The sequence below is a fragment of the Microcoleus sp. CAWBG58 genome, assembly GCF_020883045.1.
GTDB lineage: Bacteria > Cyanobacteriota > Cyanobacteriia > Cyanobacteriales > Microcoleaceae > Microcoleus.
Map to the genome: position 1 here is coordinate 1 of NZ_JAHRFA010000065.1, position 42462 is coordinate 42462.

The window sequence follows — 42462 nt, forward strand, 5'->3', positions numbered from 1 at the left end:
TCAATTAAATTACTAATTCATTATCTGAAATTTGGAGATGTTCCAATTCCCAATCAAAATAAGAGAAATCATTTTCGACCCCAATCTCATATTTTTTCTTCTCTCATACCCTGATTCAGCAACGCCTAATGTTTTAGTGCTTCGGGAAGTTTAACAGAATTTGTGAGGTCGATCGCCCAAACCGAGTTTCTTGCAAGTCCCCAATTTGTTGATAAATAAGGGACAGGGACAGGTTTCGGGCGATCGCTTTTTTTGGGAAACCACTTGCAAACCGTTCAGCCATCTACCTCAAGTTAGATATTTAGCCGAACACAGGCTTGAGATTTGGGGTGGCTTGTCCAATATATTGCGGATACTTATGATATTTTGAAACAGTGATATGTTTCTAAATAGCTATGCTTACTGCCGGAATTGTCGGACTGCCTAATGTTGGCAAATCTACTCTGTTTAATGCTTTGGTGGCTAATGCCAAGGCGACTGCTGCTAATTTTCCTTTTTGTACGATCGAGCCAAATACGGGTATCGTGGCAGTACCCGACGAACGGTTGAAGGTGCTGAGCAATATTTCCAATTCTGTGCAAACTGTGCCCACGCGGATGGAGTTTGTCGATATTGCGGGTTTGGTGAAGGGTGCGAGTCAGGGGGAAGGGCTGGGAAATCAGTTTTTGTCTCACATTCGGGCTGTAGATGCGATCGTCCACGTTGTCCGCTGTTTTGACAATGATGATATCATCCACGTTTCCGGTTCTGTCGATCCCCAGCGAGATATTGACATTATCAATCTCGAACTGATTTTAGCAGATTTAGCTCAAATTGAACGCCGGCTCGATCGCACTCGCAAACAAGCCCGCAACAACAAGGAAGCTCAAGCAGAAGTAAACGTGCTTGAAAAGTTGGTTGTGGTTTTGAATGCAGAAAAACCAGTACGCCAGTCCAGTTTAACTGACGAAGAAGCAGAATTAGTTAAAGGTTTAGAATTGTTAACAAACAAGCCGATCGTCTATGCGGCGAACGTGTCTGAAGACGATTTGGGAACCGGAAATAGCTATGTCGAACAAGTCCGGGAAATAGCAGCTAAAGAAAATGCTAAGGTTGTCATAGTTTCGGCGCAAGTTGAGTCAGAATTGGTAGAGCTACCAGAGGAAGAACGAGCTGATTTCCTCGAATCTCTGGGGGTGAAAGAAGGTGGCTTAAAATCTTTGATTCGAGCTACTTACGAATTATTGGGTTTGCGGACTTATTTCACTAGCGGGCCTAAGGAAACTCGCGCTTGGACGATTATCGCAGGAATGTTAGCGCCACAAGCTGCGGGGGTAATTCACTCTGATTTTGAGCGGGGTTTCATCCGGGCCGAAACAGTCGGTTATGAAGATTTGGTGGCTACGGGCGCAATGAATGCAGCTAAGGAAAAAGGCTTAGTTCGCAGTGAAGGAAAAGAGTATGTTGTACAAGAGGGGGATGTGCTGTTGTTCCGATTTAATGTTTAGTCTTTTAAGGAGATAAGCACGTGCACATAGATATCGTTTCGCTGGTAATTGCTTGGTTGGTAACATCTGTGAGCTTTTTTATTATTTCCAAGTTACCCATAGGCGTGGATATTGACAGTTTTGGCAAAGCGATGGTTTCGGCGGCAGTTTTTGGATTGCTGAATGCTTTATTGCGGCCGATTTTTATGTTGTTTACTTTTCCAGCTTTGTTGCTAACTTTTGGTTTGTTTATGATTGTTATCAACGCTGCTATCTTTGGATTGGCGGCTTGGCTAGTCGAAGGATTTAGATTGCGGTGGGGAATTTGGAGTGCTTTGCTTGGTGCTTTAGCCCTCACTTTTATTAACTCTTTGCTGTATCAAGTTTTGGGTACGCTTCCCAGAGTAAGGTAGAGAAAGTTCAGTTGACAGTTGACAGTTGACAGCAATCTCTAGTTGGAAGGAAGAGCAGCGGACAAAAAGAAAGGGGGCGGGTTTATCTATTTTGTGAATTGTGGCAAAGTATTTGGGTAAAACCCGCCTCTACTGCACATATTTTGAGTAAAAATTGATTCTAATGTATTTGCTTGTTGGGATTTGGAGCGATTTATAGCGCTTCTCAAGCCTGGTAAGCTATGCCCGGTTTGGCCTATGCCCGGTTTGGCCTATACCTTATCCCATGAGTACGTCATCTTTTTGATAAAGGCTATAGTTATCAGTCTTGGCAATAGTCGAGAAAGCTTTCTGGAACTAGGCGCAATTCTCCCGAGCGAAATCGGTCAACAGGCATCCAAAGTGCGGTACATTTCAAGTTACCGTCTGCAAAATCTAAACTTGCCAATTCATAGAATTTGGTATCCACAAAATCGCACTGGTAGAGTTGTATTAATTCGTGTCCGGCTTGGCCATTAAAAATAAAGAAGCTTTCCAAACAAGCTAAATATTTGATATTTGTTAACTCGGCTTGAATTTCTTCTTGAAACTCTCTTTGCAAAGCGTCGAGGCTGTGTTCTCCGAATTCTACGCCTCCACCCAAAGCTCGATACAATGTGCCTTGTTTTACCGGATCTTTGAATTGGGAAACGAAAATGCGATCGCGCGATCGAATTAATCCTAAAACAATTACACGAATTTTACCGGGTTGCATAATTATACCAAGTCCGCGTATCATATCCCTTTAGACAAGCGTAATAGTAGGGTGCATCGCGATCGACAATTCTGACCCTGATGCAACGAATCGCACAGCGACGCACCCTACTGTATCATAAAGGGGGTGGCTAACTAGGATTTGGTATTAGCCATCAGTCATTATTCGTCTATGCCTGTCATCCCTATCGTGCTAACAGTTAATTATCAGGCTCAAAACCTTCTCTCTTCCTTCTATTGTCAACAGGCCAATCTGCATTCTCGCCACCGATAATTAGTTCTTCAATAGTCACAAATTCTTTGCTAAGTTGCTGAAAAACATTAATCAAAACATCGAGACCGATCGCATCGCTAGTACCTAAATCAAACCAGCAGCGACCCCAAGAACCTTCATACTCCATTTCTCCCATATTGTGCATCAAAGCCATCATGCTTTGGTCGGCTAGATTAACATCGTAATTCATATCGCTGATGTCTAAGCCTTCATCTTGAACTTGCAAATTTTCCGCATTAAATCCTCCCAGTTTTCCCAAAAAAAACCAAGAATCAAACACTTCTTCTACATACTGTTTTTCGCCGTTTGAAGGCACGTTGCTGAACTTCAGCCAAATCCACAAGTCAAAGGGATTAAATTCGCGAAACTCTACTTTCATCAATTTTTACTCTGGTTAATAACAACCGCCAACTGTCAACTAAGAGGGCAGGCACGGGGGCACTGCCCCTACAACTGTCAACTGTCAACTGTCAACTGTCAACTGTCAACTGTTTATAGTGGTGGTAAAGCCGTCGGCCCCCAGACTCCATCTGCATCTCTAATTTTATCGCGCATCGGGTCACAATCGCGAGATTTGCTGTCGAGACGGTTGCGGGTTTTGCACTGCTGAAAGAAGATTTCGGCTACTAAGCTGCGCGGTAGTTGGTCTGGTTTTGCTAAGGCGGCGTCGAAGTTTTTTCGGGCTTCCTCAAGTATGGTTTTGTTGTTGGATTGAGTCTTGGCTTGAGCAGATAAGACTTGTGCTTTGAGATAAAGGATTTCGGGGTTTGTGGGTGTTTCGGCTAGGGACTTGTTGGCAAATTCTAAAGCGCGATCGTATTTTTTTAAGTCTCGATAGCCTACGGCCATGCCGCGATAGGCTAAGTAGCGGGGCGAGGCTTTTTCTTCCAGTCGTTTAATGGCGTCGCTGGGGTTGGAAAATGGTAGGTTTGAGGCTAGCATTAAGTCCATGTAGCCTTTTAGCAGGTTGAGTTCTGGGTCGTTCGGCGCTATTTTTTCTGCTGCATCTAGGTATTGAAATACTACTCGCAGTTTGTTGAGTGCTTGGGGCGCGCCTTTGGCTGTTCCTTCTTTGGCTATGGCATTTGCTCCTTCTAGAAAGTGACCTGCTGCTGTGTAAATGTTGCCGCGCAAGGGGTTAGTCTTGGTCAATTTTTCGCCGACTTCGCGGGTTTTTTGAGCGTAGGTATTCATCGAGTTTAAGTCTTGCTCGATGTAGGATAATGAGGCTGCCATTGCATAGGCTAGGGGTTCGTTTGGTTCTGCTGATAGTGCTTGTTGAACTTGGGCTTTTGCTTGTTTGTAGTTTCCTTGCTGAAACATTGTTTTGAAGGCGGTTTCGGTGTTTGGCCCGATCGCCTGCTGGTGAAGAGTGCGGAAGGGATCGCCGGCTACTGCGGAGTTTATGCAGATGCCCAGGGCGATCGCACTTCCACAGGCGATCGCCCGTACTGTCTGTTTGTAACTTAACATTTGCTTGCCCAGCGCTGCTAAATGGTTTTTCGTCATAGTCAATTCTCTCAATGAAATATACTGTAAACTAGAAACAAGAGAGTTACGTTCTCAGACTATCGGGCCGCTAGCAAAAAAGAGTTAAATTTGCTTGATTTTTTATGGCTGTTGCGGTATATTTTAATAATGGTAGTGTGAATTATAATATATATGAACGCACAGATTTCCATTATCAAAATATACCATAAAAAATGTCAATAATCAAACTCCAAGCCTGAAAAAAACGAAAATTTTGTAAAGATTTATGTAAAATAAATTTGGGCGATCGGCACCAGCCAGAAACAACCTTAACTATTAATAGCACAACCAGAAGCTGAGGGATACACGATTGCCAATTACCAATGCCCAATGCCCAATGCTCAATGCCCAATGCCCAATGCCCAATGCCCTATTCCCAATTACGTTAATGCTTTATCTCAAAAACTTAGTCTATCATCCTACAGCCTGTCCGAATGCTATTTTGAAAAACATCAACTTAGAACTGCCATCGCAGCAAATGGGGCTGATAGTCGGCCGCAGCGGTTCTGGCAAAAGTACGCTCTTAGAAATCTTAGCAGGTTTAGCAGAAAAAACTAGCGGCGACATCCGCTGGCGCGAACAAGAATTAACACCGGAACACTTGCAACAGTTAGGAGGTTTAGTGTTCCAGTTTCCTGAAAGACATTTTTGTGGGGGGACAATTTTAGAAGAATTGCGACTGGGACATCCCGAATTGGGACAAGAACAAATTCACTCAGCGATGAAAGAAGTTGGGTTGGCACATTTGCCGCTGCGCGCTTCTCCCCACGCTTTAAGTGGCGGACAACAGCGCCGGGTGGCCCTGGCGGTGCAGCTAATTCGCCAGCCACATTTGCTACTTTTGGACGAACCGACGGCGGGTTTGGATTGGTCGATGCGCCGACAGTTGGTAAGCTTGTTGGGTAAGTTAAAAAATCACTGGACTTTGTTGATTGTTACTCACGATGCTAGCGATTTATTGAGCGTTGCTGATAAGTTTTGGACGTTAGACCACGGGGATTTGCAGGAGGTCGATCGCGCGAAGTTAGAGGTTAAGGAAACGAGTTTTGTAAGTCAGTAGGCAGTTGACAGTTGACAGTTGTGCGAGGTTAAGAAGTCGCAAACTTTGTCATTAGTTCTTTCGATGGTTATTAAAAGATGAACCAGACAGAAATTATGATGTTACCCCAAATGAATGAGTTGTGGCAAAAAACGCTGAATTGGGAGCCGGATAAGTCGCAGCAGCAACAATTTCAGCGGCTTTATGAGTTAATTGTTGAAGGCAATCGTTCCTTGAATTTAACTCGAATTACTGAACCTGTCGAGTTTTGGGAAAAACATTTGTGGGATTCTCTGCGGGGAATTGCGAGACTGCTGCCGGTTAATCACAATTCGGCTGAAAATGCCGAAATTCCCGCAGAGTCGGTGTTGAAAGCGATCGATATCGGGACTGGTGGCGGTTTTCCAGGGTTGCCAATTGCGATCGCCCTTCCGCATTTATCAGTCACTCTCTTGGATTCAACTCGCAAGAAAATTACTTTCTTGGACACGGTTTTGCCGTCTTTAGGGATAAAAAATGCTGCGACTTTGCTAGGCAGATCCGATGAAATTGCCCGACAACCGCAGCACAGACAAGCTTACGATTTCGCATTTCTTAGGGCGGTTGGGGCAGCTTCTCTGTGCGCTAAATACGCGCTGCCTTTCCTGAAAAACGGCGGTTTGGCGGTACTTTACCGGGGAAATTGGACGGTAGAGGAAGAGGAAGAGTTGCAAAGTGCGATCGAGCATTTGGGCGGTACGCTTGAGTCAGTCGAATCATTCACCACGCCTGCGAGTCAGGGCGCGCGGCACTGCGTTTACTTGCGGAAAACTGTACAAAAGCTCGATCGCCCGATTCGCTAGCGGAAGCCATTTTAGATACAATAGCGGTTGAAACAACCGCCACTGTATCTTTGTTAAACTAACCGATCGCCTTTTCGTAGCGTTTATTAATTTCCGGCCAATTAACCACATTCCACCAAGCCTTTAAGTAGTCTGCACGCAGGTTTTGGTATTTGAGATAATAAGCGTGTTCCCAAACATCATTGCCCATAATGGGATAGTTCCCATCACTGAAAGGACTGTCTTGATTGCCAGTAGTTGTAATCTCAAGCTTGCCAGCTTTATTGCGAACTAGCCACACCCAGCCACTGCCAAAACGCTTAGTACCAGCCTCGTTGAACTTGGCTTTAAAATCCTCAACACTGCCGAAATTTTGCTTAATTGCTGTGGCAATTGCTCCTGTGGGTTCGCCGCCGCCTTTGGGACTCATGATTTCCCAAAACATACTGTGATTGAGGTGTCCGCCGCCATTATTGCGTACAGTTGTGCGAATATCTTCCGGCACTTTGCTCAAATCTTTGAGCATATTTTCAACACTCACGTTTTTAAGATTCGGGTATTTATTGACAGCATCGTTGAGGTTTTTAACGTAAGCTGCGTGGTGTTTGTCGTGGTGAAATTGCATTGTCCGCGCATCGATGTGCGGTTCTAAAGCGTTGTATTCGTAAGGCAGAGGCGGTAGTGTAAAAGGCCCGGGAGTTTGGGCTATTTTTGGGCTTTCTGGGGATGGACTTGCTTGCGCTACACTATTGCCTGACGCTTGGCAAGCACCTGCGGTAATAGCTCCGACGGTGGCTGTTAGCAAATACAAGAAATCTCGGCGTTGGAGTGTCATAAAAGATCCCTAAGTGAATTATTAACTGTTTTATCTCAGATTAAAGCAAAAGGGGAGAAAGTTTGGGAAAAAATTATATAGCCTTTTTTAGAAAGATGAGGTAGTCATATGACAGTTGACAGTTGACAGTTGACAGTTGACAGTTGACAAAAAGCGTTCGCTCTTCGGGGACAACACTAATGACTAATGACTAATGACTAATGACTAATAACCAATAACCAATAACTAATAACTACTGCCTTATCGCCCGAAAGGATGAGACGGATGGGTGATGTTGGTGAGAGCACCTCAAGTATAGGCTAATGAGGTACGTGTACATAAGTCTCACGTGTTCCGGCTCACAAACCCGGTTTCCGTCTCGAAACCGGGTTTTTTCGATTATTCTTGGGATAAGCGCTGCACGGCTTCGCCTCCAAAAAGTCGATCGGCCTTTTGCAATATACCAGGGATTTTGGCAGCGTGGGGGCTGTGGGCGAGACAGCGGCGCAAGTCTAATTCGTTGAGGCGATCGGCTTTTTTGCCCGGAAACCAGTGACTGGCGTTACCCAAAAGGTTGTAGCGCATCTTGCAATAGTCGATCGTACCGTAAGCATTCGCCAAATTCCACAGCCACAAAATCACTCGAATGTTAACCTCTCCGGGAGTATTTTCGATAGTTGGTAAACCGACATCCCAAGTTTTAAACCAATCTTCTCCTAATTTATCAATTGCTGCATTTTCCAACCTTGCTAATATCGGTGGCAAAATTTCATCGGCTTTATCTAACAATTCTACAGCTTTTAGATGCTCGTTAAAATCTTCAGGTTTGGCTGCACCCAAACTCAAAGTGTGTACTTGCGGGTGTGACAAACAAAACAGATCGTTAAACACCATCGGACTCAGTGGATAGCACAAATCTACCAACTTTTGCGGCGGGTTGTAAAGTTGACCGCCTTTGTCGGAAGGACTGATAATAAAAACGCCCATGTCGTGACGTTTGGCAGCTTCAATTGCGGGCCAATTATTTTGATTGATGTAATACCAGTGCAAGTTCAGATAATCGAATTGATTGGTTTCAATGGTTTTGACAATCACATCCGTAGGGCCGTGAGTTGAAAAACCAATAAACCGAACTTTGCCTTCTGCTTGCAATTCTTTTGCCACATCCAAGCAGCCGCCCGGGCGCATAGAATCCTCTAGCAATTCCCAGGTATTAATGCCGTGTATGCAAAATAAATCGACATATTCTAGCTGTAAATAAGCTAAGGATTTATCAAATTCTTCGCGAAATGCCTCGGAGTTGGCTTGAGGACAAACTTTCGTTTGAACTATCAAGTTTTCGCGGGGGAACTGCGGCAAAATCCACCCCAACTGCATCTCAGAAGTGCCGTAACCGCGAGCAGTTTCTATGTGATTGATGCCGCATTCGATTGAGTAGCGAATTGTCGATTCTAGATTTTGTTGATTGTCTGGGGGAATTTCATTTGCTGGTACATCTTGCCATTTGTGGTGATATCTCATGCCGCCGCAGGAAAAGACGGGCATGGATAATTCTGTGCGGCCGAATCTGCGATATTGCATCATAAACAGTTGACAGTTGACAGTTGACAGTTGACAGATGAATCGCCTGGTTTTTAGGATGGAGATTTATAAACCACCCTAAAAATATTCCTCGCTCATACAGGGGTTTAAACCCCTGTATTTTGACAATCAAAGTCAAGTTATCTATTTAGAAATCTCGCGGACTACGGGTTTGCCGTCTTTAATTTCGCCAACCAAAACTAAATCAGTACAGTTGACAAACAAGCCATTTTCTAACACGCCGGGAATGTTGTTCAAAGTCTTTTCTAATTCCGCAGGATTGTCAATGTTATCAAATTTAACGTCAATTACCATGTTACCTTGGTCGGTAATTACCGGGCCTGCTTTTCTGATTCCCATGCGGAGTTCTGGTTTGCCACCCAATTGTTCGATCGCGCGAGTAACTGGCGTAATTGCCATTGGTATAACTTCAATGGGGACGCGAAAAGTCGAACCCAATTTATCTACCATTTTGGAACTGTCAACTACTACAATAAACTGAGCAGCAAGACAATCGACTACTTTTTCGCGGGTGTGGGCGGCGCCACCACCTTTAATTAAGTTGAGGTGCGGATCTACTTCGTCAGCGCCGTCAATGGCTACGTCAATTCTGTCAACTTCGTCGAGGGTTGCCAGCGGTACTCCGTACTGTTTGGCTAATACTTCTGATTGAAAGGATGTGGGAACTCCTTTGATATCTTTGAGTTCGCCGGATTTTATGCGATCGCCCAATGCTTGAATAGTATAAGCTGTAGTTGACCCCGTGCCGAGTCCGACAATCATACCAGATTTTACGCGATCGGCAGCAGCAAAGCCAACTTGCTGTTTCATCAATTTTACGGGGTCTTGTTCTGTCGTCATGTTCGGTAATCCTCAATAATTTTAAGATTATACCATTGATGATGAATTTATTTAACCACAGAGAACGCAGAGAACGCAGAGAGGAATCAGAAGGATAAGAGAGGGAAGTTGCAAATTATTTTAATTGGAAACTTCTCTGTGTCCTCTGCGCCCTCTGCGGTTCAATAAAAAAATACAGTTCACAAATCGGCGGATAATTGCCACAATGAAATGGGAAATATAGATTTATTTAACCGCAGAGAACGCAGAGAACGCAGAGAGGAATCAGAAGGATAAGAGAGGGAAGTTGCAAATTATTTTAATTGGAAACTTCTCTGTGTCCTCTGCGCCCTCTGCGGTTCAATAAAAAAAATACAGTTCACAAATCGGCGGACAATTGCCACAATGAAATGGGAAATATAGATTTATTTGACCACAGAGAACGCAGAGAACGCAGAGAGGAATCAGAAGGATAAGAGAGGGAAGTTGCAAATTATTTTAATTGGAAACTTCTCTCTTTCTTCTCTGTGTCCTCTGCGCCCTCTGCGGTTCAATAAAAAATACAGTTCACAAATCGGCGGATAATTGCCACAATGAAAATCGGATTTCTCGATACCTATACTTGGGATTACAATATTGAAACTCCTTACCGCGAACCTTTGGGCGGCACTCAGTCGGCTATTTGTTATTTAGCTGAGGCGTTGGCAGCCCTGGGAAATGAGGTATTTCTACTCAACAATACTTCCGAGTCGGGGATGTCGCGCGGTGTTGATTGCAGGCAGCGGGTGGCGGACGAGGCTAATTTGGAATTATTGCGATCGCTCGATTTTTTGGTTGTTGTCAATGTAGTTGGTAAGGCACTGGAAATCAAGCCTCTTTTGGGTCAACAGACTAACTTGATTTTGTGGATTCATAACGAACCTGACTTTGTTTTTCTTGACGGTTTCAAGAATGAGCGAGAAATTAATGCTTGTGATGCTTTGGTTTTTGTCAGCGAGTGGCAGCGCGAGCAATTTCACGCTCTTTTTGGGATTGACTCCAATCGCAGTTATGTTTTAAGAAATGCGATTGCACCTTGTTTTGCTAACATTTTTGCCGATAATATTTCGATCCAGTCTCAAAAATCTCAACCGCCCATTCTAGCTTACACTAGCACTCCGTTTCGCGGGCTGGATATTTTATTAAATGTTTTTCCCGAAATTCGTCAAGCTGTCCCCGGAACCAGATTAAAAGTATTTTCTAGCATGAAAGTACACCAAATAGACGACAATGATAATCAGCTTTGTTTCGATGGACTTTACGAAGAGTGTCAGGAAATAGAAGGTGTCGAGTATGTCGGTTCTGTGCCGCAACCCGAACTCGTCCGGCAACTGCGTTCAGTCGCGGTTTTAGCTTACCCGAATAGCTATCTGGAAACGTCATCTATTGCGGTGATGGAGGCGATGGCCAGCGGTTGCCGCATTGTGACGAGTGAATTGGCAGCTTTGCCGGAAACAACGGCTGGATTTGCGCGTCTAGTTTCCATGTCAGGGGTAAAAAATTTGGCATCGGTAATTAATTGGAAGCGTGCAGGAACACCGGATTGGGAGGGATATACAAGGCGGTTTTTAGATGCGACAGTCGAAGTTTTAAAAGATTGTACGGGGGCGGGTAGTGCTACTGCTGAAACTCATCTGAGACAGCAGGTAGAATATATCAATCGAGGGTGTACTTGGTCTGTGCGAGCCCGAGAGTGGGTAGAATGGTTGAATAGTATTAGTGTAAAACCTTTAAGAGTGGCAGAGCAAATGATCCAAGAGTTTTTGGTGGATTTAGAATCAGCTCAAACATATTTTGTCAAGGGAAATCTCCTGAAAGATAGAGGAGTTCTCGGTGGCGCCATCGAGAGTTATCAGAAAGCTTTAGAGTTGGATCCTAAAGATGCGGAAGTTCATAAAAAGTTGGCGGAAGTTTATGTTTTGCAAGGAGAATTCGATCGCGCGATCGCGCAATGCAACCTCGCTATCAAATTTCAACCGAATTTTGCTCCTGCTTACCTGACAGCGGGCAATGCCCTGCACGGGCAAAACCAGCTAGAAATGGCAATTCAAGCTTATTTGCAAGCTTTACAACTTCAGCCGAATTTAGCAGAAGCCAGCGCGAATCTCGGCAGTATGTATTACAAGTTAGGGCAATTAGAACAGGCGGCAAAGGCTTACGAACAAGCTCTTGCTATTAATCCCGGTTTGTGCTCGGTGAATTTGATGCTGGCTGGCGTTTTGCAGCAGCAAGGAAAGTTAGATGGGGCAATTGCTTGCTGCCAAAAAGTGCTGCTACTGCAACCGGAAAATGCCAGCGCGGCAGATAAAATATCCAGTTTAACCGCGCAAAAACAGCAAGAAACTACCGATAGCAAATTTCTCGCATTAGAAACAGAATCTGACGAACAACAACCAGTATCTGTCAGCAAAGATGAAGGCTATGGATTGCAGCCTTCGAGTATCAATTTGCCGCCAGCACCTAATCCTGAAAATTTAAATACTCCGTTTACTAACCCGGCTGAAGTTTCCGAACAAGTTACCTCGCTGAATGTTCCAGATATCGCGCAAGTTGCTAATTTTCAAGAAGTAGAACAGTATAAAAAACTGGCAGAAAACTTTTTAGTTAAAGGGAAAATTCAAGAGGCGATCGCAGCGTGCCACCAAGCGATCAAAATTCGACCTGATTACACCCATGCTTACGTAACTTTAGGCAATGCTTTGCAAGCGGTGGGTAAAATTGAAGCTGCGATTCGATCGTATTCTCAAGCTTTGGAATTGCAGCCAAATTTTGCGGAAGTGCGCGCGAATATCGGCAGTATGTATTTCAAAATGAATCGTTTGGAAGAGGCGATCGCCCATTACCAACAAGCGATAGTTCTGAGTCCAGATTTAGCGGGCGCTCACTGGAATTTAGGCAAAGTATATCACAAACACGGCAACATCGACGGTGCGATCGCCTGTTTTCAGAGAACATCCGAGCTCAACCCGCAGCTTGTCGGTGCCGACTTCCACTTTAACCTGGGAAACCGACTTTTTACTCAAGGCAAGCGCGACGAAGCGATCGCAAGCTACGAAAAGGCGATCGCCATTAAACCGGATTGGGCAGAGGCCTATGGTAACATTGCCAGCGCGCGATCGCAGCAAGGAAATTTCGATGCTGCCATCATTGCATACCAGCAAGCTGTTGCTTTAAAACCCGAATTAGAAGTGCTGCACTTCAATTTAGCCAACTCTTTCATGCAGCAATACAACTACGAAGCAGCGATTGCCAATTATCAAAATACTCTGAAAATTAAGCCGGATTGGCCGGAAGTTCACGCAAACATCGGCAGTTGTTTGTCCATGCAGGGCAAGCTGGAAGAAGCATTAACCAGCTACCAGCAAGCTTTAGCCTTAAAACCGGATTGGGCAGAGGTTTACTGCCGGATGGGACACATTCAGAAGCAAGATAAGCCATTGGAGGCGATCGCATATTTTGAAAAGGCGATCGAATGCAACCCCAAATACAGCGAAGCCCACCAACAACTGTGCGACTTGCTAAGCCACTCCACCAACCTCGCCAGAGCCCGCAGCGTCGCCGACAAATACTGCGAATTCTGCGGTGAAAATGCCCCAGTCATGTCAGCCACAGCCTACGTCTTTTCCTACCTCCAATCAGGAGTCAGCAAACAGGCAATTGAGAAACTCGAAGAAATCGAACAACTCTGCTACGAAAAAGTCGAAACCTTTAGCGTTATCGAACTCAAACTGCTTTACGAAATATTCCTGTTTGCAGTTTCCCACCTCCGAGACAACCGCGAAAAAAATGCCAGTTTCTACCGACTAATTGCCAAAGAATACTACCAAAAAGCCGTCCCGCAGCGACAGCAAGGCAACAGAATCAAATCCGCAAAATATTTAACTAAACAACACCCATTAAAAATCGGTTTCCTTTCCAAACACTTCCGCCGCCACTCCGTAGGTTGGTGCAGCGAAGCCTTAATCCGGGAAGTAAGCCGCATCACTCCCCACGTTCACCTTTACGTTACAGGTAAACTCAACCGAGACGAAGTTACACAGCGGTTTGAAGAAATGGCCGGCAAGTTTTACTGGCCCCAAAAATATCCCAACGGTTTTGCTGACGGTGGCGAAATCTTCGCCGAAGTAGTCCAAGACGATTTGGATGTTTTAATAGACTTAGACTCCATGACAGTACCGACAAATGTCGAAGTATTGTACCAATATCCGGCGGGGATTTGCGTTTCTTGGCTGGGATTCGACGCGCCCTATATTTCCGACAATCACTACTTTCTCTGCGACGAACACACTCACCCCCCAGGCGTTGACAAAAATTACTTAGAACAGTTAGTGAGATTGCCTAATTGTTCGGTAGCAATTGGCGAACTGCAAAGCATTCCTGTGAATCGAGAGGCGATTAGAAATGCCCTGGGGATTGGCTTGGAGCAAATGGCTTATCTCTGTGTCGCTCCGGGCAGAAAAACTAATCCTGAAATGGTGCAAGCTCAAGTTAGAATACTTAAGCAAGTACCAGATAGTATGTTGATTCGCAAAGGTCAAGGCGATCCGGAGATAATTCACAGCACTTACCGCGAAGAATGCGATATTCAGGGAGTAGATTTTGAACGGATTAAGTTTATCGGCCAAACCCGAAGCGAAGAAGAACATCGCGCTATCTATTATGTAGCCGACGTGTTGTTAGACTCCTATCCTTACAACGGCGGGACTCACAATTTAGAGGCTTTGTGGGCAAATTTGCCAGTAGTAACGAGATCCGGCGACCAATATCTTTCCCGAATGGGTTATGCTTTTCTTAAAAGTGCAAATCTAGATGTAGGTGCGGCTTGGACTTGGGAAGAATACACGCAGTGGGGAGTTAAGTTTGGGCGCGATGCTGGTTTGAGAAACGCAGTGAAAGAGCATTTAATTAAGTCTAAGCAGCCAGAAAATCTCGCGCCTTTGTGGAATCCTCAACAGTTAGCCCAAGATATGTATGAAGTGTTTCAAAAACTGTTAGCTAAATAGACTGGGAATTTGGTTTGTAGTGAGGACTTTAGTCCTTCTAAAATCTGAGGACTAAAGTCCTCACTACAAACACCTTGATAGCAGGTAGAGAAAAGGGATTTCTGGATATTTTTACCCAACGCCCAGTAAAGTTTTGTAACAAAACCCGTAAAAATGCGTAAAAATCCGCACCGAGTCCGATATATAAATGCTGATTCATAGTATCGCGATCGCCCTAACCTTATGCCGGTTGGCGCGATCGTTTTTTTTGGTACGCTGATGACTACTGACTACTGACTACTGATATCGTTTCCGGTTGGATCGGAATTATTTAACCGCAGAGGGCGCAGAGGACACAGAGAGAGAATAGAAAGATTAATAATTCCAATGCTACCGGATTTGATATGACAACTGTCAACCGTCAACTGACAACTGTCAACGGACAACTCGATCGCGCCCGCCTGACTTAGCCCGATACAGCGCCTTATCAGCAGCTTCAATCAGCATTTTCGGCGAATTTTGACCTTCAGCAATCGTCGCCACCCCCATGCTGAGAGTCACACAATCGGTGACAACAGACTTGAGGTGGGGAATTGCCAAAGCTTTGACGCGCCTGCGGATTCCCTCGGCAAAAGCCTGTGCAGCGGCGATATCCGTATTTGGCAAAATTACCCCAAATTCCTCGCCACCGTACCTAGCAGCCAAATAAAGCCGTTCTGCGGGTGCGTTGGCGCAAGCATCCCCGATCGCCCGCGCGACTTGTTGCAAACAAGCATCCCCAGCTTGGTGGCCGTAATTGTCGTTATAAAGTTTAAAACAGTCAATGTCGCACATAATCAAAGATAGGGGTTCGGCAGTGCTCGACTGTTCCCATTCCCGATTAATCACCTCGTCAAACCGGCGGCGGTTAGCTAGCTGAGTCAGACTGTCCAAATTCGCCAACCCGTCCAACCGCTGGTTAGCAGCAGCTAACTGCTGGTAAAGTAAAGATTGTTCGATCGCGATCGCCACTTGAGTCGCCAACTCACTCAGCAAATCCATATCAAACGGCTGCCACTCGCGGGGCGCCGAACAGTGGTGGGCAATCAACAAACCCCACAACTTCGGCACTTGACAAGTAGGATTGCCGTCGCGGTGTTCGATTCCCTGCTGCACGATGGGCACCACCAAATTCGCCTTCACCTGACACTCGGCCAAAAAATTGACGTGGCACTCGGCAAAATTAGAAGCCTGAATGTTTTCTACAGCGCGAATTCTGCCCTTTAAATACTGTCCCACATAAGTATTAGCAAAACAGCAATCCTCGATCGCCATCCCCATCAGCGGCATCCATCCTGCGCCCACCGACTCCACCACCACATCCCCGTTCCAATCTGGTCGGAAGCGGAAAATAATCACCCGATCCGTGGCCAAAAACTCCCGCACTTCCGCTACTGTAGTCTTAAGAATATCTTTGAGATCCAGAGAAGAACGGATGCGAGATTGAATTTCGGCGATCAGGCGTTCCCGCTCAACTTGCTGGCGCAAAGCCACTTGCACCTGCTTGCTTTCAGTAATATCTCGACCTTCCGGCAGCAGCAAGACAATTTTACCAGTTTCGTCTGCCACCGGTTTGAGAGAAAAATCGATAGTTGCCGTGCGGTTTACCCCTTGAACCTCCACTTCATAGCGGACAAATTCACCTTTTGCCGATCGAGAAATCGCCTCTTGCAACTGTTCCCGAACTTCCGGAGAACCCCCCCACCAAGGCCCCTGCCAAAACGGTCGATTTGCCACATCCCGCAGCTTAATTCCCGCGAAATCTAGAGAAGTTTGGTTAGATTCCAGCAGAATGCCATCCGGTTTTAGCAAGCTAACAAATTGGAAAGAAGAATCAAAAATTGCCCGAAAGCGCCGTTGAGAATCCCCCAACATTGCCGTCACCTTTTCGCGAGAAGTAATATCGCGGAAGCGCCACACCCTGCCAATAATATTTTGTCCGACTCGAATCGGCTGCGTGTAGCGCTCAAAAGTCCGGCCGTCTTTAAAATCGAGAATATCGCAGCCTTCGGACTCGGCATCGCTATAAATTTCTCTAACTCTCTGTAAAAAATCCCTCGGATCTTTAACTTGCTTAGTGAGAAACGTCAGCCGCACCGTTCTATCCAGTGAGTTTCTAACTTCTTCGTGGATACCCCACATTTGAACTAACTTTTCATTAAAACTAATCAATTCTCCGGCGTTAGTAACAGCGAGAATACCGTCTGCCGTTGCTTCCATAGTAGCGTGCAACAAAGAGCGCGATCGTTCTAATTCTGCTGCCATTAATTTGCGTTCCGTGAGATTTCGCACTGCTTTAACCTGCACCAAACGACCTTCGCAAACTACAAATTTGCTACGCACGTCAGCAGGAAAAGCAGTCCCATCCCGCCTGAGAAAAATCGTTTCGCAGACTGTATTGCTGGGTGCAGAAATCATTTGTGGCGCCATTTTGTAAGATTTTGGCGACAGCAGTTCCAGCAAACTCATTCCCACCATTTCCGCAGGTTCGTAACCGAACAGTTCGGCAAAATCCCTGCTGACGCTCAAAATTGTGTCGCGGTCAGCCACGGCAACTGCTTCAAAATAAGCTTCGCATTCGAGCAATTGTGCTGCTGTGCTGCTACCACGATCCCCGGCATAGCTGTTGTTAATTAGCTGTTGCATTTGCGTATTTGCAGAATACAGGGCGGCCATTGCCTGCCGATACATAGCAGTGCGTTTCTCAACTTTTTCAGTAAGGCGAGCGCGATTTTCTCGGAGTTCTCTTTCGACTCTAATTAAATCTGTAATATCTACTGCAAACACGATAACGCCGGCCACTTGACCTGATTCGTCGCGGTAAGGTATTGTATCTGTCCGCACCCAGCATTTGTGACCTGTGGCAGTTGGCAGCAGTTGGACTTTTCCCAGTTTCGGAACGCCGGAATTGATGACCTCTAAATCTTCTAAATAATATTGTTCTGCTTCGTCTGGATAGATTTCATAAAAAGATTTGCCTTCTAGTTGATTTGCGGGCAAACCTCTCGATGCAGCGGCGGCTTGATTAATTCGCAACAAGCGGCTGTCGGTATCTTTGTACCAAATCATCGCCGGCACCGAATCAAAAATAATTTGCTGTTCTTGGTGCTGGCGGCGCATTTCTGCTTCTACTTGTTTTCTTTTAATTATTTCTTGTTCCAGTTTTTTGTTAGCTTTTTTGAGTTCTGCCGTGCGTCTTTCTACTCTTTCTTCGAGTTGGTCGTAGTATTGACTTAGCATATTTTGCTGCTGTTGGCGCCGCATAGCTTCTAATTTAAAGCTTTCGGTCGCCGACAAACTTGACGATACAAACTCTGCTAAGATTGTAGTTAATTCGTGTTCTTCTTCCGTCCACTGGATGCTGGAACCCCGGCGTTCAGCGCTGACTATTCCAGCCATTTGACCAGCCAGCAAAATCGGTACATTCAACAGGGCCGTCGTACCCCGATCTGCAAAATAAAGACTTGCCAGTTCTCGCGTTCTCGGGTCATTTTCGGCTGCCACCGTTGCGATCGCATTTACGGATTTTAAGGCTTGAAAATACGCCGGACAGTCGGCCGCTGTGATGATTATTTGTACGGAATGGAGTTTGGTATTTTGTTCGTAAAAGTCGATACAGTGAAGCTGGGTTTTGTCTTCCCCGTACAGCCAAATACTGGCTCGATCGCAGTTGACAATACTGACAGCGGTTTCCGTGACTTCGCGGATGAATTCTTCTATATTGTTGCGTTCTTTAAGTTGACTTTTGGCTAATTTTGCGATCGCCAAAGTTGAACGGCGCCAATTGTCCTGAGAATTTGGCGGCGGTGCTACCGGCGCAGCGGCCTTAATTTCTTCGCAAACTAACAGTACCACCGGCCGTTGGAAATTGGCAACAGAGTGACTATCGGTATTTTCGTCTATTTTCCATTCTACCGCAGGCAAAGCGCGCGCCGTTGCTTTTACCCACATAATTTTGCCGTCTTTGCGAGTCAAACAGCCTTCCCAACAGGCGACTTTTGGATTTGACGTACCTTTTGTCGGGTGAACCAATCTCGCAAATTCTGACTGCATTTTCCCTTGATCTTGGCAGTAAAATATGTTAAAAATTGAATGACAAATTAATTCCTGCGACCTGTAGGCGAGGCGAGATTCGCCGAATTGATTGAGGGAAAAAACTCTTCCCAAAGCGTCTAGGACGAAGTAAATGCCCGGAAAATTATCGTAGACAGTTCGATACCAATCCTGTTCGACTTGTTGTTTGGTGGACGAAACTTTCGTGGCCGCGAGATCGTCCCCCGTACCTGTCAAGTGAGAATTGTTGGTTTCTGGGTTGCTTGAATGATTTTTTTTAGCAAACACTTTTAGCTTAACTCGACTGTAATTAATTTTACTTTCTGGAATTTAACTTTCTTGTGAAACTAAATTTAACCTGTTATTTGAAAAATTTACAACTTGTAACAAAATTACAGCTTGTCCAGCACGCTGGTTTTCGCGGACGATGCAACCCCTGTGTTTGTTTTTGTAGAAGGAAGAGTTGACAGTTGGCAGTTGGCAGTTGGCAGTTGGCAGTTGATAGTTGATAGTTGACCGAAAGAAGAAGAAGAAGGAAGAAGGAAGAAGGAAGAAGGAAGAAGGAAGAGTTGACAGTTGACGGTTGACGGTTGACGGTTGACAGTTGACCGAAGGAAGACGAAAGACGTTCGAGGGAAGACCTTTCATTGCAATCAACCACAAGGGTTTCGGCAATTAAGAAAATCTTAACCGTCTTAGCGGTTGCAGTAGTTGCTAGACCGTCTGCGTGCGGGAGATATTTCTGGTGGCGTTGCCGTGTCAGCAGTTAAAACAGCAATTACCCCCTGTGTACTTGTAGTATCCCCGACAATGGAAAAAATTGGCAATCAATTGTTTTAACTAATACGAGTGGGAAGTCCCGCACTCTATCCGTTTACAGGATGAGTGACGGGATGAAAACGAGCAGCAAGCAAATTGAGCGATAGCGAATCCATGATAGAATCGAAATAAGCGGGGATGATAAGAGTAGCCGTGGTGGGCGAACTTTCCGTTGTATAAATGCTAGACACCACCTATCAGTTTCTGACTGGTAGCCCCAAGATCCCTTTCTTGCCGTAAAAGAGCTGATGGATGGGTGAAAAAATCAACAATTCTACTCCTTGGGACACAGGGAGTCTGCCTCGAAGATAAGTAATTATCTTGCTAGTTAGGACCACCTTCGGGTGAGTAAAACCTACGGAGGGAGGATAAGACCAGCTTAGAGATTGCTCGCGTCGAGGCTCTCCCGTTGAAAGAGGAAGCCCGCACTCTATTTGTTTACAATAATGAGTGTCGGGTATGTCACGTATCTATGATAACATTCAAATATCTACTGTTGGGACTGACTTACTTAGGTTTCGGCTGGGGATATTTGCCCTGGCTGCGGATGAACCGGGCGCCGATCGCAATTCTTGGGTCAGCTTTTGCCGTAGATTTGGAGATACTATACCTCAAAACTGCTTGGCAGGCGATCGACCCGCGTAAGATGGTTGTTTCTTGCGAATGGCGATCGTGAATACAGTTAATTCGACTGTTTAATAAACATTGCCAATAATTAAATTCAGTAAATTCCGATCGCGCACTTCGTTGCCGCAGGCTTTAGTCATATAGTTTATACTGAATCTTGTGCAGCCAACGCTAACGAGGTAAAGAAGAGTGACTACCCTAAAACCAGTTGCTAAACCCCGACTTAATTCTGCATTCAAACAATTGATGTCCTTGCACTGGGTGATGTCAGTTGGCTATTTAGTGCTGTTTGTTGGCGGTACATTTATGGCTCAATTGCCGAGAGAATTGTTTATTCGAGGCCCCCTTTACGATTTTCACAAATCTGTAGGAGTGCTGACAATGGCTTTGCTGACTTTGCGGATTTTGACTCTGCTGCGGGTAGGGTGGAAAAAATATACGAAACGCCTGCCAAAGTTTACGCGGGAATGGTACAAAAATTTTGCTCTCCACGCGACTTTGTACGTTTTTATGTGGCTGGTTCCAGTTGCAGGTTTCTTTTTTTCTAACTCTTTCAAAAGTAACAACGTGAAATTTTTCGGAATTGTTTTACCGGATGTGTTTCCGCAGAATTCCGCAATGGTTGAGGTGGGAAGGAGTTTACATTTTTGGCTGGCGTACACGTTTTTAGCCTTCGTGATTTTGCATATTTTAGCTCAAAAGAAAGTTGTGAGGGCTAATTGGCGCAGGTTGGCAAATTTTGTGCGGACTAAGTTTGCGTAAAAGTTCGGCAACGAGCAATGTATGGGATGTAATATCGTTTGCGGTTAGATCGAAATGATTTAACCGCAGAGAGCGCAGAGGGCACAGAGAGAGAAAATAGAGATGAATACAGGATGGATGCAATCGGATTTGATATAACTGAGATATTGGACTGCAACATCTCAGATGTAACGGATGTAAGGGAGGTCAGGAAAAAGGAAGTAGTTGATGCGATCGGGCAATAAGTAGGTAGGCGGGATTAAACCGAACTATGTAACAGTATGTAAACAGAGCTAAATCATTTACGCTTAGGGGATTTGGATAATTTACAATCGTTTAGATACTTGCATTTTACAGCGCCTACTTACTTAATATCGATGGTTCCGGCAATGGAAAACATCTCGATCGCCGAAAAGGTTTCTATAAATTTACTGCAAAACTGGCTATTTTCCACGGTGATATTTTGAAAGTTTTCCCATCGCCTGACTTTTGAGGCAAATCTACGGGTTGTTCTAATAAATCGACGGAGTGACTAATCGCCAAACCCAAATCGCTATTTAATTCCAACTTCGCCTCTTGGCCGTGACACTCGTAACACCGCAAAATCCACAAATTCGGATTGTCCTCGGACTGTTTGAATGCCATCAGCACTAAATTTTCGGCGGACAAATCCAAGAACTTGCCAACTGCTGGTAAACTCTTGTGTCGGCTTTCTTCCAACTTTGGCAAAACTTTTACCAGCAGTGGCAAATTCAACTCGTACCCGTGCCGAACTGTGTCGGCTTCTTGCCAATTTCCAGCGTGGGGATAGACGGCACAAGTAAATTCGGAAACTCCTTTATCTGCTTGCTCATCCGGCCAAGTGGAACTTCTGAGCAAAGTCAGCCGAATTTGATTTGGTTGAATGTCGCAACCGTATTTACAATCGTTAAGCAAACTGACTCCAAAACCGTCGTTGCTGATATCAGTCCAGCGGAAAATCGGTACTTCCCATTTGGCTTTTTCTGCCGGTGTCTGCGGCTTGGTCGATCGCGCGATCGCGCCGCCGGGAATTTCGCAAGTTGCAAAATCTGCTGCGACATTTAACCCGAAGGCTGTTTTGACTAAAACGTGAGTTTCTTGCCAATCTACGACTGTCTTGATTTTCAGCAGCGGGGAACCTACTTCTACTATATAATTTTGGCGAAACTCCGATTTACCAATTTGCATAACTACGCGCAAACTCTGCCGCACTTCTCCCCGGTCTACCCAAGAAATCTGTTTGAGTATCGGGGCGGGCAATGGATATTTTTGGTAATTCGGATCGATATTCCAAGCATCCCAATATTGGCCGCTGTCTTGAAAGGCTTGCAGTTGATTTCCTCCGACTGCATTCAGGACTTCTCTATTATTTGCTTTATCCCAAATGCTGGATAAATTACCAGTTTCTGCGTCTACTGTTGCCCGAATAAGCTCATTTTCTAACACCATTTCTGGGGCTGGAAAATGCGTTTCTTGACAAGGCGTGTTTTTTTGTGCTATACCGTATGTAAGTTTCGATAAATATGTCTTTTTTTCGGTTGCTGAGCTTACTGACGGACGATCGACTGTTTGAGCATCTTGACGACAGAGCCAAAAAACGCGGTAGCCGATCGCCGGAACACTATCTGCCGAAAATAACAGTGTAGATTGAGGATCGCCCTTAACAATCTGCGAAGTCAACCGTTGTCCGGATAAGTCATAAATTTGCCAAGCCCAATCGGGGGAATCGGGAAGAGTTAGAGTTAAGGCGACAACTTCAGAGCGCGACCAATTGAGAGAATTGAAAACAAAAATCGGTTGAGCGTCCGGCTGCGGAGGAGAAGGCAGAGAAATTTGAGCAGCGATCGCATCTAAGGATTGTAGCAGGATGTGGCGGCAAGTGCGATCGACCCGATCAAAGGCTAGATTAGCATCAGTGTAGACCTGGGCGATCGCCGAACCGGGCAAAATATCGTGAAACTGGTTAAACAACACCTGCTTCCAAGCCGATTCTAACTCAACTTTCGGATAAACCGCACCAGTGCAGATTGTGGCGATCGAAGACAACAACTCGGCTTGATAGAGCAAATCTTCGCAGCGACGATTTTGGCGTTTTTGGTCAGCGCGAGTCGTGTAACAACCCCGGTGGAATTCTAAGTAAAGTTCGTCTTTCCAAATTGGGAGAGGGGGAGAGGGGTTCAACAGTTGACAGTTGACAGTTGACAGTTGACAGTTGGGGGAGAGGGGAAGATTGGGGGAATTTTTTAGTTGGGATTTCTCTTGGTGAATCTCGGTTGGGAAATCAAGGTATTTAGATTCTGATTCGGAGATTTTACTGGAAAAATCACCTGTTAAGCCGGACAAATTCTCGGTTGTTTTCCGAAGTTGCAAATTTTCCTTGTTTTTTGCCGAATTCGTTTGACTTTCGGATAAAGTTGCGGAATTTTCGAGTAATTTTTCCGAGGCGACATCCGATAAAGTTTCTACAACTCCAGAAATTGGTAAACTTGCGGGATTCTTTAGATTAGAGTTGAGGCTTTCGGGTAAACTTGCGGATTTTTCGAGTAAATTTGGAGGTGCGACATCCGATAAAGCTTCGACAACTTCATAAATTGGTAAACTTGCGAGATTTTTGAGATTGGAGTCTAGGCTGTCTGGTAAACTTGCGAAATTTCCTGATGCGACACCTGATAAAGTTTCTACAACTCCAGAAATTGGCAAACTTGCGGGATTCTTTAGATTAGAGTTGAGGCTTTCGGGTAAACTTGCAGAATTTTCGAGTAATTTTTCCGAGGCGACATCCGATAAAGTTTCTACAACTCCAGAAATTGGCAAACTTGCGGTATTTTTGAGATTAGAGTCTAGGCTGTCTGGTAAACTTGCGAAATTTTCGAGTAAATTTGGAGGTGCGACATCCGATAAAGTTTCGACAACTCCAGAAATTGGTAAACTTGCTGGAGTTTCCTGAGTTGAGGTTCGACTTCCAGGTAAAGTTGCGGAATTTTCGAGAAAGTTTCCCGAGGCGACACCTGATAAAGTTTCGACAACTTCAGGAATTGGCAAATTTGCGGGAGTTTTGAGATAGGAGTTGAGGCTTTCGGATAAAGTTGCGGAATTTTCGAGTAAATTTGGAGGTGCGACATCTGATAAAGTTTCGACAACTTCAGGAATTGGCAAACTTGCGGATTTTTCAGATTGCTGTCTTTGACTTTCGGATAAAGTTGCGGAATTTTCGAGTAATTTTCCCGATGCGACACCTGATAAAGGTTCGACAACTTCAGGAATCGGCAAACTTGCGGGAGTTTTTAGATTGGAGTTGAGGCTTTCGGGTAAAGTTGCGGAATTTCCCGATGCGACATCCGATAAAGGTTCGACAACTTCAGGAATTGGCAAACTTGCGGGAGTTTTGAGATTGGAGTTGAGGCTTTCCGGTAAAGTTGTCGAATTTTCGAGTAAGTTTGGAGATATGACATCCGCCCAAGTTTTGACAACTTCAGGAATTGGCAAACTTGCGGGAGTTTTGAGATTGGAGTTGAGGCTTTCGGGTAAAGTTGTGGAATTTCCCGATGCGACATCCGATAAAGGTTCGACAACTTCAGGAATTGGCAAACTTGCGGGAGTTTTGAGATTGGAGTTGAGGCTTTCCGGTAAAGTTGTCGAATTTTCGAGTAAGTTTGGAGATATGACATCCGCCCAAGTTTTGACGACTTCAGGAATTGGCAAACTTTCGGGAGTTTCCTGAGTTGAAGTTCGACTTCCGGGTAAAGTTGCGGAATTTTCTGGTAAATTTGGAGATATGACATCCGCCCAAGTTTCGACAACTTCAGTAATTGGCAAACTTGCAGATTTTTCAGACAGTTGTCTTTGACTTTCGGATGAAGTTGCGGAATTTTCGAGTAAATTTGGAGGTGCGACATCCGACAAAGTTTCGACGACTTTAGGAATTGGCAAACTTTCCCGACTTGGCGACTGCGAAACATCAGATATAGAATCAACCTCGGCAACTTCCGGCAAAAACTGACTCTCAATCAAAGACAAATAATCAACAGCCTTGATAAACTCTAACCTTGGGAAAAAAGGCGACAATTTCCAGCGTTTCGCCACTTCTAGCATATCGCGAGTCGGGCCGCCGCCGTGGTCGCCAACTCCCGGCAACCAAAGAGCATCTTGCAAACCAGTCTTAACTTGCCAGTCAAAAGCATGACTTGCCATTTTAACCGATTCTATGTTTTCGCCGATCGCGCCAGACATCATACTAAATATTTTAGTACCGTCTAACCCTTCCCACCAAAACGCACCGTGGGGAAATTGCGTCGAATCATTCCAGCGCAACTTCTGCGTCACAAAATAGTCAACTCCACCTTGCCGCCAAATCTGAGGTAATTGCCACCCAAAACCAAAAGTATCCGGTAGCCAAGCCACCCGCATCAACTCCCCAAACTTTTCTTTAGCATAACGCTGTCCGTAAAAAACTTGCCGCACCATTGACTCAGCCGAAATCAAGTTTAAATCCGGTTCAACCCACATCCCGCCGACAACTTCCCAACAACCAGCCGCTACCTGTTTTTGAATTGCTGCAAATAAGTCAGGGCGGTGCTCTTCCATCCAAGCATAAAGTGCTGGAGTTGAATGACAGAAAATCAAATCGGGAAACTCGGATTGCAATTTCAATACCGACTCAAAAGTTCGTTCCGCCGCTTCCCAAGTTTCCGGGACAGGCCACAGCCAAGCTAGGTCTAAATGAGCGTGACCAACCAAATAGATTTTACCTATATATATAGATGTATGGCAATTTTCAAGTAAGTCAGCTCTGGATTGGGAATTGGGAATTGATAAGGGGGAATTGGTAATTGGTAATTGGTGATTGGCCCGCGAGTGCATGACTTTATCGAGAAAAGCTATATCGCCAGTTTCACCTATATATATAGATGTGCTATTCGTATTTTCTGAAACCCGAGAAAGTTTCTCCCTGCTTCCTCCCTCTGCGCCCTCTGCGCCCTCTGCGGTTAAATCATCTAACTCCCCAGAAAAAGAAGTAAAGTTGAGACTTTCACCTATAGATGTGCTATTCGTATTTTCTGAAACCCGAGAAAGTTTCTCCCTGCTTCCTCCCTCTGCGCCCTCTGCGCCCTCTGCGGTTAAATCATCTAACTCCCCAGAAAAAGCCCGCAGATATCCCAGTAAATTGTGTCGCAATACAGATAAAGATCGATCGAACTTGGCGCGATCCGGCAAAGCAGACCAATCAATCAAACCAACCGCCCAATCAATCCCAGATTGCAGCCTTTCTCCCTTGACGTACATTCGGCGACTTGCTAAGATTTCGACGGGCAGGTCTTGGGAATCTTCGTTTCCTAAATTTCGATCGATCGCACTTTGCAAAATCTCTAATTCGTCCGCCACAAAACTCGGATCGAAACAAGTATAGTCCGCAGCTTCGTACAAACAAATCGATCGCACTAAAGCACCGTTATCGTGCCCGGGACTTACCAGCCGCAAAACAACTAAAAATTCATCTCCCGGATTCACCGACGCACTCAACAAAACTCGATCGGCACAATCGAATAAATCACCTTGTCCAACTAACTCACCGTTGACAAAAATAGTTGCATCTTCCGCCCACCAAGTCAAACTCAGCAGCAAACGCAAACCTGCTACAGGATAGCCGTGCAAATTTTCAGGAATGACAAATTTCTGTCCCAAACAAACAACTTGCTTCCCCGATGGCCAAGCAATATGTCGTTTTTCGTTAAGTTCAACAACCTCTCCGTTAGAAATACCTACCGAACCGACAGCAGATGAGTCAGCATCGCAGTACCTCCAACCAGACTGAACCTCCACTTGGCTGAGGCGGCGCAACTTCTCTACAACTTCAGAAATATTATTGCTAGCAGGTGGCACAACGGCGCTCATATTTAGCTAAAATAGGACTTGCGTAGGAATCTGGGCTCAGTATCGAACCGCGAAGACGCAAAGGACGCGAAGAAATAAAGGTTTCAGAGGGTTTGAAACTGGGATTGAGATCCAGTTTTGATTTTAGTGCACAATTCAGCAATTCCGGCGCGAATCTAAAACCTGAATTCAATAATTAAACTTATGTCCGACGGTTACTACGGCCCATACCAAAGCCGACTATTAAATTTTATATCCAAACAGTCCCGCCAAGTTGCCGATAATTGCGATCGCACTTGGCGACAAATTCAAGCAGCAACCCTCAACGCTACCCAAATTCTACTTTATCCAGCTTACTTGCTCGTCCAAAGTTCCAGAATGTTGAGCCGGCAGTTGCGGGAATCCAGCCAAAAAGTAGATTTACCGGAACTTCAAGAATATGACGGCGATGAAAATCCAGATTTTTCGGGAAATTGGTATCCAGGAGAAGTTTCCGATGAAAGTTCGATCGACCAAATCTTAAACCTGGCTGCAAATTTGCTAAACTCGTCCCAAACCGCTACAACTTTAGTCAGTTTTGGGCTGTTAATCCAGACAAACCCAGCAACTGAAAAAGCCGATCGCGATTTGCATCCAGCCATCAACTTTATCAAACAAGCTGCCAAGCATCAAACAACTTCCGTCTTAGAACCTCCTCAGGCTAAAACTGTATTAGACAGACAATCCCAAAAAGTTCAGGGCATCGCAACTTTTATCCCAGCCCGCACTTTAGTCTTAGTCGGAGATGAAAATCGCATATTAGATATTTTGACACCCGAACAGCAAGAACTTCTGGAAAGTCGCATAACTTGGGAAGTCGCTAACTCCGGGCCCGGACGCCGGGAAATTACTCAAAAAGAATTAAAATTTAATCTCGGTTTAGAGTCTGCTGCGAAAAAATCTCGGTTGGCGCCGGTGCGTCGTTTTTGGGAATTGATGGCCTGGCTTCAGTCGAGTCCGGTTGCTCTGAAAAGAAATCAGTTTGGAGAATCAATCCTCGCAGTCAAAAGCGCGATCGACCGCAATGCCATTTTAGTTCAAAGAGCAACCGCATCGATCGCTCCGGCCAACACCGCAGGGCCGGCGATTGATCCATCAAATTCGATCGACCGCAATACCCCAAAATTAGAACCTAATTTTAACAGCAAGTTCGATCGCACCGACAATCCGATCTCCTTTGTCACATTACTCGATCGCGCTGCCGTCAACCTCGAAGAATTTACCCTCCCCCCAACAGCCAAAACCACCGCTGACAATCCCGAGGTAAAACTTGATACCTCCGCCCCAGAAACAAATTTAGGTTTGTCAGCCCGCGAAATCCTCGAAAAATACGCGAAAAACATCGAACAAATTATTTGGTCGTCCGTAGACCAACTGCTGGGCAAAGAAACGGCAGCTAGTGACAATACCGAAAAAGCTGTCGCAATTCAGTATTATTTAAAACAACGCCAGGAACAAGAGCGAACAGAAAACAGCCAAAAGGTCGATCGACCTTGGTTGAATTGGCAAGACTTATTCGGAGAACCAGCACCGCAGCACTTAATCCCAGCAAATGCCGAACCAGAGGCAAATGTTAAAAGCCTCATATCACAAAATACCCCAGAAGTCAAGCAAGAAATTGCAGAAACAGTAGAATTGTCAGAAAGTCGATCGACCGCAGTCTCAACATCGCCTTACCCAGAAGCAATTCACCGCCTGCTAGCACAGCTAAAACAGAGCTTGCTTACAAAAGTCCCACAAAGTCAACCCCAAACAGGCTCAAACTTAGCCGTCACTCCAGAAAATAAATCAGGACTCGCAGCAGAATCAACCCCAGAGCGCGCGCCGGAGACCCAAGTGCCAAAAAACACCAACCCGAACACCGCACAAACCAGCAAATCCCCAGCAGCAATCGCCCCCACCACCAGCAGATACACCCCCGCCACCAGCGTCACAGCACCCAAAAATCAGAGTGCAGGTCTCCCGCCCGCAGACGAATACTTAGAAACCAAAGCAGAAGCGATGGGTTACATTAAACACCCACTAGAACAAGTGCTCGAATGGCTCGATTTAGTCATGGTGCGCGTCGAAAAAATCATCGAGCAAATCTGGAATTGGGCAAAAACCAACTTGCCAACCATCCTCAAAAGCAAAAATAAAATTGACTAATCTTTAGTTAAGCTGTTGTGCATTTAAATTGTATATTTCAAATCCCGATCGAACAATCCTCGAACCCTCTCCCTCTCCAACACCACAGGCAATCTAGATCCAACACAGCTTATCAGAACGTCAAATTGAAAACCCCGTCCTTGATGAGGATGGCTTTTTGCCATTGTTAAGTAAAAAACAAATCCATCTTCACAAATCAATATGGTAGAATCAGCACATCAGACAAGATGTAAAAACCTACCCCTGGACTGGGGGAAAGTCTACGCCCAAAACATTTTTGAGGAGATATGACGGGAGCACGCTTCGTGCAAACCCAGTCAGCCTGGGAACCCTAGCAATAGGGATATTTTGACAGAAATGTCTTAAGAATCCCCGTGCCTGTATGTCGGGGACTGTCAAGATAAAAATGTTGCCGCAACAGCAGCAAATCAGCCCGCTATTATGCCATCTTTGGAGACTCCCACAGTGCTAACCCTCAAAATCGTAGTTAATGTAGTTGTTCTATTCTTTGTTTCCCTGTTCGTATTTGGGTTTTTGTCCAATGACCCAGCCCGGAACCCCAACCGCAGAGACATGGAATAAACCAGCTATCTCCGTCGCTGACTCGGGGGCACGTCACCGCAGCCCCCGCGAGTCAGCCAGCAAATCCCCAAAAATTAGTCCAACAAAACTTGACCTCGCACCACTAGCGAGGTTGACGTACAGTAAAGTATTTGCTTACATTTGTTAATTTATGCTCATATTTGCTGTATGCCATACGTTCCGCTCAGAAAAGCAGTCGAATTTCTGGGCTTGCATCCACACACAGACAAGAAAATATGCAGGCGAAGGGAAGATCAAAAGCATCAAAAACGAAGCAGGGCAACGACTCTATGATGTCGAGTCCTACCAGCGCGGTGCAACTAGAACTACCGTTGTTTGCTACTGTCGCGTCAGTTCGCCCAAATAGCGAGACGACCTCGCTAGACAAGTTGACTTTATGCAACAGTAATACCCCAACGCCGAAATCATCCAAGATATCGGGTCAGGACTCAACTTCAAAAGGAAGGGACTGCAAGCCCTACTGGTCAGACTTATGCGCGGCGAACAGCTCACGATTGTTGTTGCCTGTGGCGACATCTAAAGCAGATTCGGATTTGAATTATTCGAGTTCATGGTTCAACAAAACGGTGGACAAATCGTGGTTCTTGACGGAACTGTTCACGCGAGCGAAAGCGAACTCACAAGCTATCTTCTCGCCATCCTTCACGACGACCGTTGCAGAATGCAGGGACTCAGAAGTTACAGCAAGAAGATCAAAGAAGATCCGGCTATTCCTAAATCCTGAACAAAAAGCTTTAATCAAGCAGTGGTTTGGAGTGAGTCGTTTTGTCTACAACGCGACTATCAAATATCTCCAAGAACCAGGCACAAAAGCTAACTGGATGACAATCAAAACTGGAATACTCAACAGTTTGCCAGAATGGGCAAAACCTGTACCTTTCCAAATTAAATCGATTGCCATCAAAGATGCCTGTTTAGCAGTCAAAGCAGCTAAACAGGGTTTTAAAAAAGATGGTCTACTCCGCCAATGCAAGTTTCGGAGTAGAAAAGACACCAAGCAATCTATTTATGTGCCGAAGTCGGCTGTAAAAGACTGCGGTGTCTACCATTCCATTCTGGGTAAGTGTCAATTAACAGAATCTTTGCCTGAAAAGTTCAGTGATGGGAGGTTGACTCTCGCCTACGGAGAATACTATTTAGTTGTTTCTGAAGAAGTGCAACAAACCAAGACCGATAAACAAGGTCGCGTCGTTGCCTTAGACCCCGGTGTCCGTACCTTCATGACGTTTTTCTCTGAAGATTCCTATGGCTGGCTTGGAAATGATTCTAATTTGTACATCCAGAAACTGTGTTTTCGGTTGGACAAATTGGTATCGAAAATCTCTAAAGCCCCCAGTCGGCAGAAAAGAAGATTCAAGAAATCAGCCAGCAGGCTTCGTTGTAAAATCAAGAACTTAGTCAGAGAGTTACATCACAAAGTAGCTAAGTTTTTAGTTGATAACTTTGATGTAATCTTACTGCCTACGTTTGAGAATTCTCAAATGATGTCGAAGTCACGCCGTAAGTTGAGAAACAAAACGGTGCGACAAATGTTGACTCTAAGCCATTACGAATTTAAGAATTTCCTTAAGTGGAAAGCTTGGGAAAATTCCAAACTCGTGATTGACTGCAACGAAGCTTATACCTCAAAAACGGTGTCATGGACGGGCGAAATTGTCAAAAATCTAGGTGGTGCTAGAACTATTAAGTCCGCAGCCACCGGATTGAAGATGGATCGGGATCTAAATGGTGCTCGCGGGATTTTCCTACGGGCATTGGTTGACACGCCTTTGTTGAGAGACTCTCTTAACTTATACGTTTGTTAGCATTTGTTAGCAAAAAAGTGTCGGTTATCTTATGGCGAAAGAAACCCAGTTGACAGTTGACAGTTGACAGTTGACAGTTGACAGCAAACAGGCTGACAGTTGACAGTTGACAGGCTCTTCTGATTTTGAAACGAAGAGGATTAGAGCAACGAATAGTCAGATTTTAATTTCTCCCTACAAGGGTGGAGGCTTTAAACCAATTGTTTCTGGCAATCAACTCAGTTTCTGAGGATCAGTCGGTTAGCTGCGAGGCACACCAGAAGATTTCCGGTTAACCTTGAAACGCTGCCTGTTAAATGCAAAAATTTGGACGATCGATTCTCTGCTATAAAAAACCCTCTAAAATCTAAAATCTAAAATCTAAAATCTAAAATCGGATGATTCACCTGTTCTAACTATGCCCTATCCGGTACCGCCGCCCGAACCCTCTGCCATCATCTACATCGCGAAGCCCAAAAAAGTCGCCCTCACTCTGGCAGCAAATGATGGAGACACCCGCAGCAACTCCGCAGAAATACCGGAACCCAGCCCAGAAATCGTTCAGCCCGAACCAGAACCCTCAGCAGCACTCCTCGGCACCACCCCAGCCATCAGTGGGGCGCCAGAAATTGCTGACCCCGCAACCTCTGTGGAAAGTAACGGCGCAGCAGCGGAATTTCAGCCTCCGACTGCTGTAGGACAACCTGAAACTGTGACAGCCCAGAAAGATACCTCGTTTACTGCTTACCAATTGGGTTCAGTAGAAAATGCCATTGCCGCTCGGAATCGTCAACGAACAGCAAGGGATCAGAGCAAAAAGGACAATAATGCTGTCCGACAGCCAGACGACGGGTATCAGGCTAAAGGCGAGGAGTTAAAAAATAACTCCCCCGAACCTGCGGAGATTCCTGTTCCCGAAGCGCCAGAAGCGCCTGCTACAAAGCAGCAAGAATTGGAGATTCCAACGACGCCAACGACGCCAACGACACCCAAACCAGCCACTCCCGCAGCACCGAAACCGCAGCCCAAACCGGCCGCGCCCGGAGTCCGTACAGCGCCTTCTCAGCGGACAGTGCCATTTCCGGTAAGTCCGGCTGATACGATCGAAGTTAAGGCCGACAGCCAAGAATTTGACGACAAACAGCAAATTGTCACGGCGGTTGGTAGGGTTGTGGTGCGGTTCCGACAAACTGTGATTGATGCCGATCGCGCGATCGTCAATTTAGTCACCCGGCAAGTGATAGCATCCGGTAATGTCGCCTATACCCGCGGCCAACAAGTAGTCCGCGGCCGGCAGATGGAATTCAATCTCGGACTCAACTCCGGCGCAGTCGAACAAGCCAGCGGCGAAATATTCCTCCCCTCAGCAAGTAGCGAGTTAACCCCCACACTACCGACAGATATTAGTGCTGGAACCATTCTAGAACAGCCCCTGAGCGATCGGCTGACCATCCAGCAGCCCCTGCGCGGAGTCAAATCCCCCGGTGCTGCTACTGTTACCATCGGTGGTGGCGGGCAGTTAACAGCACCCCAAATTGTTGGCGCCGTCAACCGCGTCCGCTTTGAAGCAGACAGGCTCGAATTGCTGCCCAGTGGCGTCAGAGTAGCAACCAACATTCGGATTACTAATGACCCGTTTTCCCCACCAGAACTCGAATACAGGGCTCGGAGGGCAACGATTACCAGGATTTCGCCCACGGCTGAGGAATTAGTCACAACTTCCCCCCGCCTAGTGTTTGACAACCGCATCAAAATACCCGTGTATCCCCGCAGGCAAGTTTTTGACAGCCAACAGAAAAACGGGCCCTGCTTGAATTTCGGCTACGACGGCGGCGACAGAGGCGGTTTGTTTGCCGAGTGCGGTTTTGAGGTATTGCAAAACGGGCCAGTACGCCTGACTCTAACACCCCAAATTTACCTCCAGCGAATCGTGGAAAAGAACGGCGGCAATCCGTTTTCCCCCGACAGCTACGGGCTGAAAGCAAAATTGCGCGCGACTCTAGGCCCTCGCACCAGCCTGGAAGGATCCGCGTTATTTCTGAATTTTGATAATTTCCCAGATTTAGCTGAAAATGCTTTTCGGGGGAATTTGCGGCTGCGACAGTCGATCGGCAATCACAATCTAGCCGCAGAATATAGTTATCGCGATCGACTGTTTAACGGTTCTCTAGGCTTTCAAACCGTCAACAGCAGTCTCGGGGCCGTCCTCACTTCCCCACAGATGCAAATCGGCAACACAGGCATCAATTTCAGCTATCAAGCCGGGTATCAATTTATCAATGCTGACACCGATCGAGCAGATTTGCTCGATCCCGTCCGCGAAAACAACCGCATCGATTTGGGCCGAGGCCAAGTCAGCTTCGCCCTCAGCCGCGGCTTCAACCTGTGGCAAGGTCAACCGCTGCCCCGCACACCCACCCAGGGTTTGAGATATACGCGGACGCCGGTGGTTCCCTTTTTGCAACTGGCTTTGGGACTCCGAGGAGTTGGCTCTTATTATAGTAGTGGTGACAGCCAAAGTTCGCTCGCCGGCAGCGTCGGCATTCAAGGGCAGTTCGGCCATTTCTCCCGCCCTTTCCTCGACTACACTGGATTTAACGTGACATACACCCAGGTAGCGCGGGACGGGGTATCGCCTTATTTGTTCGATCGGCTAGTAGATTTGAAAGTCCTGTCTTTTGGACTTGTACAGCAAGTTTACGGAGGGTTTCGAGTCGGGTTTCAAAGTGCTATTAATTTAGACAGCAGGGAAACAATCAGTACGAACTACACTTTAGAATACAGCCGTCGCAGCTACGCAATTATTTTGCGTTTTAATCCCGAACGTCAAGTCGGCAGCCTGACGTTTAGAATTAGCGACTTCAACTGGAACGGCACGCCCCAACCATTTTCCGGCGACGTGCGAACAGTAGAAGGAGGTGTGCGTTTATCCGATTAATTGAATTGGGTAATTCAACAGTTGACAGTTGACAGTTGACAGTTGACAGTTGACCATGGGAGAGCTACCTCTACCCTTAAGTCCGAAGATTGGAGTAATGAATAGTCTGATTTTAATTTCTTCCGCTCCGGCTTAGGCTTTCAACCAATTCTTTCTGGTAATTGGTAATTGGTAATAACGAAGCAAAAACAATCACCAATTCCCAATTTTTCAATTCCCAAGGACTAAAAACTAAGGACTAACGATCGAGTTTGCTCTTCGGGGACAGCACTCCTGACAACTAACAACTGACAACTGACTGCTAAAAGAAGAGGGCGGCCACTCTTGGTACCGCCCCTACCAACTGACAACTAACAACTGACAACTGACTAATTACCAATTCCCATGACAGAAGTGACGGCAATATCTGCACAAGCAGCGGCTCTGCTGGTTCACTACGGTTTTGACCTAGGTGGCAAAAAAGCAGAGAAATTGGCTGGTGAATGGTTGACCAAGTATCCCGCCTATTGGTTGCGTTTAGCAGTGGTTGAAGCGCTTTATCAAGGGCGCTACAAAGCTGTTTCTGTCGGACAGCTATTGAGTATGTGGCACCGGATAGGCCAACCACTATATCATTTTAATCGCGAGTTTGAACGCTTAGTTTGCAACAATTTTCCTCAAGATTTAACCTTTGAAAGTTATGCTCAACCGTCGCAGGAAGAGATACTTTTATCCCACCCAGAATCCGAATTCGGTGTCGCCGAAATAGATACGAGCAAGCAGTCAGAAGCAGAAATCGATCGCGCGTCAGATGCAGAAGTCCCCAATACAGAGGCCCTGGAAACAGAAAAAGTCGCCACTGCCGGCGATCGCACTCAAGAAAATACAGAAGTTGTAGTATATGAAGATGTGAATGTTACCGCCCTGGCCGATGGAGCTGAACCCGATCGCAAATTAACAGACAAACCTATCGCCAAATCATTCCCAGTTGCCAAACACACTGATTTTCACACCAAGTTAAAAGCCGTTGCCCGAGAAGGCCGCAGAAAGAAAAGAGAAAACATCAAAAAGAAATAATATCAAATCCGGTAGCATTATCCTGTATTAATCTCTCTATTCTCTCTGTGTCCTCTGCGGTCTGGAGCGGTTAAATCATTCCGAAATTTTGGGAAAATTACTCAGGATAGTTGTGGCTTGTATTCATTTTTGGAAATTAGATATAGAGGTTCTCCGTGGGAGTGAGGTACTCACCAATTAACCGAAAGAATTGGTTGAAAGCCGGAACCCTTATAGGGAGAAATAAAAATCAGACTATTCATTACTTTAATCCTCTTTCTTTATTTCTTTATTTCTTTCTCAACTGTCAACTGTCAACTGTCAACTGTCAACTGATTAACGCTGTCAAAAGTTAACTTTTTGGACTTCCACCCATCCGAATTTCCGAACAAAAAGATGCTTGTTCCGTACCGTCAGCTTGCTTAACAACGCTAGTCCTCAAGCGCAGATTGGGGATGAGATACCACAGCCTTTCTTCAGCACGGACGGTATCTGATTCTGTAATCAATGTCAGCACATCGTCGCCGCCCATCACGTAACGGGTGTTTCCCTTGGCTTGCAACACTTTGCCTTCGCTAGGATTTTCGGGATTCGGGACGATCGCTAATATTGTAGAACCAACTTGTTTAGCTTGGTTGCGATCGGGAACACCGTCCCAAGAAATCCGAACGCCCCTGAGTCCAGTTGAGTCCGGGTTAGTCGAGTGCTGTTGGCAAAGTTTGACGACTGCTGCATCGTTAGCTGTCAGCATTTCGATTTTGAGGTCAGATTTACCTGCTTGCAATTCCCCAGAATTGAGATTGTGTACGGTGCGCTGGGAAAACCATTTGCCTGCACTTAACTCGAAAAACTCGATAACATCCATGAAATTTGTCTCTAAACTTAAATAGTTCTTGATTTGCGATCGCGACTTGCGCGCTATCGAGTCAGAAAACCTGTTTCTTCTTGAGTAGCTAGCGGCCAAACCAATGATTTTAGCAAGAAACCCGGTTTAATAGTGCAAGTCCTATTTTCTATTTTAAAGGAACGGGGCGCACCTGCAAAGCTTTTCGGGATGTTTGAGCCCAGCAGGTTGAGGTACGCAATCCAAGCAGGCGGACATCTGTCGGGCCGATGCAGCCCGATCGACGTGAACTACCACACCCCAACCGCTAGGCGGTATGGGGCGGGCTTCCCAATTCAACGGCAACCGCCTCTACAGTCGTAGACTTACGCCCAAAGCGCTTTGGTCTTACATTGCCTCCAAGGGCAGCAGCGCTGGTTCCCAACGCCAATATCCGCAAGCCTTCATTTTTGATATTGATAGCTGCATTCACATCTCTGTCGTGATGCACATTGCAATGGGGACAGAGGAAAGAACGCACTGAGAGTTCCATCTTTGGGATGGGTAGCAGTGTTGCATTACAGAGGTGTGATGAAGGGAAAAAACGCCCGATTTCTAGGTAGATTTTTCCGTCTTGCTCTGCTTTATATTTCAACATGGTTTGGAACATTCCCCATCCAGCGTCAGAGATTGACTTTGCTCGATTATGATTCTTCACCATGTTTTTGACTGCCAGATCTTCTACCACAATCACTTGGTTCTCGTTGACTATCTTGCGGGATAGTTTGTGTAGAAAATCTTCTCTCACTCTTGAGATTTTAGACTGCATCTTTGCCAGTGCAACTTTAGCCTTACGTCGCTTGTTTGTCGTTTTATCGCGTTTCCGAGAGAGCTTACGCTGCTTGCGTTTTAGGTTGCGTTCATGCTTTTTGAGGTGCTTCGGATTATTGAACTTAGAGCCGTCAGAAGTGACTGCAAAATCAATCAATCCCAAGTCAACCCCAACCGCTTTACCTTCACTGCTTGGAACTGGTTTAGCGGTTTCGTCATCCAGCAGCAGAGACGCATAGTACCGACCATCCGGCATTTTCGACACCGTGACCGTCTTGAGTTTCCCAACACAGTCCCGATGAATTTTTGCTTTCACCGTTCCCAAGTTGCCGGGGAATTTGATTGCAGCATCGCTCAAGATTTTGACGTTCTGAGGATACTGGATCGACTGACGACCATAGCGAGATTTGAAAGTCGGGTACTCGGCCCGTCCATCAAAGAAGTTGATAAACGCCTGAGACAGATTCAGTACGGATTGTTGCAAGCATTGGGAATAGCATTCTTTCAGCCATTCATACTCTTGCTTCCATACCGGGATCTGTTTCTTCATGCTGAGAGCAGACAAGCCTTTACCGCTTCTAAAAACCTGGACAAACCTACCCACAGGTAATTTGGATCCCAGTATAAGTCTGCGGTGTAACTTTGAGTCGATCGCCACTAACGCGCTTGCGCTTGGCTGATGCCCGACATCACTGCTCGACATCAGCCTTAACCAGTGGCCCCCAGTTAGAGACTCCATAGTAATCGTGTCTGCGATTAACTACCGAGCACCGACCGATAAACATATTAAATTGGTACCAAGCGCCCCATACGTGCTTTCTGGGGTTCACCCCCAGATAGGCGGACACGGGGCGCGGCAATCTTTCACTTCCATTCATTCCTCTTCTAGCAATAGCTATTGCAGCACTAATATCCGAGGACAACCCATAGATCCGAGCGTATTTAACCAATCCGATTAAACTGGTGTAAGCCGGATTGCGAGTAAATAACGAAATGCCTCTATTGGATAAAATCGACTCCAAAAGCTGATAAAAACGACTGTAAGTCCAGTTCGATAGCATCCGAGCATATTTTCTTCCTTTCTCCCTTAACTGTGATTTCTTACCAGTAAAATCTAAGGATTCGCCAACAATCGGGCAAGCAAACGCAGTAGCTAATTGGGCTAGCTGCAAGATAGCACCTACAATTTGAGCATCTTGTTTACCGCGAGGTAAACCCATTTGCAGAGCTATTTTACCTCTCGATCTTAAATTACCTTGACCGTCGATATACGCCCAACCAATCGAACTCGGATTGAGGTCAATGCCAATGCAACCGTACTCGAGCGAGCGGCTTACTTGTTTTACTGGTAATGGGGTAAATTGTACTGCTACTACCCAACGGTTGTCCTGGCGGTAAAAGTGCCAGGTTTTAGCACCCACCGAAGGCAACCGATTCAGATTTCTGTCAAAATTACCGATGGCTGAAGTGACATATTTCCCAAATTTAGCCTCCAGGCAATTAGGCACTCTAAATTTCAGATTGTTGCCATCCCACTGACAAGTTTGATTGCCATAACTTTCATCCTTCGACCCTACAATGAATAGTTCACGCTTGTTGACCTTGACTCTCAGTGGTGCCACTTTCAGGTGGGCGAGGGTTTGAGTTAATTTGTAGATGTATCTTTTCTTGTTGTGGATGGCAAATTTCAGGTGATACCAGTTGGTCTTGCGAGTTTTCCTGTCGCTCGCTAGGGGGAAATTACACCCGCTTGAAGAGTGCTGCCAATGTCGTTTGGCGTAAAATTTTTGGGCTAATAGGAGTTTTCTTTGTGCTTTCTTTAACCAAGATGCAGCGGATTTCAGTCTAGATGCTAATTGGGACAGATATCTAGTTCTCGCTTTATCTGCTGAATCTACTTTGCCGGATGATAAAGCAATTACTCCGTTGGCCTGACGTTTGTTGATGCCGTAGGTCTGTTGTATATGAGTATTCCAACTAGATTTATTGAATTTGATTTCTCGATTTAATAAATGGTTAACCGTCTCGATTGTTGCTCGATAAAACACTCCTGAAAATGCCGTTAAAAAACACTCAAATTCAGTATAACCTGCGGGGTTAAGTTCGGCTTCGGGAGTTGGTAATCCTTTACAGTAAGTGAGAGTCGTCATAATTTGATAAATTAGCTGCCTTGATTGTGAGTGAAACTAGACATTAGCTGCTCTAATTGCAGAAAATGTCTAGTTTCATCACGAATTGTCACGTTATTGTTGGACTGTTCTGTAACCCGTCTCTTTATAAGTCAATGACATCACCGAAAGAGATTGATTCCACACCCATCGCACACACCCGAAAGCTTGTGCAAGATGAGCTTGTTGTATATCAGTTGGATAGATTCTGACCTTAACTGCCTTTAACACGATCGCGACCTTTATCACGCTTCTGTAACTCTGATAACGCAATAAGTTAAGAGTGTGTATGAATCTCTCGTTAAGCTTCGTGAGAGATGGGACGCTCGATCCAGCGTCCCTGGCTTTCATCCCACACCAACTAAGAGTATGGTGTGGGGATTCCCGCCGATCGACCTAAAATTAGAGCATTCGGCACGGTATTTCGCTAAACAAGTCTTGGAGAGCACATCAAACAGGATGGCGCGCTCACAAATTTTACCTTAACTCCGTCCAAAAACGGGTACAGCCTGCCAACTTAAGTTCTGCAAATTTTAGTACAACGTTCAACTTTCCAGATTCACTGCGCTGCAAGTCAATTTTTTAATTGTAAGGGCGATCGTCCTAGCCTCCGTCTCAAACTTGTACAGCGACTTTTCCTGAAGGTAGCCGAAGGAAGTCGAAGTATCCAAAATCAAAAATCAAAAATCAAAAATCAATTGTGTGGAGCGATCGACAATCATTGCCCAAAACCCGTTATGTTAAGAAAAACAACGATATATGTCAGATAGTTGTCGATCGGTAGATTTTGGGCTTTGAGTTGAACGATCTTGGTGGCGGTTGATGGCAATCGCAGGCATTGAAAATTCTCAAACCAGACTCAGACAAAAAAACCAGCGATTCATCGAAGGATCGCCAAACCGAGGGCAGCAGCCCGGTAGCAAATAGCCTTCAAATATGCCATGCTAAGTAAACGAGCAAAGTAAGTGAGAAAACTTTCTCGATCGGGTTTTGGGCAAGGTGCAGCTAGCGATCGCATACATTAAAAAAAAAGACATCCACAAATTTATGAGCGAGTTTACACAAGGGCTGGATAAAATGCAGCCCGCAGAACAGACGCACTGTTTGGGAATCCTACCAAGTCAGCTAGCAGCAACTTCCGACTCAGATAAATTATACAGCTTACTAACAGATTACAATTTTATTGAAGCCAAGCTGTCAACATCGGGAGCACAAGCACTAATAGAAGATTATGAGTTAGCAACAAGTCCAGATATTATCACCTCCGATGAAAAAGCCGACAAACTCAAATTAATCCAAGAAGCAATCAGGCTTTCTGCCCACATTTTAGCCAAAGATAAAACCCAACTAGCTACCCAACTAATTGCCCGGTTGATGCGCTTTGAAATTCCAGAAATTCAAGCACTTCTAGCCCAAGCGCAACAACAGAAAATACCCTGGCTGCGGCCGCTAACGCCCAGCTTTACCCCCCCTGGTGGCAGATTGCTACGCACTCTCACCGGACATACAGATTGGGTACAAGCTGTAGCAATCACCCCCGACGGCAAGCGAGCAATTTCTGCATCCTCCGACCACACTCTCAAAGTTTGGGACTTAGAAACAGGAGAAGAACTTTCCACCCTCAAAGGTCATCTTACCTACGTTAATGCTGTAGCCGTAACCCCAGACGGAACAAAAGTAATTTCAGGTTCTTGGGACAATACTATTAAAATTTGGAATTTAGCTACTGGAACAGAAATATTAACATTTGCAGGCGATACTTTTGCAGTAGAAGCTGTAGCAGTAACTCCCGACGGCAAGCGAGTAATTTCTGGTTCCTGGGACGGCAGCATAAAAGTTTGGGATTTGTCAACAGGGGCTGTGGTTTTCAACCTCAAAGGTCACAGCAGTTTTGTCCAGTCCGTAGCAGTAACTCCCGACAGCAAACGGTTGATTTCCGGGTCAGGCGACAACAGCATTAAAGTCTGGAACCTAGAAACAGGAAAAGAACTTTTTACCCTTACCGGTCACGCAGATTGGGTAAAAGCTGTAGCAGTAACTCCCGACGGCGAACACATAATTTCCGGCAGTTACGACGGCACAATCAAAGTTTGGAGTTTGAGTGCCAGAGAAAAACTTTTCACTTTAGGAATTCACAGCAGTTTCGTCCAAGCTGTGGCAGTCAGTCCCGACGGAAAACGCGTAGTTTCGGCCGCAGGCGACAAAACGCTGAAAGTTTGGAATTTGGAAACAAAAGAAGAACTATTTACTTTTACCAATCACATCGCCCCGGTGAATGCTGTAGCTGTCACCCCCGACGGCAAGCGGATAGTTTCTGGTTCCTCTGACAAAACTCTCAAAGTTTGGCACTTAGAAACAGGCAAAGAAAATTTATCATCTGCAGGTCACGATGACTGGGTAAATGCTTTAGCAGTGACTGCCGACGGTAAAAAAGCAATTTCCGGTTCTGGAGACAACAGCATTAAAGTCTGGAATCTGGCAAATGGAGAGGAAATTTTTGCGATTCCCGGTCATAAAGATTGGGTAAAAGCAATCGCTGTTACCCCCGACAGCAAGAGAATAGTTTCAGGTTCAGGTGACAAAACAGTTAAAGTTTGGAATCTGGAAACTGGAGAAGAAATATTTAGTCTTACAGGTCATACAGATTGGGTAAATTCGGTTGCTGTTACCCCCGACGGCCGGCGGTTAATTTCTGGTTCGGGAGACAAAACTATTAAAATTTGGAATTTGGAAACAGGAGAGGAAGTTTTTACATTTATCGGTCACACCGACGGGATAAAAGCTGTGGCAGTTACTCCCGATGGCAAGCGGATAATTTCGGCTTCCGGCGACACAAGTCTGAAAGTTTGGAGTTTGGGAAAAGAAAATAATATTTTGGCAAATTTATGGAATTTAGTCGTAAAAAATCAACTTTTTACTCTCAAAGGTCATGAGAGTTTTGTGAATGCTGTGGTAGTTACCACAGACGGTAAATGGGGAATTTCTGGGGGGAGGAAGAAACTGATTAAAGTTTGGGATTTGTCGAGTCAAAAGGAAATTTTTACTTTGACGGGTCATGCGGATGCGATTACAGCTTTGGCGACTGTGGGAAATAGAGTGATTTCAGTTTCGGATGATAATACTCTGAAAGTTTGGGATTTGTTGAGTCGAAAAATAGTTGCTACTTTCAGGGGAGATAGTGCTTTGAAAGCTTGCGCTATGGCACCAGATGGGGTGACAATTGTCGCGGCGGAAGCTTCGGGACAAGTGCATTTTTTGAAGTTGGAAGAGGGGAAGAGTCAGTTGACAGTTGACAGTTGACAGTTGACAGTTGACAGTTGACAGTTGACAGTTGACAGTTGACAGTTGACAGTTGACAGTTGACAGTTGACAGTTGACAGTTGACAGTTGA

General features: G+C 45.5%; 27 protein-coding genes and 2 pseudogenes. 15 read left to right on the forward strand and 14 right to left on the reverse strand.

Annotation, left to right across the window (positions count from 1 at the left end):
- Nucleotides 1–395 precede the first annotated feature (395 nt).
- Together ychF and QZ918_RS24095 are read left to right on the forward strand one after the other, a co-directional pair.
- Complete coding sequence (gene ychF / locus QZ918_RS24090) at nt 396–1487, forward strand: redox-regulated ATPase YchF (protein ID WP_293339134.1); 1092 nt, start codon at nt 396–398, stop codon at nt 1485–1487.
- Between the two features lie 26 nt (nt 1488–1513).
- Complete coding sequence (locus QZ918_RS24095) at nt 1514–1879, forward strand: phage holin family protein (RefSeq protein WP_293339182.1); 366 nt, start codon at nt 1514–1516, stop codon at nt 1877–1879.
- A 301-nt stretch (nt 1880–2180) separates the two neighbouring features.
- Here QZ918_RS24095 and QZ918_RS24100 read toward each other — a convergent pair whose 3' ends face one another.
- The 3 genes from QZ918_RS24100 to QZ918_RS24110 form a co-directional block, all read right to left on the reverse strand.
- Entirely contained in the window at nt 2181–2612 is a 432-nt protein-coding gene (locus QZ918_RS24100; protein WP_293339136.1) for an NUDIX hydrolase, read from the reverse strand.
- A 199-nt stretch (nt 2613–2811) separates the two neighbouring features.
- Nucleotides 2812–3264, reverse strand: coding sequence for a DUF3531 family protein (locus QZ918_RS24105; protein ID WP_293339138.1), 453 nt, complete (start codon nt 3262–3264; stop codon nt 2812–2814).
- 113 nt (nt 3265–3377) lie between these two features.
- Nucleotides 3378–4394: a Sll0314/Alr1548 family TPR repeat-containing protein gene (locus tag QZ918_RS24110; RefSeq protein ID WP_293339140.1), complete on the reverse strand. Its 1017-nt coding sequence runs from the start codon at nt 4392–4394 to the stop codon at nt 3378–3380.
- 409 nt (nt 4395–4803) lie between these two features.
- Between QZ918_RS24110 and QZ918_RS24115 the strand changes: the two genes are divergently transcribed.
- On the forward strand, nt 4804–5475 hold the full coding sequence (locus tag QZ918_RS24115) for an ABC transporter ATP-binding protein (RefSeq protein ID WP_293339185.1): 672 nt from the start codon (nt 4804–4806) through the stop codon (nt 5473–5475).
- 77 nt (nt 5476–5552) lie between these two features.
- A complete protein-coding gene (gene rsmG, locus QZ918_RS24120) occupies nt 5553–6296 on the forward strand; it encodes a 16S rRNA (guanine(527)-N(7))-methyltransferase RsmG (RefSeq protein WP_293339142.1) in 744 nt (247 codons plus the stop codon).
- Nucleotides 6297–6354: 58 nt separating this feature from the next.
- On the opposite strand, the gene QZ918_RS24125 is transcribed toward rsmG, so the two are convergent.
- The 3 genes from QZ918_RS24125 to rpiA all read right to left on the reverse strand — a co-directional run bounded on the left by QZ918_RS24125 (nt 6355) and on the right by rpiA (nt 9531).
- Complete coding sequence (locus QZ918_RS24125) at nt 6355–7110, reverse strand: Fe-Mn family superoxide dismutase (protein ID WP_293339145.1); 756 nt, start codon at nt 7108–7110, stop codon at nt 6355–6357.
- A 378-nt stretch (nt 7111–7488) separates the two neighbouring features.
- A complete protein-coding gene (locus QZ918_RS24130) occupies nt 7489–8673 on the reverse strand; it encodes an aldo/keto reductase (RefSeq protein WP_293339147.1) in 1185 nt (394 codons plus the stop codon).
- Between the two features lie 141 nt (nt 8674–8814).
- Nucleotides 8815–9531, reverse strand: coding sequence for a ribose-5-phosphate isomerase RpiA (gene rpiA / locus QZ918_RS24135; RefSeq protein WP_293339149.1), 717 nt, complete (start codon nt 9529–9531; stop codon nt 8815–8817).
- 572 nt (nt 9532–10103) lie between these two features.
- Here rpiA and QZ918_RS24140 point away from each other — a divergent pair.
- Entirely contained in the window at nt 10104–14552 is a 4449-nt protein-coding gene (locus QZ918_RS24140; RefSeq protein ID WP_293339151.1) for a tetratricopeptide repeat protein, read from the forward strand.
- 414 nt (nt 14553–14966) lie between these two features.
- On the opposite strand, the gene QZ918_RS24145 is transcribed toward QZ918_RS24140, so the two are convergent.
- Both QZ918_RS24145 and QZ918_RS24150 read right to left on the reverse strand, forming a co-directional pair.
- On the reverse strand, nt 14967–18911 hold the full coding sequence (locus QZ918_RS24145; protein ID WP_293339154.1) for a PAS domain S-box protein: 3945 nt from the start codon (nt 18909–18911) through the stop codon (nt 14967–14969).
- A gap of 42 nt (nt 18912–18953) precedes the next feature.
- Nucleotides 18954–19271 carry a hypothetical protein gene (locus QZ918_RS24150; protein ID WP_293339156.1) on the reverse strand — a complete coding sequence of 106 codons (318 nt, stop codon included), beginning with the start codon at nt 19269–19271 and terminating at the stop codon, nt 18954–18956.
- Between the two features lie 643 nt (nt 19272–19914).
- Here QZ918_RS24150 and QZ918_RS24155 point away from each other — a divergent pair.
- Both QZ918_RS24155 and QZ918_RS24160 read left to right on the forward strand, forming a co-directional pair.
- Nucleotides 19915–20118, forward strand: a complete 204-nt coding sequence (locus QZ918_RS24155) for a hypothetical protein (RefSeq protein ID WP_293339159.1) — start codon at nt 19915–19917, stop codon at nt 20116–20118.
- A gap of 140 nt (nt 20119–20258) precedes the next feature.
- Nucleotides 20259–20831 (forward strand): cytochrome b, encoded by a 573-nt coding sequence (locus QZ918_RS24160; protein WP_293339161.1) that lies wholly within the window; start codon nt 20259–20261, stop codon nt 20829–20831.
- A 399-nt stretch (nt 20832–21230) separates the two neighbouring features.
- On the opposite strand, the gene QZ918_RS24165 is transcribed toward QZ918_RS24160, so the two are convergent.
- Both QZ918_RS24165 and QZ918_RS33305 read right to left on the reverse strand, forming a co-directional pair.
- Nucleotides 21231–24848 carry an alpha-mannosidase gene (locus QZ918_RS24165; RefSeq protein WP_527250427.1) on the reverse strand — a complete coding sequence of 1206 codons (3618 nt, stop codon included), beginning with the start codon at nt 24846–24848 and terminating at the stop codon, nt 21231–21233.
- Nucleotides 24846–26723, reverse strand: a pseudogene (locus QZ918_RS33305) (glycoside hydrolase family 38 N-terminal domain-containing protein); the annotation flags it as partial. The pseudogene QZ918_RS33305 and the gene QZ918_RS24165, both read right to left, overlap by 3 nt.
- A gap of 183 nt (nt 26724–26906) precedes the next feature.
- Here QZ918_RS33305 and QZ918_RS24170 point away from each other — a divergent pair.
- The 7 genes and pseudogenes from QZ918_RS24170 to QZ918_RS24195 all read left to right on the forward strand — a co-directional run bounded on the left by QZ918_RS24170 (nt 26907) and on the right by QZ918_RS24195 (nt 35605).
- Nucleotides 26907–28889: a hypothetical protein gene (locus QZ918_RS24170; RefSeq protein ID WP_293339165.1), complete on the forward strand. Its 1983-nt coding sequence runs from the start codon at nt 26907–26909 to the stop codon at nt 28887–28889.
- A gap of 465 nt (nt 28890–29354) precedes the next feature.
- The gene (locus QZ918_RS24175; protein ID WP_106151135.1) at nt 29355–29471 is read left to right on the forward strand and encodes a photosystem II reaction center protein I; all 117 of its coding nucleotides are present in this window, start codon (nt 29355–29357) and stop codon (nt 29469–29471) included.
- A 293-nt stretch (nt 29472–29764) separates the two neighbouring features.
- Nucleotides 29765–30241 (forward strand): annotated as a pseudogene (locus QZ918_RS33310) (hypothetical protein); the annotation flags it as partial.
- Nucleotides 30242–30247: 6 nt separating this feature from the next.
- Nucleotides 30248–31297: a transposase gene (locus QZ918_RS24180; protein ID WP_527250428.1), complete on the forward strand. Its 1050-nt coding sequence runs from the start codon at nt 30248–30250 to the stop codon at nt 31295–31297.
- Nucleotides 31298–31694: 397 nt separating this feature from the next.
- Complete coding sequence (locus QZ918_RS24185) at nt 31695–34214, forward strand: DUF3769 domain-containing protein (RefSeq protein ID WP_293339167.1); 2520 nt, start codon at nt 31695–31697, stop codon at nt 34212–34214.
- 384 nt (nt 34215–34598) lie between these two features.
- On the forward strand, nt 34599–35270 hold the full coding sequence (locus QZ918_RS24190; protein WP_293339169.1) for a hypothetical protein: 672 nt from the start codon (nt 34599–34601) through the stop codon (nt 35268–35270).
- Between the two features lie 155 nt (nt 35271–35425).
- Complete coding sequence (locus tag QZ918_RS24195; protein WP_293339171.1) at nt 35426–35605, forward strand: hypothetical protein; 180 nt, start codon at nt 35426–35428, stop codon at nt 35603–35605.
- On the opposite strand, the gene QZ918_RS24200 is transcribed toward QZ918_RS24195, so the two are convergent.
- The 4 genes from QZ918_RS24200 to QZ918_RS24215 form a co-directional block, all read right to left on the reverse strand.
- Entirely contained in the window at nt 35602–36114 is a 513-nt protein-coding gene (locus QZ918_RS24200) for a phycobiliprotein lyase (protein ID WP_293339173.1), read from the reverse strand. The genes QZ918_RS24195 and QZ918_RS24200 overlap by 4 nt on opposite strands.
- 286 nt (nt 36115–36400) lie before the next feature.
- Nucleotides 36401–37468 (reverse strand): RNA-guided endonuclease InsQ/TnpB family protein, encoded by a 1068-nt coding sequence (locus QZ918_RS24205; protein ID WP_367275431.1) that lies wholly within the window; start codon nt 37466–37468, stop codon nt 36401–36403.
- Between the two features lie 124 nt (nt 37469–37592).
- Entirely contained in the window at nt 37593–39053 is a 1461-nt protein-coding gene (locus QZ918_RS24210) for a hypothetical protein (RefSeq protein WP_293339175.1), read from the reverse strand.
- 93 nt (nt 39054–39146) lie between these two features.
- Nucleotides 39147–39422, reverse strand: coding sequence for a helix-turn-helix domain-containing protein (locus tag QZ918_RS24215; protein ID WP_293339177.1), 276 nt, complete (start codon nt 39420–39422; stop codon nt 39147–39149).
- A gap of 648 nt (nt 39423–40070) precedes the next feature.
- Between QZ918_RS24215 and QZ918_RS24220 the strand changes: the two genes are divergently transcribed.
- Complete coding sequence (locus QZ918_RS24220; protein WP_293339179.1) at nt 40071–42371, forward strand: hypothetical protein; 2301 nt, start codon at nt 40071–40073, stop codon at nt 42369–42371.
- The last annotated feature ends 91 nt before the right edge of the window (nt 42372–42462 follow it).

Bases quoted from the DNA above. Each gene is read 5' to 3' on its own strand.
- QZ918_RS24115 (WP_293339185.1), top strand. From the start codon at position 4,804: ATGCTTTATCTCAAAAACTTAGTCTATCATCCTACAGCCTGTCCGAAT.
- QZ918_RS24150 (WP_293339156.1), bottom strand. From the start codon at position 19,271: ATGAAAGGTCTTCCCTCGAACGTCTTTCGTCTTCCTTCGGTCAACTGT.
- QZ918_RS24125 (WP_293339145.1), bottom strand. From the start codon at position 7,110: ATGACACTCCAACGCCGAGATTTCTTGTATTTGCTAACAGCCACCGTC.
- ychF (WP_293339134.1), top strand. From the start codon at position 396: ATGCTTACTGCCGGAATTGTCGGACTGCCTAATGTTGGCAAATCTACT.
- QZ918_RS24105 (WP_293339138.1), bottom strand. From the start codon at position 3,264: ATGAAAGTAGAGTTTCGCGAATTTAATCCCTTTGACTTGTGGATTTGG.
- QZ918_RS24200 (WP_293339173.1), bottom strand. From the start codon at position 36,114: ATGGATGTTATCGAGTTTTTCGAGTTAAGTGCAGGCAAATGGTTTTCC.
- QZ918_RS24140 (WP_293339151.1), top strand. From the start codon at position 10,104: ATGAAAATCGGATTTCTCGATACCTATACTTGGGATTACAATATTGAA.
- QZ918_RS24100 (WP_293339136.1), bottom strand. From the start codon at position 2,612: ATGCAACCCGGTAAAATTCGTGTAATTGTTTTAGGATTAATTCGATCG.
- QZ918_RS24155 (WP_293339159.1), top strand. From the start codon at position 19,915: ATGATAACATTCAAATATCTACTGTTGGGACTGACTTACTTAGGTTTC.
- rpiA (WP_293339149.1), bottom strand. From the start codon at position 9,531: ATGACGACAGAACAAGACCCCGTAAAATTGATGAAACAGCAAGTTGGC.
- rsmG (WP_293339142.1), top strand. From the start codon at position 5,553: ATGAACCAGACAGAAATTATGATGTTACCCCAAATGAATGAGTTGTGG.
- QZ918_RS24210 (WP_293339175.1), bottom strand. From the start codon at position 39,053: ATGACGACTCTCACTTACTGTAAAGGATTACCAACTCCCGAAGCCGAA.
- QZ918_RS24190 (WP_293339169.1), top strand. From the start codon at position 34,599: ATGACAGAAGTGACGGCAATATCTGCACAAGCAGCGGCTCTGCTGGTT.
- QZ918_RS24130 (WP_293339147.1), bottom strand. From the start codon at position 8,673: ATGATGCAATATCGCAGATTCGGCCGCACAGAATTATCCATGCCCGTC.
- QZ918_RS24110 (WP_293339140.1), bottom strand. From the start codon at position 4,394: ATGACGAAAAACCATTTAGCAGCGCTGGGCAAGCAAATGTTAAGTTAC.
- QZ918_RS24185 (WP_293339167.1), top strand. From the start codon at position 31,695: ATGCCCTATCCGGTACCGCCGCCCGAACCCTCTGCCATCATCTACATC.
- QZ918_RS24170 (WP_293339165.1), top strand. From the start codon at position 26,907: ATGTCCGACGGTTACTACGGCCCATACCAAAGCCGACTATTAAATTTT.
- QZ918_RS24215 (WP_293339177.1), bottom strand. From the start codon at position 39,422: ATGAAAGCCAGGGACGCTGGATCGAGCGTCCCATCTCTCACGAAGCTT.